Here is a 55,174-nt window from a genome sequence, read left to right as displayed (position 1 = left end):
GGCGGTGAACTCCCCGGGCGAGAAGACATTGTCCAGGCTCAGCATCGCCACCGTGTGCGGGACGTCCCCCTCGACGGCGCCGCCCGCGACCTTCCCGGTCGGCGAGTCCGGCAGCACCTGATCGGGATGCTCGGCCTCCCATGCGGCGATGCCGCGCACCAGCCGGTCGTAGGCGTCGTCGTCCAGCACGGATGTGCCGCCCTCGTAATAGGCGGCCGATGCCTTCAAAGCGTCCTCGACCGCCTGCGCGTAGGCGACGGCATCCACGATCACTGCAACTGGTGTTGTCATACCCGCCATCCTGCCTGCCACCACTGACAATGCCCTCCCGCCACGTTGCGGGACACGCTCCGCCCCGCAACGGCCACATCCGGCACATGTGGGACCTGGCGCTGTGCCGCCGGCCGTCGGGCGTGCCCGGGCGGCGCGGCCCGGCAGGACCCGGCCGTGATCTCCCTCGTACCGCGCCGCCCAGGAGGCGAGCGGGCCGTCGCGGCAGCGGCGGCGGTCGGAGGAAGGTCCGCCCGGACCGTACGGCCATGGGCCGCTGGACCGCCCGGTTCGACGCCCCCCGCAGCGGATGCGTGCCTCTCCCGGGCTTCGGCAGCGCGGGGCCCGCCCGGCGTCACTCGCCGACTTCAAGGAGTGGCCCATGCTCGCCGCTCTCGGTCCCGGTCCGGCCGAGGAGGAGATCTACCGCCTCCTCGTGGCTCGTGGACGGGCCACCGTCCATGAACCGGCCGCCGACGGCGGCCGCCCCGAGTCCGAGGTGCGTGAGGTCCTCACCGCTCTGTCCGGGCGCGGCATCGTTGTCACCGACGCGATCGACGGCGCGGCCCCCCTGTTCGTCGCGGCTCCCCCACGGTGGCGCTCGGCGGGGAACTACGGTGGCGTCGCGACGAGTTGAGCGCTGCGGAGCACGCGGTGCTCGCCCTCGCGGAACAGCACCGCACCGGCGCCGAGGGCGGGGCGGGGCGGTGGAGGTGATCAGCGACATCGACGCGGTGCGGCACCGGTTCAGACAGCTCCAGGAGTCCGCCCGGCACGAGGTGCGGTTGATGATGGTGCCCGAACTCTCCGTCGTCCCGCGCAGTGCCAACGCCGCGGAGCGGGCCGGAGTCCGCCGTGGCGTGCTCTACCGGGCGATCCTGCACCGGGAGGCGCTGACCGAGCCCGGAATGGTGGTCCAGGCCCTCGCGGACCTGGCGGCCTCGTCGAGGAACGCCCGGACGCCATAGACGAGTTCGACGCCCGGAGGCTCGCCCTCGTCCTCGCGGGACTCACCGACCAGGCGGCCGGTGCCCGCCTCGGCGTCTCCCGTCGCACCGTGCAGAGGCGCATCGGCGAACTCATGGCGCGGGCCGGCGCGGAGAGCCGCATCCAGCTCGGCCGGCACGCCGCGCGAAAGGGCCGGGCCTGACGGGCCGCCATGTGATCGCCGGGCGCGGGCTGCGGGGCTGGTGCCGGGGCAGGTGGGCGTCAACGGCCCCGTACCGCGGGTGAGGGGCGCGCGGACCGGGTCACGACGAGGTCCGGTTCGCGCGGACCGGGAGGCAGGCCGGTGCCGATGTCGGCCTGACGCAGTTCGGCCAGCAACTCGGTCTGGCCGGACAGCAGTTCAGTGAGGATGCGGCGGGCGGCGCGCAGCAGTTCGGCGACATCGCCGCCGGCCAGCGCGTAGCTGACGGTGGAGCCCTCCCGGATGGACACCACGATGCCCGAGCGGCGGAGTACGGCCAGTTGCTGCGAAAGATTGGAGGGTTCGATCTCGATCTCGCTCAACAGGTCGCGCACCGAGACGGGTCCGCTCTGCAGCAGTTCCAGGACCCGGATGCGGACGGGGTGTCCGAGCATGCGGAAGAACTCGGCCTTGGCCTGGTAGAGGGGAACCTGCCTGGTCAATCGTTCGCTCCCTGCCGCCTGGGACGGGCTGTTGCTCCAGCTGGTGCGGGTGGCTGTCTGCCCGCAGCCGCGAGCGGTGCCCTGGGACCGATCCTCGCCGCTCCACCTCCGCACGCCCACGGGATTGACTTGATCTGGATGTACCTAATTGAAGAAGTCTTCAAGTCGTGGGCATGCGAAGGCGCGGAGAAGCCGGCTGTCTACACCTCTAGTTCGGCTTCGATGCGTCCGAGCTGGTGGCGGGCCATGGCCAGGTTGGACGTCGCCTTGTTGAGCACGAGGTACAGGAACAACCCGTTGCCGGCACGGCTCTTGAGCGGCCGGATGACGTGGTACTGGTTCTCGAGCGTGATCAGTACGTCCTCGATCTTGCTCTTGAGCCCGAGGTGCTCCATGGTGCGCACCTTGGCCCGGATCACGTCGGTGTTGCCCGCCGCGGCGACATTCAGGTCGAGGTCCTTGCCGCCCCCCAGCGTGCCCAGCGCCATGCCGCTCGTGTAGTCGACGAGGGCGGCGCCCATCGCGCCCTCGATGGACGTCATCGTCTCCTTGAGGGAGATCTCCACATTTGCCATACCGATGTCTCCTCCTGGTCACCGCGCGGGCTGAGGGTTTCCAGCCCGGTCGGTGTCCCGGACCCTACGGACCGTCCAGGGCGGGCAGCCGAGTTGTTTCGGGACTGGCGGAAGGAGCGTCGAAATGCCTTCTGTGAGAGCTGAATTGATCGCCGTTGGCCGGTCGGTGATCACGGATACCACCCGGAGGCGGAGGTCCCGATTCCGTGCGGGTGGTGACTCAGTCGACGGCCGAGGGCCCCGAAATCGCCTTGTCAGCGGCGAAGTTCGCGAACCACGTCAGCATCTCCGGGTGGGTGATGGATCCTTCGCTGCTGACGTCGGAGCTGCGGGCGCCCTGGAGGATGCGCTTGACCGGCACCTCGAGCTTCTTGCCGGTGAGGGTGCGTGGGACGGCGGGGACCGGCACGATCAGGTCGGGGACGTGGCGGGGGGACAGCCGGCTCCTGATGGCCGTGGTGATCCGTCGGCGCAGGCCGTCGTCGAGCGCGGTGCCCTGGGCGGGGACGACGAACAGCGGCATGAAGTAGCCGCCGTCCGCCTGTTCCACGCCGATGACGAGGCTGTCGGCGATCTCGGGAAGCTGGTCGACGACCGCGTAGATGTCGGCGGAGCCCATGCGGACGCCCGAGCGGTTCAGGGTGGAGTCGGAGCGGCCCGCGACGACGACCGACAGGTCGGTGTCGATCGTGACCCAGTCGCCGTGCCGCCAGACCCCGGGATAGGTCTCGAAGTAGCTGGCCCGGTAGCGGGCGCCGTCGGCGTCGCCGACGAAGTGGAGCGGCATGGACGGCAGTGGCGCGGTCACCACCAACTCGCCCTGCTCACCGGTCACGGGATGCCCTTGAGGGTCCCATGAGGCCAGGGCGACGCCGAGCGCGGGAGCCTGGATGCGGCCGACCCGGACGGGCAGCAGCGGGGTGCTTCCCGCGAGGACCGAGCAGACGTCCGTGCCGCCGCAGATGGACTGGAGCCGCATTCCGGGCGTCAGCCGGTCGTGGACCCAGCGCCAGGTACTGGGCGGCAGGGACGATCCGGTCTGGAGGACGGTTCGCAGCCCGCCGAGTCGGAACGCGTCGGCGGGACGTGTGTCCGCCTTCTCCGCGGCGGTGAGATAGGCGGCGCCCAGGCCGACCACGGTCGCGCCGGTCCGTTCGGCGACCCGCCAGGCGCCGTCGATGTCGGGAAAGGTCGGGCTGCCGTCGTACAGGATGACCGTGCTGCCGTGCAGCAGCCCGCCGACCAGGAAGTTCCACACCATCCAGCTGGTGGAGGTGAGGAAGAGATAGCGGTCGTCGGCGCGCAGGTCGACGCCCAGTCCCAGTGCCTTGAGCAGCTCGACCACGATGCCGCCGTGCCCCTGGACGATCCCCTTCGGTATCCCCGTGGTGCCCGACGACCACAGGATCCACAGCGGGTGGTCGAAGGGCACGTCGGCGAAGTCCAGCGGTTCCTCGGCCGCCGGCAGCGCGGACCAGGCGTGCTGTTCGACGTCGGGCCGCCCCGACCACGGAGCGGTCGGGGCCGCGAAGAGGCTGTCGACGGCGAGGATGTGGCGGACGGTGGGCAGGCCGTCCGCGAGTTCGGCGACCTCCGGGCGCTTGTCGTAGGTCTTGCCGCCGTAGCGGTATCCGTCCGCGGCCACGAGGACCGTCGGCCGTGCCTGGCGGAGCCGGGCGAGCACGCTGGGCGTGCCGAAGTCGGGGGAGCAGGCCGTCCACACGGCCCCGACGGCGGCCGTGGCCAGCAGAGCCACCACGGTCTGCGGGAGGTTGGGGAGGTATCCGGCCACACAGTCGCCGGGCTCCACGCCCATGCGGCGCAGGGCCGCCGCGACGTCCGTGACCCGTCGGCGCAGCTCGTGCCAGGAGATGTCCTCGGGGGTGCCGCCCTCGGTCAGGGCGACGAGCGCGGGGCGGGCGTCCGTGGCCTGCGCGAAGCAGCGTTCGGCGAAGTTCAGCCGGGCTCCGGGGAACCATTCGGCGCCCGGCATCGACGCCTCGCCCAGTACCTCGTCGTAGTCGGTGACCGCGTCCAGCCCGTAGAACTCCCACACCGCGGACCAGAATCCCGCCAGGTCGGTGGAGCTCCACCGCCACAGCTCGTCGTAGCCGGAGAAGTGAAGCCCCCGTACCTCGCTCACCCAGTCCATGAAGCACGCGATGTTGGAGTCCTCCAGCTCACGGCGACCGGGGGACCACAGCAGGTCGGTGTCGGTGTTCATCGGTTGCCTTCCTGGGCTGGACGCGGCGTTCAGCCGGTTTCTACTTCGCGGAGCAGTTCCTCCGCGCGCGGCCAAGGGCCGTAGCCGGACGCGGGGTTGAGATGGCCGACCTCGCCGAGATCCACCAGGCGGCCACCCCAGTCGCGGGCCAGCGCGGTGACCCGCTCGACCGTGCCGAGGGGGTCGTTCGAGCTGGCCGCGACGATGCTGGGGAAGGGCAGCGGCGTCCGGGGCACCGGCGTCCAGCCGTTCTCGCCGAGCACCTCGGGGGGCGGGTATCCCTCGGGCAACGGGGTGTCGAAGTCCGGCGGAGTCACGAGCAGCGCTCCGCGCACCTGTGCCGAACTCCCGTGGGCCCAGTGGACCGTGGTGATGACACCGGCGCTGTGCGCGACCAGGACGACGGGGCCCTCGATCTCCGAGACCACCTTGTCGAGCGCCGCCACGCGGGCCTCGCGGCTGAGGGCGTCCTCGGTGAGCGGCGGGACGGTGCGGACGGTGCGCCCGGCCTCGGCCAGCCGTTCCGCCAGCAGGGTCTGCCAGTGTTCCGCGACGTGATCGCGCAGTCCGGGGACGATCACGATCACCGGGTCGGTGGTGGCGCTCACGCGGACACCACCGCGTCCTCCGGCTCCGCCGCCGGGACGGGACCGCTCGTCAGACGGCGCAGATCACGCTCGTAGAAGTGGCGGCCGACCAGGAACGCGAGGGTGGCGCCGAGCGCGGCGAGCGGGATGACCCGCAGGGCGCCGAGCAGCCCCATGTGGTCGGCGAGCGCGCCCGTCACGGCGGGCCCGGGAGCCAGCCCGAGCAGGCTGTTGGCGAGGGTCAGGGTGGCGAAGGCCGTCGCGGAGATGGCCGCGGGGGTCAGGTTGGCCACCATGGCGGTCGCGGGACCGGCGGTGCCGGCCGACAGCAGGGCTCCGGCCGCCAGCACCGCGAGCTGGAGAGGTCCGGTCGGCAGTCGGAAGGCGGTCATGAGCAGGACGAGCGAGCCGATGCTGCACCCGATGGCGACCGCCCATTTGCGGATGGGGAACGCCCGGCTGATGCGGTCGGAGACGATGCCGCCGCCGATCATGCCGACGCCGATGACGAGGATGAAGATGCCGGCGGTCGCGCCCGCCTTGGCGGTGGGCATGTCGTAGTAGCGGTTGAAGAAGCTGGGCAGCCAGGCCATCAGGGAGGCGGCGATGAACAGTTGGAGACCGCTGCCCACGTAGGCGCTGATCACCGCCACGGAGGAGAACAGCCGGGGCAGCAGCACGCGCAGCCGGCCCTGCGGTCCGGGGCCGGGCCCGGTGCCCGTGGAACCGGCTTCCGGTGTCAGTCTCTTCTCGGTGACGACGACCCCGTAGACCGCGGCCAGGACCAGACCGAAGATGCCCATGACGCCGAACGCCCAGCGCCAGCCGAGGTGTTCGGCGACGGCGCCGCCGATCGACACGCCGAGGACCGAACCGAAGGCACCGCCCGCTATGAAGGCACCGGAGAGGGTGGCGCGCAGACCGATCGGGAAGATGCTCAGGACGACGGCGATGCCGACGCTTCCGTACGCCGCCTCACCGATGCCGACGAAGAGCCGGCCGACGAGCATCTGGTCGTAGCTCGCGGAGACCGCGCAGCCCAGGGTCGCCACGCTCCACATCGCCGCGGCCAGCAGCAGGCTCTTGACCCGGCCCCAGCGGTCGGCCATCAGCGACATGGGGAACGTGAGCAGGCCGACCATGAGGGCGACGACGCTGCTGAGCGTGCCGAGCCTCGCGTCCGAGAGCAGCCACTCGCTCTTGAGGTCGGGGAAGACGGCGTTGAGGACCTGCCGGGACATGTAGTCGGACAGCAGCAGGCCGAAACTGAGGGCGAAGACCACCCAGGCGTAGTGTCGGGACACGGGCCATCCGGACGAGGCGGTCGTGTCCGTCTCGGGGATGGGCCCAGCAGTGGTGTGCAACTCCATTGTCATCACCTCACGCGCTCTTGGAGGAAGGGGTCTAGAACGGTCTGTCGCCGACGATCCCGGCGCGCTCCATCCGGCGGACGGCGGGCCAGTAGTCCTGCACGGCGTAGTGCTGGGTGGAGCGGTTGTCCCAGATGGCGACACTGTTCGGGGTCCAGCGCCAGCGCACCTGGTACTCCGGGATCGCGGCCTGGCCGATCAGGTAGTTGAGCAGGAGGCCCGCGCCGGGGGCGAAGTCCTGCCCGAACCGCACGTTCTCGGGCGTGTGGTAGTTGACGAAGTGGGTGGTGAACGCGTTGACGAAGAGGATCTCCTCGCCGGTCTCCGGGTGGACGCGGACCACCGGGTGCTCCGCGTCCGGGAACCGCGCCTTGAGGGCGTGTCGCTTCTCCTGCGGCATGGCGGCGCCGAACGTGGCCTCGATGCTGTGCCGGGCCCGCAGGCCACGGATCTTGGTGCGGATGTCCTCGGGCAGTCGGCGGTACGCCTCGGCCATGTTGACCCAGATCGTGTCCCCGCCGACGGGGGGCCCTTCGATACAGCGCAGTACGGCGCCCATGGGCGGGCTCTCGCGCCACGTGGCATCCGTGTGCAGGGCTCCCTCGTACGACTCCGCCGGGCTGTCCAGGTCCTTGTAGATCCGCACCAGGCCGGGATGGTCGGGGTCGCTGCCGGCCACCGGGTGGTCCTCCAGCGCTCCGAAGCGTTCGGCGAAGGCGACATGTTCGGCGCGCGTGATGTCCTGGTCCCGCAGGAACAGCACCTTGTACTGGAGCAACAGCGCCCGGATCTCGTCGAACAGGTCGTCGTCGCGTGAGGCGTCGCCGAGGTTCACGCCGGAGAGTTCCGCGCCGATGCTGCCGGTCAGGGGTTCGACCCTGATCGAGCCGCGGGTGTGGGCGCGGACCGGCGCGCCCTCGGGGGGAGCGAGCGTGTGTTCCATGGTGCTTCCTCCTGGGGAGAGTGGAGTTGACCGCGGGGAGGGGTGGGCTCAGAGGACGAAGACGGACGATCCGGTGGTCTGCCCCGCCTCCAGTTCGCGGTGCGCCTGGGCGGCGTCCTCGAGCGCGTAGCGCTGGTTGACCTCGATGGTGATGCGGCCGGAGGTGACGTGGTCGAAGAGCTCGCCCGCGAGCTCCGCCCGTTCCGCGGGGTCCGCGATGTAGTCGGCGAGCGCGGGCCTGGTGACGAACAGCGAGCCCCCGACGGCGAGTTGCATGGCGTCGATGGGCGGGACGGGACCGGAGGCGGTGCCGAAGCAGACCAGCAGGCCGCGGCGTCGCAGTGAGGCGAGCGAGGCGGCGTAGGTGGTCTTGCCGATGCTGTCGAAGGCCACCGGGACCCCGGCACCGTCGGTGAGTTCGCGTACCCGCTCGGCCACGTTCTCGGACCGGTAGCGGATGACGTGGTCGCAGCCGTGGGCGCGCGCCAGTTCGGCCTTCTCCTCGGTGGAGACGGTGCCGATGACGTTCAGACCGAGCAGCTTGGCCCACTGGCAGACGATGAGTCCGACGCCGCCCGCGGCGGCGGTCAGCAGGATCGTGTCACCCGCATCGAGGGGGTGGATCCTGCGGAGCAGGTACGCGGAGGTCAGGCCGCGCATGGTCATCGCGGCGGCGGTCTCGAAACCGATGCCGTCCGGCAGCCGGATCAGGGAGTCGGCCGGCATGATCCGCTCGGTGCTGTAGGCCCCGAGCGGACTGCCGGTGTACGTGACCCGGTCCCCCTCGGAGACCCGGGTGACGCCCTCGCCCACCGCCTCGACCACGCCCGCGGCCTCGACGCCCAGCCCGGCGGGCAGCGCCGCGGGGTAGAGGCCGGTGCGGAAGTAGGTGTCGGCGAAGTTGAGTCCGACGGCGTTGTGGCGGATCCGCACCTCACCGGGGCCGGGGTCGCCGACGACGACCTCCTCCCAGCGCAGGACCTCGGGACCGCCGGTCTCCTTGAATCGAATGGCGTGAGCCACAGGAATGCTCCGTTGTTGGTGTCAGGTGAAGGGGAGAGGAAGGGCCGCCGGAGCCGGGGGGTATGGCCCCGGCGGCCTCGTGGCGCCATGAGCGGGCGGCGGCACCTGATCCGGCCGCGACATCTGGCCGCGACCGGACCGTCGGCGTGGCTGTTCGCGGCTCGGTCAGGCGTCGCGCAGCATGAAGCCGCGCTGACCGGGACGCCGGTTCGGCACCATGCCGAGTTGGGTCAGGGTCTCGTCGGCGCCCGAGTAGGTCTCGCCGAGCTTGTAGATCTTCCTGGCCTCCGCGCCGGTCGCGATGTCACGGCCGAGCGCCTCGGAGATCTGCACCATCTGCTCGACCTGCTCGACGCTGGACATGCGCTCGCCCTTGCGCCGCCACAGGTTGTCCTCGTTGCCCACCCGGACGTGCACGCCGAGCGCGATGCCGATCGCGTTCATGGGTGCCACGGCGCGCATGGAGCTCTCGATGGTCAGGACGGCGCCGTCGGGGGCGCGACGGACGAACTCGATGAGGTCGGCCGGGTGGCGGCCCGCGAAACCGCCGCCGATCGCCACGTAGTTGAGGACCAGCGGGCCCGTGTGGATACCGGCCCGGATGAGCCGCTCCACGGTCTCGAGCTGCGCCAGGGTGGCGAGCTGGAAGTGCGGCTGGATGCCGCTCGCGGCCAGACGCCTGAGGTGCTCCAGGTAGAAGTCGGGACCGGCCTCGACGACCATGTCGCGGTACGCCTTGTAGTAATCGGGCTTCGCGATCGACGTGCCCTCCAGATCGTCGTCGTTCATGATCTCGACGATGTTCATCTGGCTGGTGTTGATCGCGATCGTCACCTGGTCCGGCGCGGGGTCCAGGTCGGCCAGCATGTGGCGGGTGTCGTAGCTCAGCCACTTCGCCTCACCACCCTCGCCCTCGGGGGCGAACGAGATCGAGCCGCCGACCTGCAGCACCATGTCCGGCACGGCCTCACGCAGCCGGCCCATCAGCTCGTTGAACTTGGACATCCGCTTGGAGCCCTTGCCGTCGAGCTCGCGTACATGGATGTGGAGCACGGTGGCGCCGGCGTTGTAGCAGTCGACGGCCGCCTGCACGTGCTCGTCCATCGTCAGGGGAAGGTCGTCGGCGTCTCCCGGAAGCCATTCCGGCCCGTAGGGAGCGGCCTGGATGACCAGTTTTTCCTGGTTCTCGGGGAAGAGCGAGTCGTCGTGGAAGTGCACGGTCCGTCTCCTTCGTCGGATCGGTGATCACTCGCCGGGGGCATCGCCGCGTGCTGCGCGGGCCTGGGATGTCCGGCGAGGATCGATGCGGGTCACCGGTGACAGCGGGCGCGAGGTGGCCCGCTGCGGTCGGCCGATCCGGAGGAAGCGCGGGGAGTGGCGCGGGCCCTCCGGAGGCCGACCGCGTCTTCTGTGCGGTGGTGCAAAGGTAGGGCCGGGCTCACCGGTGTGCTTGCCGTCAGGGGACAGATGATTTGTCATTTGGGGACATCGGCCGGCCGGCGCACCGAGCGGGGCGGTGCTCGGTGCGGGTGCGCGGCCCGTCCGTCACGGCAGCCCCGGTAGGAGAGTTGCTACGGGGACTTGCTGCCGCGCCACGCCTTGGGACTGCATCCGAACTGCTCGCGGAACCAGCGTGAGAACCCGCTCAGCGACGAGAACCCCAGCAGATCGGAGATCTCCGTCAGCGAGCGCCGCGGGTTCGCGACGAACTGCTCCGCGAGATGGCGGCGCGTGGCGTTCAGGAGCGAGGAGAACGTCTCACCCGAGGCGGCCAGATGCCGGTGGACGGTGCGCCGGTCGACGCCGAGACTGCGCGCGACCTGCTCGATCGAACAGCGCCCGGTCGGCAGCAGGACCTCGATCAGCTCGCGCACCTGGTCCGCTGCGGTGGTGTCCTTGGGGACGGCGATCGCGTCGAAGTACTGCTGGGCGTACTCGCGCAGCAGCGGGTCGGCCATGGCGTTGGGCGCGTCGAGGTCATCGGCGTAGAAGACGATGCCGTCGATCTCGCGGTCGAACTCCACGATGGGCCCGAACGCGCGCCGGTGCGCCGCGGTGTCCGCCGGCGCGGCATGCCGGAACCACACGGAGAGCGGCTGCCAGCGGGTGTGCAGGAAGTCGCTCAGGATGCGGTGGTAGGCGGCGACGGCCAGTTCCGTCGCCTGCCGGGACTCCATCGCCTCGCCGAGCCGCAGATCCACCTTCAGCGTGGCCAGCCCGTCCCCCTCGGACAGCCGGGTGTGCAGCACCTCGTTGTACATGTACTGGTGGCGGATCAGCAGTTCCAGCGCGCTGCGTACGTCGGGTTCCTCGCGGACGACCAGACTGATCGGGCCGAGATTGGAGAAGCGGCGGAACTCCGCCAGCAGCACCCCGAAGTCCTCGTGACCGGACTCGGCCGCCGAGAGTTCCAGCACCTGGACGGCGGCCGTACCCGAGATCCACCGGTCCTGGACGGTGAGGGCGGCGGTGTCCAGGCCCACCCGCTTCAGGAGCGACTGCGGATCGATGCCGAGGGAGCGGCACAGCTCGACATAGCCGCTCAGTGCGGCGGTGCGGACCAGAGGTCTCATGGGCGCGCTCCAGCAATGTCCCGAAAAGCCAAGTCTCCTGTCCCGCCATGACAAGCATGGTGGTGGTCGAGGAACCTAGCATGACGCCGTTCACCGGCCGGGCCTGCTGATGGCGGCCGCTCACCGGCCGGTGAACACGCGACGGATCGGAGGCGAAGATGAACGGAACCACGGACGCGGACCAGGCGCCACCCGTGCCCGGCTCGGGCCGCTCGGTGTGGAAGGGCCAGGACCTGACGCACCCCGAGGAGTGGCAGCTGCGCCTCTCGGCGCCCCGGCTCGCCGAGATCGACGCCGCCCTGCACGAGGCACGCAGGCGGGATCTCACCCTGCTGAGGCTGACAGCCGCCGACTTCCCGCTCCCCACGCTCGCCGGCGAACTGGCCCGCCTCTCCCGGGTCCTCGACCACGGACGAGGTTTCGCGGTCGTCCGGGGCATCCCCGTCGAGCGGCTCGGCGAGACGGCCGCGAGCACCGTCTTCTGGGGCCTCGGCCAGCACCTGGGCCGGCCCGTCCCGCAGAACGCCGACGGACTCGTCCTCGGCCATGTGCGGGACACCGGACGCGACCTGAGCGACCCCGCCACACGCGGCTACCAGACCCGGGAGGCGCTGCCGTTCCACACCGACGGTGCCGACCTCCTCGCCCTGCTGCCGCTGAGCACCCCTCGCACCGGCGGACGGATCTCCCTGGTCAGCTCGGCCGCGGTCCACAACGCGGTGCTGGACCTGCGCCCCGATCTCGCCGAGCGCCTGTACCGCACGTACTGCTTCGACCGCCGTGAGGAACACGCTCCCGGGGAGCCGCCCTACACGGCCGCCCCGCTGGTCTCCCGCCCCGGCGGTCCCGCCGGGGCATCGAGCACGCGGTACAACCGCCGTTACATCGAATCCGCCCAGCGCTTCCCCGAGGTACTCCGCCTGGAACCGGCGGACCGCGAACTCTTCGATCTCATCGACCGCGTCGCGGCCTCCCCGGAGTACCGGCTCGACCTCGACCTCCAGGTCGGAGACCTGCTTGTGGTCAACTCCCACCAGGTGATGCATGCCCGATCGGCGTTCGAGGACCACGCATCGCCGGAAAACAAACGCCACGTGCTGCGTCTGTGGCTGGCCTTCCCACGGGGGCCCCGTAGCCAGGGCGCACGGCACTGGGTCACCCTTCGCGATGTGATCCGACCGCGCCACACCGCCTCGCCCGGCGGGACGAACCCTAGGAGATATCCGGCATGACCAACCTCGTCACCCTCCTGGCCGCCTCCGCCGCGGCCCACGGCGACCGCGTGGCCGTCCGCCATGACGACAGCACGCTCACCTACGCCGAGCTGGACGACGCCAGCGCCCGCGTCGCCGCGCTCCTGCGGGACCGCGGCGTCCTGCCGGGCGACCGCGTCGCGATGACCATGCCCAATCTCCCCCTGTTCCCGGTCGTCTACTACGGCATCCTGCGGGCCGGCGGCGTCGTCGTCCCGATGAATCCGCTGCTCAAGGCCCGCGAGGTCGCCTTCACCCTGCGGGACTGCGGGGCGCGCATCGCGCTGGTCTTCCCGCTCTTCGCCGACGAGGTGACCAAGGCCGCCGCCGAGACCGGAACCGCGTGCCTGGTGACCGAGCCCGAGGCCTTCGACGCCCTGCTGCGGGGCCATGATCCGCTGCTCGACACCGTCGACCGGACCGAGGACGACACCGCCCTGATCCTCTACACCTCGGGTACCACCGGAACGCCGAAGGGAGCCGAACTCTCCCACCGGAACCTGGCCACCAACACCCTCACCACGTCCGAGACGCTCCTCCAGGTCGGACCGGACGACGTACTCTTCGGCGGCCTGCCCCTCTTCCACGCCTTCGGCCAGACCTGCGCGCTCAACACGGCCGTCGCCGCCGGCGCCACACTGACCCTGCTGCCGCGGTTCGACCCGCAGCGCGCCCTGGAGATCATGGCCAGGGACGGGGTCACCGTGTTCCTCGGAGTGCCGACGATGTACGCCGCGCTGCTCCACGCCGAGCTTCCCGACGGCTTCGACACCGCCCGGCTGCGCCTGGCCGTCTCGGGCGGGTCCGCGCTCCCGGTCGAGGTGCTGCACGGTTTCGAGCGGCGCTTCGGCGCCCCCGTGCTGGAGGGGTACGGACTCTCCGAGACGTCACCGGTCGCCGCGTTCAACCACCCCGACCGTCCGCGCAAGGCGGGGTCGATCGGGCTGCCCATCCGCGGGGTCGAGATGCGGCTCGTCGCCGAGGACGGCGCCGGGGTCGCGCCGGGCGGGATCGGCGAGATCGCCATCCGCGGCGAGAACATCATGACCGGCTACTGGAACCGCCCGGACGCCACCGCGGAGGCGGTCCGCGACGGGTGGTTCCACAGCGGCGACCTGGCCCGGGTGGACGAGGACGGCTTCTACTTCATCGTCGACCGCAAGAAGGACATGATCATCCGCGGCGGCTACAACGTCTACCCGCGTGAGGTCGAGGAGGTCCTGTACGAGCACCCCGCCGTCGCCGAGGCCGCCGTCGTGGGCATGCCGCACCCCCTGCACGGTGAGGAGATCGCGGCGGTGGTCACGCTCCGGCCCGGCGCGAAGGCCACGGCCGAGGAGATCATCGCCCACGCCAAGGAGCGGGTCGCGGCGTACAAGTACCCGCGCGTCGTCACGATCGCGGACGAACTGCCCAAGGGGCCCACGGGCAAGATCCTCAAGCGCGAGATCGTGGTCAGCGGCCCGTGAACGACTGAGGGAGGGCGGCGGTGGCGGGGAACCGGCCACCGTCACCGCTCCCTCTGCCGCGGCCCCGCGAGGATCAGGCTCTCCACACCCTCGTACCGCCCCCGTTCCCGGACCGCCGCGCGGCGTCCCGACAGCAGGCTGCCGAGCCAGCCGAAGGCGAAGCCCAGCGGGATGGACACCAGCCCCGTGGTGGTGAACGGGAACCAGTTGAAGTCGGCGGCGGGAAAGGCGGACGTCGGGGAGCCGGACACCAGCCTGGTGCCCGGCATCAGGATCAGGACGGCGAGGGTGCCGCCGATGAGCGTGCACATCAGGCCGGTGCCCGTGTAGCGGCGCCAGAAGAGGCTGTACACCAGAGCGGGGGCGATCGCGGAGGCACCCACGCAGAAGGACAGCGTGGCGAGCGGTTGCAGACTGCGGTGCTGGACGAGGACCGCGAGCGCGATCACGGGGGCGCCGACGACCAGGGCCGAGCCGCGGGCCAGGGCCGTCTCGCGCCGCGGTGTCATGGCGGTGTTCCGGCCCGCGAAGACGTCGTGGGCCAGCGAGTTGGCGCAGGCGAGGGTCATACCGGCGACGGAGGCGAGCAGCGTGAGGAAGATCGCCGTGGTGATCGTGGTGAACACCAGGGTCTCCGCCCGGGACACCACCGGGCCGAACGCGGCTCGTGAGCCGAGCAGATAGGCGGTGTGCCCGCGAGGGTCGGCGGCGGCGATGCCGGCCCGGCCGACCATCGCCGCCGCGCCGATGCCGATGACGCCCGCCACCATCATGAACAACGCCACCGAGGACACCGCCCAGGACATCGAACGCCTCACCTGGCGGGCGCTGTTCGCGGTGAACATGCGCATCGTCACGTGCGGCAGGCAGGCACCGCCCAGCACGATCGCGCACTGCGTACTGATCATGTCGAGCCGGGGGTGCGGGCCACCGGCGAACTGAAGCCCGCCGTGCAGGAAGTCGCCCGGTGCGCCACTGCGCTTCGCGGCCGCGGTGAACAGGGCCCCGGGATTCCAGTGGAACCGGCTCAGGATCAGTACGGCGACGACGATTCCGGAGCCGAGGAGCACCACCATCTTGAGGATCTGGATCAGCGCGGTGCCCCGCATGCCGCCGATGGCCGCGTAGGTGATCATCAGGGCGCCGACACCCACGATGCAGCCGGTCTTCATGGAGGTGTCGGAGAAGCCGAGGATGAAGGCCAGCAGCTGCCCGGTGCTGGCGAGTTGGACGAGCATCATCGGCACGAGCGCGGCGATCGTCACGCCGCACGCGGCGATCCGTACGGCCCGTCCGGGCATCCTGCGGGCCAGTACGTCGCCCATCGTGAACGTGCCCGTGTTCCGCAGGGGTTCGGCCAGCAGGAACATCAGCACCAGCAGGGACAGCAGGGTGCTGAGAGCCAGCACGACACCGTCGTAACCGCACAGGGCGATCACGCCGCCGATGGTCAGCACGGTCGCGGCGGAGATGTAGTCGCCCGCGATGGCCAGTCCGTTGCGCAGCGGGGACAGCGAGCGGTAGCCGGTGTAGAACTCGGCGAGATCGTCGCTGTCGGGGCCGGTCACCACGCACAGCAGCAGGGTCACGGTGACCGCGACGGAGAAGGCGACCAGGGACCAGGTCTGTGCGGTGCCGCCGAAGACGCTCACCGCTTCCGCTCCTGCTCGCCGCGAGCCCAGGGGGTACTCCGGTTCACGCGGCGGGCGAGGGGATCGACGTATCGGCGGGCGGTGCCCTCGTAGAGGAGTACGGCGAGCCAAGTGGCGGGGATCTGGGCGAGGGCGAAGACCAGGCCCGTCGACATGCCTCCGGCGACAGGGCGGGCCATGAAGCCGGGGCAGCCGGCCGAGAGGCCGAGGAAGAGGGTGAAGCAGCCGAGGACCACGAACGTGGTCACACGCCGCTGCCGACGATAGGCGCGGCGCAGGATACGCAGATCGCGATGGTGCCCGGTCCAGGTGCGGGGTGATGCCCCGCCGCGTAAGGATTCCCCGCTGGGGTGTGGGACAGGACGGGAGCGGGAACCGTGCCGTCCGTCGAGTGGTCCGGGATGCGGGGCGGAACTGTCGAACGACATGCCGGTCTCCTGGTGGGGGTGCGGGCCCGGCGTACATGGACCGTCGGTCGGTGGGGGAGCGGCTCGGGTCCTCGCACGCTATTCGGCCCTTCGGCCCATGCGAAGCGGTTTCCCTCAAGTACCTGGTGGGAGCGTGTCCATGCCCCTGACCTCGCCTGTTGCCGGTGAAACCGCTGTGACGTCCGGGCTCGGAGTGGGGGATGTGGCGCACGTCCGGCCGCGGATCCCGGGCCGCCCCGGACTGCCGGCCGTCGGTCTCCGGACAGCCGCCAGAGCATGATCGTCGACGTTGACCCCGCGAACGCGAGCTGCACACAATCTGCGGGCCGCGCGCAGCCCGCCGGCGATCAGGGAGGGGAACCATGCGTGGAGATCGCGCTCACCGCGAGACCATTGCCGCGATCGCGAGAAACCCCGCGGCGCCGGCCGCGGTACTGATCAGGCTGCTGTGCGAGGAAGCCGAAGCGGCCAGGAGCGTGATCGCCTGGCGTCCTCTGCCGGACGAGGTGGTCGACGCCGTCGTCACGCACCCCGACCGCCTGCTGCGGTCGGCGCTCGCCGACAACCCCTCGGTGACGCCGGAACAACGTGCCCGGCTCGCGGACGATCCCGATCCACGCGTGCGCCACGGCCTCGCCGACGGACCCGAATGGTTCCGCGTCACCGTGCGGCCGTTGCCCCTGTCCGTCCAGCGGCGTCTGCTCGCCGATCCGGAACCGCGGGTCCGCCGAGCCGCGGCCTTCTCCCGCAACACGGCTCCGAGCCTGGTCGCCGGGCTCGCCGACCATCAGGACGCGGACCTTCGGCAGGCGGCCTGCCGCGAGTGGAACGCGCTCTCCGAGGACACCCGGAGCCGGCTGCTGCGCGACGCCGATGACGACGTACGTCAGGCGGCCATGATGAAGGCCTGCCGCGAGGACGCGGGCTGCACGGACCTGCTCCTCGACGCGGGAATCGACGGCATCCGCAGGCGCGATGTGATCCGGTACGGCGCCATGAGCGCGGCGACCGCCGAACGGCTCGCGGCGCGTACCGGGACGGAGGACCGGCGCGCGCTGGCGGAGAACCTCAAGGTGCCCATCGGCCTCGTCAGGACGCTGGCGAACGACGAAACGCACAGTGTCCGGCTGGCGGTATCGGTACGACCCGAGCTGACGGAGACGGAACGCACCGCCATCGACGTCACCGTCGGCCCGTCCGACCGGCTCGATCCCGTCGAATGGGTTCGTCTGAGCGCCGATCCCGACACCCTGCGGCGATGCGCCGGATCGGCCAACACGCTGCTGCGGCGCAGCGCCGCCTGCAGTCCGCACCTGCCGGCCGACGCCGTCGAGCTGCTCTCGAAGGACGACGACCACCCGGTACGACTCCTGTTGTGCGAGAACCAGCCGACCGTCGAGGGGGAGGTGGTGCTGCGGACCTGTCTCGACTGCAAGGTCATCACGAAGGGCGCTCTGGTGAGCCACCCGAACTTCCCGCGCGCGGGCAACGGAGCACGTTTCGCCGACGACCCGGACCCGGAGAAACGACAGCTCGTGGGGCTCGACTCCGAAGCGCCCGTCGAGATCCTGGTCCGGTTGCTCGCCGACCCCGACGACCGTGTGCGTGCGATGGCGGCCGGCCACCCGGCACTGCCGGTCGACCTCATCGTCCGAAGCTGCGGAGAGGATCCGGCGACCTCCTCCCGAGCCCTCGGCAACCCGAGCCTTCCCGTGGACGTCATGCACCGCTACCTGGACGACGCGGGGATCCCTCGCTGACGCGAACACCCGGTCCGAGCATGGTGTGTTGCGCCTCGGCCTCCTGGTTTGCGGGGCTTCCGCAGACCGAGGCGCCGGCCTCCTCGGCCCCGCTCGTGTTCGTCGACGCCCGACGCCCGACGCCCGACGCCCGACGCCCGACGCCCGACGCCCGACGCCCGACGCCCGACGGTCGGCGGCCGTCGGCCGTCGGCCGTCGGCCGTCAGCCGTCGGTCACGCTCGGGCGGAGTCAGGGGGAGTCGCTCAGTTCGTTCAGCGGTGTCCCGTACGCCCAGCGCCTGAGGCACGAACCGTCGATCAGGCGAACCCCGCCCTGCCGCCGTGCCCACTGGACGTCACGCCGGCTGAAGGCCCCTCGGTGGACCACGAGACGAAGCGGGGGAGCGGAGCCCCCCGGACGTCCCGCACGAGAGGGCGCCTCCTCGTCGGGCAGCGGCTCGGCAACGGGCCGGAAGGCGACCTCCAGGCGCTGCCCGCGACCGTCCCGTGCCCGTAGGCACATCCGGACGCGGTCCGCGGTCCGCCGCGGCGGGAGTACGCGCCAGCCGTCGCGGCGCAGCATCCGGGACACGGCCAGGGCCAGGCCCTCCGTGTCCAGCTCCGCGAGCTCCTCGGGTGTGTAGAAGCCGTGACGGCGCCGGGCCAGCGGCCGGTGACGGCGTACCGCGGCCGGCGCGGCGACGGCCAGGAGAGCCAGCGCGCCGAGGGGTACACCGACGCCGGCCACGCGGTAGCCGACGGCCAGGCCCGCGACGACCGCGCACAGGGCGACGACGACCGCGGCGAGGGCGGGCAGGACCTCACGCAGCGCGGGTCCGTAGAGGCCCTCCTCACGCAACCGACGGATCGTTCGTCGCCGCTGCGCGCGTACTGACAAGCGTTCTCCGGGCGTTCGCCCCCTCCGTGTCACTCGGGCCAGCCCCCCAACCCCGCGCGCCTCGGCGTGTGCGGGTAGGGGCTACCCCTCGGAGACGCGCCGGTCCCCTGGAGTCGGGTTCCGGCCACGAATCCGGCTGAACTCTTTCCTGGCCCCGCGACGGGTGGGACACGATCGGTTCCGGTGGCTGCGGAGACCCGCGCGGCCGGTCGCGCGGTGAGCCCGGCAGGGGGTGTCGGTATCGCCGCCGCGTCGGTGGCGGCGGACTCGATCCTCGGCGACACGGACGGCACAACCGTGCCTGAAGTTCCGGGTGTTCGGTGAGAGCGAGCAGCGGGCCCCGAGGGTCTCCTCCGGTCAACCGCTGCGCGCCCTCTGGGAGTTCAGCACCGACCCGGCCGGGAGACGGAGGCCCTGGACGGTGCGGACACGTCCGGGGGCCTCTCCGGCCACTGATCCCCTTGAGGAGGTCGCCGGGAGCCCGCAGGGCCATGGACGAACGCCGTGTCGGCGAGACGCAGCCGCGCCCCTGACCACCCGGGCACCGCCCGCCGGGGCCGAGCGCCCGACGGAGGCGGCGGGTGGTGCTCCGCCGCCTCCGTCAGCACTCGTCCGTGGGGTGGTCCCAGGCCGTCGGACCGCTCAGACAGTGCCGCTGTCGGAGATGACGATCTTCTTCTTGGTGGTGCCGGCACGGCTGCCGAGCGCCTCGACCGCCTTCACGACGTCCATGCCCTGGACGACCTCGCCGAAGACGACGTGCTTGCCGTCCAGCCAGTCGGTGACGATGGTGGTGATGAAGAACTGCGAGCCGTTGGTGTTCCGGCCCGCGTTGGCCATGGACAGCAGACCCGGCTTGGTGTGCTTGAGCGTGAAGTTCTCGTCGGCGAACTTTTCGCCGTAGATGCTCTTGCCGCCCGTGCCGTTCTGGTTCGTGAAGTCGCCGCCCTGGAGCATGAAGTCCGGGATGACCCGATGGAACGGCGAGCCCTTGTAGCCGAAGCCGTGTTCGCCGGTGGCGAGCTCACGGAAGTTCTGCGCCGTCTTCGGGACGACATCGTCGTACAGCTTGAACTCGATGCGGCCCAGCGGCTCGCCGTCGGCGGTGACCTCGAAGTAGACGTTCTTGCTCATTGCTCTGCTCCTTCGGATGCGAATGTCGACCCCGAGCATAGAGAGGCTGAGGGGGTGGTCGCGTGACCGGGGGTGATCATTCGGCGTGTGGCCCGTAGTCGCCGGGCGATGAGCTGCGGGTGAACCGTGCCTCGGACATCACCGAGATTTCCACCAGGATCGAAACGATCGGCCTGGCGGCCGCCCTCTCGACATAGTGGGCCATAGACCGCGCATCCATGCGCCTTGGCCTGTCCGCCCTTCGGCGGACCGCTGCACGGGGGAGAGACATGCGTCTGAACAGGAAGCTCGGAGCGGGGTTCGCGACCGCCGCGCTCGCCGTCGGTTTCGGGACCGCGGCCGTGCCGTCCGCCCACGCCGCCGCCGGCTGCTGGACCAATGACGGCGGCATCAGGTGGTACTGCAACAACGTGTCGGGTGCTGCCGTCTACGGCATCATCGGCAACAACCACTCGTATCCGGACCCGAATACCGTGGTCGGGCACATGTACTCCAACCCGAGCTGGTTCTACTGCAAGGAGGACGGCCAGGCCTGGGTCGGCGGGCCGCACCCGACCCGCTGGCTCATGACCGTCGCCGACAACGGACAACTGGGATTCATGAAGGACACCGCGATCTACAGCGAGACCGACCCGGTTCGCGACTGCACATGAGAGCGGGCGCGCGTCCAGCCCCTGTCGCGATACGAGCCAGGGGCTGGACGGTGCTGCCTCGGTCATCCGCGTGGCCGACAGGCCGGTCTATTCGACCTTCGCCCAGTCGAGGGTGCGTTCCACCGCCTTCTTCCAGTCCGCGTAGCCCTGTTGCCGCCGGTCCTCGGACCACTCGGGCTCCCAGCGCTTGGACTCCTGCCAGTGGGTGCGCAGTTCGTCGGTGTTCTGCCAGAAGCCGGTGGCCAGACCCGCCGCGTACGAGGCACCGAGCGCGGTGGTCTCGGCGACGACGGGGCGGCTCACCGGCACGCCGAGGACATCGGCCTGGATCTGCATGCACAGGTCGTTGGCGGTCACGCCGCCGTCGACCTTGAGCACATCGAGATGGACTCCGGAGTCCTGCTCCATGGCCTCGACGACATCGCGGCTCTGGTAGCAGATGGCCTCCAGGGTCGCCCGCGCCAGGTGGGCGTTGCTGTTGTACCGGGCGAGGCCGACGATCGCGCCGCGGGCGTCGGAGCGCCAGTACGGGGCGAACAGACCCGAGAACGCCGGGACGAAGTACATCCCGCCGTTGTCCTCGACGGTACGGGCCAGCGTCTCGCTCTCGGCCGCGTCACTGATGATCTTCATCTGGTCGCGGAGCCACTGCACGGCGGATCCGGTGACCGCGATGGAGCCCTCCAGCGCGTAGACAGCGGGGCTGTCACCGAACTGGTAGGCCATGGTGGTCAGCAGGCCGTGCTGCGAACGGACCAGCTCCGTACCGGTGTTGAGCACCAGGAAGTTGCCGGTGCCGTAGGTGTTCTTGGCTTCGCCGGGCGCGTAGCAGACCTGTCCGACGGTGGCCGCCTGCTGGTCGCCGAGCACCCCGGTGATGGGGATGGGGGCGCGCAAGGGCCGGGAGGTGCGCGTCGTACCGTACGCCTCGGGGTGGGACGAGGGGTTGATGCTGGGCAGCATGGCCCGGGGGACACCGAAGAAGCCCAGCAGCTCTTCGTCCCAGTCCAGGGTCTCGAGGTTCATCAGCATGGTGCGGCTGGCGTTGGTCACGTCGGTGGCGTGGATGCCGCCGTCGGGACCGCCGGTCAGGTTCCACAGGACCCAGGCGTCCGTGTTGCCGAAGAGCGCGTGTCCCTGTTCCGCCGCTTCGCGGACACCGTCGACGTTCTCCAGGATCCACTGGATCTTGCCGCCGGAGAAGTACGTCGCCGGCGGCAGCCCCGCCTTGCGGCGGATGACATCGCCCTGGCCTGAACGATCCAGGGCCGCGGCGATGGAGTCGGTCCGGGTGTCCTGCCAGACGATGGCGTTGTAGTATGGACGGCCGTTGCGCGGGTCCCACACGACGGTGGTCTCCCGCTGGTTGGTGATGCCGATCGCCGCCAGGTCCTCCGCGGTCAGGTTCTTGTGCCGCAGGGCGTTCTGGATCACCGAGTTGGTGCGTTCCCAGATCTCCACCGGGTCGTGCTCGACCCACCCGGAGCGCGGAAGGATCTGGGCGTGTTCCATCTGATGCTTCGCCACCTCGTTGCCGGCGTGGTCGAAGATCATGAATCGGGTGCTGGTGGTCCCTTGGTCCACCGCGCCCACGAAGTCAGCCATGGGTTGCCGCCTCTGCTGTGGGGGTTGTGGGCGTCAGGACTCGGAGGGCGGGATACGTCCGGGGGGTTCGGGCTCCGCCGTCGGCAGGAACCGGCCGACGAAGAGCTTGTACACGCCGGCGCCGAGCACACCGCCGATGAACGGACCGAGGATCGGCACCCAGAAGTAGAAGTTCCCGTACTGATCTCGCCAAGCCCCTCCGTATCCCGTGAGGAAGCTCGCCAGTCGGGGACCGAAGTCACGTGCCGGGTTGATCGCGTAGCCCGCGAGGGTGCCCCACGCCATACCGATGCCGACGACGAGCAGGCCGATGATGAACGGGCCCATGTTCGCGCCGGGAGGGGTGTTGAGCAGGTCCGTGACAGCCATGATGACCAGCAGCAGAATGGCTGTGCCGATGATCTGGTCGCGGAACGCGCCCCACTCGTGGACCGGCAGGTTCGGGTTGCCGTTGGCGGGCAGCGTGGAGAACACGCCCTGGGTCTTGATGGTGTGGCCGGGGTCGGCCTTCGCGAGCGCGTCCGTGTAGTTCCAGCGCACGATGAGCGCCGCCACGAAGGCGCCGATCGTCTGGGCCACCACATAGGGGGCCACCTTGCGCCAGGGGAATCCCCTGAACGTGGCCAGGGCGAGGGTCACCGCGGGGTTGAGGTGCGCGCCGCTCAGCCGTGCTGCGACGTAGACACCCATGGTGACGCCGATGCCCCATGCCCACGCGATGCTGTCGTGGTTTCCCAGACCGCCCGGTGGTGTGGTGAGTGCTCCGCCGGCGACTACCTGGGCCACCACGCCGCACCCGAAGAGGATGAGAATCATCGTGCCGAGGAATTCGGCGGACATTTCGCCGATCAGCCCCGACTTGAGCCGCTCAACCATGGAAGCCCGCTTCCCGCCGGTCCAGAACCGGCCGTCTACATGCCACCTGAGCCTTTCCTTACATCAGCATAGGATGATCAAGGGATAACCGCATCAAAAGGGAAATATTCACGCCTGTCGTGCTATCACGCGCTCTGCGTAGGTTGCGTCGGCACGGACACGGGTCGCGTCAGACCGGAACCGTGACGATGCCGAGCGGCTCGCTGGTGGGCTGCCGCGATCCACCCGCGGGCTCGGCCGTGATTCCTACGGCACTGACGTCGTCCAGGGAGCCCTGGAGTACCTGGGCGTGCCCGCCGCCGGAGCCGGGGAGCAGGCCCGCCGGGCGAAGGTCGCCGGTTTTCGCGGCGTACCAGAGTTCGTAGACCTGGTCGTCGCCGAGGGGCGGCAGGTCCGACGCGATGAAGGCCGCCCGGCCCTGGGCGCGGGAGGCGACCACGCTGATGTCGGCTCCGTCGCTCAGCTTCCGGGTGCTGATCGTGGCGTCCCGGGCCGTGAGGATGCCGGTGAGAGCGGAAGCCTGCGCCTGAGCGTGAGCGACTTCCGTGCGCGCGTCGTCCGCCTGGGTGTGCTGCCACGCGGCGAGGCCACCGAGCGCGGCCGCGAGGGCGAGACACGCGGCCAAGGCCAGGCGCAGGGCCCGCTGACGGACCGGAACCGTCCCGGGGAGACGTTCCTGACGTGTGTGGGCGACCCGGTCGAGGATGTGTCGGCGCAGTTCGGGGGAGGGGGTCGCGTCCTGGTCCGAGGCGAGTCGCAGGGTGACCGCGGACAGCTCGGCCACCTCCTCCCGGCATGCGGCACACCCGGCCAGGTGGTTCTCGAAGGAGGCCTCCTCCGCCGCCGGGAGGGCGTGCAGCACGTACGCGCCCACGGACTGGTGCGGGTCTTCGGCGGCGTTCATGACCTGGCCTCCAGACATGTACGGAGCCGGCGCAGTCCGGAGCGCATCCTGGACTTCACGGTCCCCGCGGGAGTGGCCAGACAGGCGGCCACCTCCAGATAGGTCATGCCCTGGTAGTAGGCGAGCACCAGCGGCACGCGCTGATGCCGCTCGAGGGCGGCGAGACAGCGGCGGACGCGATGATGATCCTCGTGCCGCTCCACGGCCTCGGCCACCTCGTCGAAGGGGCGGTCCTCCGCGAGCAGCGCGCTGCGCCGCTCGCGTGCTCTGCTGGCCTGGACGTGCCGGACCCGGTCGACGGCCCGTCGGTGCGCGAGGGCGAGTACCCATGCCCGGGCACCACCGAGTTCGGGGCGGAAGCGGTCCGCGGTCCGCCAGATCTCCACCATCACGTCCTGCGTCACCTCCTCCGCCTGCGCCTCGTCCCGCAGTACACGGCAGATCAGGCCCTTGACCGGCGGCGCGAGGGTGTCGTAGACGTCGGCGAACGCGTCCTGGTCGCCCTCTGCCGCACGCTCGAGCCGGGCGTCCAGCCACTCCTCCGCCGGGGAGTGCCGTCGCGAACCGTGTCCGTCCTGGCCGGTCTTGGACATCGCTGGGGGAATCCGTCCGTCGCTTCCTTCGTCTGGCTCGACTCTCCGTCCCCGCGGCCTCCCTCGCAGCGCGGCAGGGCCGTTCGCCGACGGGGCGCACGCCGGTCGCCGCGCCGGGAGGGCCGCGCCGAACGGTGCCGTCACCGCCCGCCGTCGCGCACGGGGCGTACGTCGTCACCGTGTATTCGTAGCCACCCGGCCCCGCGTATGAGCAGGGGGCGCCGCGATGTCGCCGTACCCGGCCACGGGACCCGGCGCGGGGGGAGTCGGCCACGGTCCCACCCCCTCTCGAGAACTCATACCGGAAATTTATGGTGGTCTATCCTCATACATACCTTTCCTCGCTCCGAATACCTTGTGTTCCGCGCATCGTGAGCCTCGGAACGTACCGACAGTCTCGGCGCGAACTCCCGTGACACCGGCTCCCGTTGTGCACGTCCATCACGTTTTCGAGGGAGGTGAGTCCGATGACCACACGCATCAGCGCCCGGCGCCTGCTGGCCGGTGCGGCCGCGACGGGCCTGCTGGCCGGCGGGGCCGCACTGGGCATGTCCGGTACCGCCGCCGCGACTCCGGCACCGGCGTCCGCGCCTTCAGTGGTGACAGGTGACCACCATGGTCACCACGACCGCTGCGAGTGGAAGAAGGGCCACTGGGAGAAGAAGTGGGTTCCGGGGCACTGGGAGAAGAAGTGGGTCCACCACGACACCTGGCGCCACGGCCATCACCACCAGGAGTGGAAGGCCAAGTGGGTCTACGTTCCCGCCCACTGGGAGCACGTGTGGGTCAAGGGTCACTGGGACTGCCATCACCGCTGAGCCCTCCGCACGGGGAGTGAGGACGGACCGGGTGCGACCACACCGCTCCCGGTCCGTACCGTGCGCTTTCCGTCCCCGGTCCGCGTTTCGTCCCCGGTCCGCGCGCTGTGCCGGTGTCCGCTGACGGTCCGCACCGTGCCGGGTTCCGCTGACGGCGGCCCCGCCGGAAACGAGGTGGAACCCGGCGTTCCCGCTGGTTAGGCTCGCCCGATGACCACACGCACTTTCCGTATCACCGTTCGCGGAGTCTTCGACGGGCTCGGCGCCGACCAGCGCGCGGACCTTCTGGCCCGCGCGTCCGAGCACGACGTCCTCCAGGCGTCCTTCACCCCCGAGGGGCACCTCAGCTACGACCTGGCCGCCCGGCCGGCCTTCACCTTCCGCTTCCTGGACTCGGGAGAAGAGGAGGAGGACATCCTGGAGGCGGTCGAACGCGCCGAAACCGCCGCCACCGCCTGGCTGACCGAGCGGGGCTACGGCTTCAAGAGGCTCAGGTCCCAGGGTGAGGACCTCTCCCAGGCGCCCCTCGGCAAGCGACAGCGGCGGGCCATCGCCCAGAACATCCAGAACACCCCCTGACCCCTCGTACCTCCACGGCGACCCACGCTCCCGATATGCTTGAGTAGTCAAGGAGGTGTCAATGAGTACAGGGCTGGACGCGGCACTGCGCCTGGTCAGGGCGCAGGCCACCCTGGTGAAGCGGTTCGACGCGAGCCTCGGCGGGCTGCACGGGGTGAGCCTGGCCGATTTCACGATGCTGCTCCGTCTGTCCCAGGCCCCCGGCGACCGCATGCGCCGGGTGGACCTGGCCGAGGAGCTGGGGCTGACGGCCTCCGGTGTCACCCGGGGGCTCGTACCCCTCGAGCGCATCGGGCTGGTCAGGCGGGACGCCGACGCCCGTGACGCCAGGGTGGCGTACGCGGCGCTGACGGAGACCGGCCGGGAGCGGCTGGCGGAGATGCTCGTCACCGCCGAGCACGTCGCCGAGGAGATCTTCGCCGAGCCGCCGTGGACCGAGGAGGAGGCGGTTCAGCTCGCCGGGCTCCTCGGCCGCCTCGGCGGCACCGGCCTCGCCCGCCACGGGACCGGCGGCTCCTGAATCTCGCGCCGCCGCCGGGTTCGACCGGCCGCCCGCGGCCGCGAGGCGAGGGGCCGCCGGAGGGCGGCGCATCCGGTGACGCCTTGCCTGTCTCGTGACCACGGCGCACGCTGGTGGCATGGGAGCTCGCGAGGGCCCGACGCTCATCACGTCCGTTCAGCGGGCCTTCCGCCTGCTGGAGGCGGTGAGCGCGCACGAGAACGGCGCGCCCGCCAAGCAGCTGGCGCGCGAGACGGACCTGCCGCTGGCCACCGCCTATCACCTGCTGCGGACCCTGGTCCACGACGGATACATCCGCAAGCTCGACGACGGCGGATTCATCCTGGGCGACAAGATGCAGACGCTGCACACCCGGGGCCGCGGGCAGGCGCTGCTCAGCCGCGTCCGCCCCACTCTCGTGGCCCTGCGTGACGAACTCGCGTCCGCCGCCTATCTCACCTTCTACGAGGAGGGCGAGATCCGGGTCGCCGAGATCGTCGACGGCCCCCGGGCGCCCCGGGTCGACCTCTGGGTCGGATTCGAGGACGCGGGCCACGCCACCGCGCTGGGCAAGTCCGTCCTGCGAGAGATGGACGAGGAGACCCGCAACGACTACCTCGCCCGGCACACCCTGGCCGATCTCACGCCGCGCACCATCACCAGCCGGCCGGAACTGCTGCGGCGGCTGGCCTCCTCGCCCGTGGCCCCGGCCGTCACGGACCTGGAGGAGTACGCTCTGGGCACGGTCTGCGTCGCCGTTCCCGTCTACAGCGGCGACACGATCGGCTCGCTCGGGGTCTCGCTCCCCGCCGAACGGCTGCCGCGGCTCGAGGCCGTCCTGACCCGGCTGATCCCCACCGCGAATCGCGTGACGAGGGGCCTGTCGCTCACTATCTGAAATCCCGGTGCTTGTGGCGCCCGCCTCGAACGTCTTTCCTAGGTAAATCGGACATTTCAGGGACGAATCCAGGTGAGGACTGCGGACGAACATGAGTCAGGCCCGAGAGCACGGCAGCGAGCACTGGCGGAAACGGACGTTCAAGAACCGGAGCATCGGTTCCGGGTCGGCGGGCCGTAAGCGCGCCGCCCACCTCGCCTTCGGCACGCCCGTACTGCCCTTACTGATCGTCGGCGCCATCGTGCTGGTCGACCTGGCCGGCGGAGCCGGGATGGTCTGGCTGCCCCTGCTCGCCGCCGGCCCCGCGCTGGCGGCCACCACCAGCAGGCCGTACGGAGTCTTCTACGTCGGCCTCCTGGCCGCGGCGCTGAGTGTGATGCTCGGAATCCGGGACGGCGTCCCGGGTGACGAGCTCGCTGCCGTTGTGTCCGGGCTGGCGGCCGTCACCCTGGCGAGTGCCCTGGCCAGCGCGCTGCGCTGGCGTCGGGAGCGGGTCCTCGCCGCTGTCCGCTCGGTCGCCGAGGCCGCCCAGCACGCGCTCCTCGCACCCATACCGTCGAGCGTCGGACCGTTCCAGGTGGCCGTCCGCTACAGCGCCGCCGCGGCGGAGGCACGGATCGGCGGGGATCTCTACGCGCTGGTGCCCACGCCCTACGGGGTCCGAATGATCATCGGCGATGTCCGCGGCAAGGGGCTGCCGGCCGTGGGCACGGCCGCGCTCGTGCTCGGCGTCTTCCGGGAGGCCGCCTACGACGAGCCCGATCTCCTCACCGTCGTCGCCAGGATCGAGCGGAGTCTGGCGCGCAACCTGGGGTACGACGACTTCGTCACCGCCGTCGTCGCCGGGTACCCGGAGCCGGGCCGGCTGGAGGTCGTCAACTGCGGACACGCACCGCCGCTGCATGTGAGTGCGTCCGGAAGCGTCTCCTCGGTCGACCCGGTCCACCCCGCCCCGCCTCTCGGGCTGCGGGCCCTCACGGGGGAGACCCCGAGTCTTCAGGTGCTGCCTCTGGCCGACGGTGATCAGCTCCTGCTGTACACCGACGGGGTCACCGAGGCCCGCGACCACGGCCGCGAGTTCTACGGTCTCGCCGAAGGGCTGGCCCGGCATGTGTCCGACGAGCCGGCGTCCACCCTCGCCGCGCTCGAAGCCGAACTCCAGACCCACGTCGGCGGCCGCCTGCACGACGACGCGGCTCTGCTCCTGCTCCGCAAGCCCCTGGCGCCCGACCGGGCGCCCGAGGTCGCTACGGGCGGTGGCTCCGTCACTCTCCCCTCCCCGCCGCGACCGCCCGCGGCCGGCGCGGGTGTGGGCTGCGGCCAGACCGCGGAGTAGCCCTGCCGGAACGGTTCAGTGCCGGGCGAACTGGAGCCGGGTCGGCTGAACGGTGTCGGGTCGCACCGTGATCCCGCCGACGGTCAGGCGTTCACCGTAGATGTCGGTGATCCTGACCGTGCCCCCGCATCCGGCTCCGTCCTCGGCGAGGAAGTAGTTGTAGTCGGTACGGGGCAGCCGTCGCCATCCGCCAGCGGTGCGGAGTTCGAGCCGCGCCACCGGATTCCGGTGGCCGATCACTTGGATCGCGCACCACCAGCGGCTGGACCCTGTCTTGTACCGGACCGCGATCGTGTCGGAGGCGCCGGGGCTCAGCAGCTTCCACGTGACCGGGATCCGGCCGGCCGAAGGACTGGCGAGCTCGGCGAAGGCCTGAGCGCTGAGGTCGAGCTGCCCGGGGGCGCAGGGCAGGGGGCATTCGTTGGTGATCCGGACCGTGACGGACGCGCCGTCGGCCGCGCGGACAAGGACGTACGCTCCGCACGCCTTGGACGTCTCGTAGTCGGTGTGGTTCATCGCCGCGGTCATGACGTCGTCGCTCGGGCCGAACGAGCAGGCGCCGTCGCCGGTGCCCGCGTCGTACGTGGTGGCCACTCCCCGGTAGCCGACCCCGGGGCGAATCCGTCCCGCCAGAGATGCCCCCGTGGCCGCGGGACGGGAGGTGGCCGAGGCCGACGGCCGCGCCGGTGCGGTGCCGGCATCGGCCGCCGCGGACGGGGATGCCGTCGTACGCGGCGACCGGGTAGCCGTCGGCGACGCCGACCCGGCCCGTGCTCCCCGTTCAGGCGTCGCGGTCCCGGTGGAACCGGCGGCGGTCGCGTCCGCGGCGTGTCCCGCGTCCGCCTGGTGGCCGGGACGGAACGCCACGACCAGGCAGACGAGAGCGACCGCCGTGATCAGTGCCACCGCGGTGCCTATCAACAGCCTGAGCCGGTGCCTGCGGCGCCGCGCGGCCTGCCTCGTTTCCTTCATGCGTGTCCGTTCGGAGGATCGAGCCGATGGTGTGTCCGTCAGTGGCCGCTGGAGGCGAAAAGGTTGCCGCGCGATTCCCGTCGGTGCCGGGCCGGGGTGCCGCCGGAGAACGCGCACGGACCCGAGCGACGACCGTCCGCGTCAGCCCTGCGGCGCGTCATGTCTCCTACGGACGGCACGCCGATGAGGTCACGACCGCCGTATCCGGCGGACCGCCTTTCGGCCCAGGGCCCGGCCCGGCGCTTCGATCCAGCGATGGGTCACCACGGAAAGCGGCAACAGCACGGCGAAGAACGCCGCTTCGAGTACGAGATTGTCGCGCCGCCACCGGCCGATCGTGCTGTCGCTCACCGCCAGCAGCACCGGATGCACCAGGTAGACCGAGTAGCTGATCGTTCCCAGTCCCGTCAGCCGGCGCGGGAACCGGAGGCGGCGCAACGCCAGAGCGGCGCCGAAGGTGAGCATGGCCAGCAGGAAGGCCGTGATCCAGCCGCGCCGCGCGAAATGAGCCCCGTCGCCGTGCCCGTAGGCGCTCCCCACAGCGCAGATCAGCACGACGACGGCCGTGCGGGCCGCGTCCGGCCAGGTGCCCTCACCCCGTTCCGCCCGATGGACGGCGGTGCCGAGGAACATCACCGCGAGGATCACCAGGCCTTCCCAGAGGGGAACCGTGCCGTTGAACGGAACCAGGACCAGAGCCAGCACGCCCCCCGCCAGGCCTCCGAACACGCGAAGCGCGGACGACCCGGAACTCGCGCAGCAGATGGCGATCACCACGACCGTCGAGGCGAGTGCGACGAGCGGGCCGGAGCCCACCGCGGTGGACAGCGCGGACGCCGGTGGCACGACCCCTGCCGTCACACTCACGGCGGCCAGCACGCCCAGGACGACGGCGACGGTGGCGGGACGCCGGTGCAGGCGGACCGTGAAGAGGGCGACGACCAGCAGATAGAAGGCCATCTCGTACGAGAGCGTCCACAGGACGAGAACGACACTGGGCGTTCCCAGCAGTTCCTGGAGCAGGGTCACATGGGCGAAGGCCACGGTCGCGGGACTCCGCCCGGCGAAGCGAGCGTGCGGGTCCGCGATGCCCAGAACACCGAGGGCGATGACCGAGCCCACGACAGCGGCCCAGAGCGGGTAGATCCGGAAGAACCGTCCGACCCAGAAGGTCCGGACGCAGCCCCGGCGTTCGAGCGACGCGGGGATGACGTACCCGCTCACGAGGAAGAACACCATGACCCCGTACCGGCCGATGTTCACCTCGGGCATCAACTGCCCGCGGAGTTCCGCCATGAAGGCGTACGACGAGTGGTCGAACGCGACGAGGAGTGCGGCGATGCCGCGCAACGCGTCCAGCCAGCCCGCCCGCGACGGAGCGGCGGACCCGCCGGACACGAGGGGATGCGACGGAGCGGAGGGACGCTGCTCCAGCGGCGGAGGGACGGGGATCGCGGGTTCCATGGGGTTCCATACCTGGACCGAGTCCTGTGTGGTGAGGGGTTCGTGGGGACGGCCGTGAGGCGGGCATGCGCAGGGCATGCAGGGGACATGCACATGCGGAGGGCAGGCTGGGGACATGCGGAAGGAGGAGGCGGTCCGGCGGTCTGTCCGGGTTCGCGAGGCGTCGCTGTGCCCATCGAAGTGCGGCCGCGGGAGGGCGGAACAAGGGACACGCCCTGATGAGGCCGCTTTCGCCGGGATTGACTACGCGGTGATCAGCGGTTGCGCGTAGGGGGCGGGCCGCGGTCGTCCTCGGCATGGCGAGGACGACCGCGACGACCGGTTCCCGGCGTGATCGTCTGCCGTCTTCCGGGTGCCTGCGACTCCCGGAGTACTTCGGCCGGTCGGGCCGCGAAGCCCGACCGCGGAGGGGACGGCTAGTCGCTGTGCGGCGCGGAGGGCTTCACCGGGACGCAGGGCTTGATCGCGCCCTTGGTCGTGTACGCCGTGACCCTGTGCGGCCGGGCGGAGCCGCTGAGGTTCACGAAGACCAGCGCGTTGCCCGGGTGCAGGGTCATCTCCCGGTTCCATCCCTTGTTCTTCGCAGGGGCTCCCGGCCTTCGGGCCGGGCGGGAATGCGATCCTCGGTCTGGAGGCGCGAAGCGCCGGAGATCACTGCGCTTGTGTGGTGACGGTCATTCCGGGCGCTTCTGGTTCTCGATGTAGTCCTTGACGCTGCTCAGCGGTGCGCCGCCGCAGGACCCCGCGAAGTAGGACGGGGACCAGAACACCGAGCCGGTCTGGATCCGGTTGATCCGGCCGGTGTACTCCGCGCGCAGGTATCGGGAGCTGACGCCTTTGAGGCTGTTGACGAGTTTGGACAGGGCGATCTTTGGCGGGTAGTGCACGAGCAGGTGGACGTGATCGCCTTCGCCGTTGAACTCCCGCAGTTCCGCGCCGAAGCTCTCGCACACATCGCGCATGATCTCCTCGCAGCGCGTCAGCATCTCGCCGTTGAAGATCTCCCGCCGGTACTTCGTGACAAACACCAAGTGTGCGTGGAGGTTGAAAACGACATGATTTCCCCGTCGGACATCGGGATCTGGTTCCCACCGCGGTGACATACGCCAAGTGTAGGATCGAGTGGACTCGACCGGAGGGGGTGGGCTGGATGATCCGTGCATACAAGTTCCTGCTGCGGCCCACCGTCCGTCAGGCGCAAGCATTGTCGGAGATGCTGCGCGATCACTGCTCTCTCTACAACGGGGCCCTGCAGGAACGCCGTGACGCCTACCGGCACGTCTCGAGGAGCACCGTCCGGTACGGGATGCAGTCCGCGCAGCTCAAGGAGATCCGGGCGTTCGACCCTGAGCGCCAGGGCCGCTGGTCGTTCTCCTCGCAGCAGGCCACCTTGCGCCGTCTGGACAGGGCGTTCGCCGCGTTCTTCCGGCGGGTCAAGTCCGGCGGTACCCCGGGCTACCCGCGTTTTCGCGGGGTGAACTGGTTCGACACCGTGGACTTCCCCAAAGACGGGGACGGCTGCCGGTGGGACTCCACTCCGCATGACCCGGTCACCCGCGTCCGCCTCCAGGGCGTCGGGCATGTGAAGGTCAACCAGCACCGCGCCGTGAGAGGCACGGTCAACACCGTCTCCGTCAAGCGTGAGGGCCGCAAGTGGTTCGTGGTGCTCACCGTCGAACAGGAACAGCCAAAGCCGCTGCCATCGACCGGCAGCGTGGTCGGGATCGACTTGGGCATCGCGAACTTCCTCGCCGACTCCACCGGCGCCTTCGTGCCCAACCCGCGCCACGGCCGCCGTGCGGCCGCCAAGCTCCAGGCCGCGCAGCAGGCTCTGTCCCGGTTCCCGCGCTGCAAGGCCAAGGACCGCACTGCCAACCACCAGCGCGCGGTGGAGAAGGTCGCTCGGCAGCATGGCAAGGTCCGCCGCCAACGGCTGGACCACGCACACAAGACCGCGCTCGACCTGGTCCGCACATACGACTTCATCGCGCACGAAGACCTCAAGATCCGCAACATGAGCAGGGCCCCCGCAGCCAGACCCAAACCCGACCAGGCAGGCGCGTTCCTGCCCAACGGGGCCGCAGCCAAGGCCGGACTCAACAAGTCGATCAACGATGCCGGATGGGGGGTGTTCCTGACGATCCTGCACGCCAAGGCTGAAAGCGCCGGACGGGAAGTGATCGCAGTCGACCCCCGCAACACCTCCCGCACCTGCCCCGAATGCGGGCACACGGCCAAGGAGAACCGGCCCACACAGGAGAAGTTCCACTGCATCGCCTGCGGACATATTGCGCACGCGGACACGGTGGGAGCACTCAACGTTCTACGGGCCGGGCTGGTCCGTCGCAACGCCAACCCGGCGTAACGAGAAGCCCCCGGCTTCAGCCGGGGGAGGAGTCACTGAAGGGTGAGGATCGGGAACATGGAACATGGTCGCCCTGCCTGTCGACCCCCCCCAGACCACGGTGTCGTGCTCGCAGACGTGGCCGGGAGCGAGGACGGTCACGGTCACCTCGATGTCGTTCGGGCGCAGTGCCCGTGCCAGCTCGCGCTGGGCCCCGATGCCGATGTCCTGGTCCTTGACGGTGAGGGTGACAATGCCGTCGTCGTGGCGCTCCACCGCGTACGCCGCCGGGGCGGCCGGGGAACCGGGCGCGACCACCGCGGCGAGACCGGCGCACAGCCGACCGCGGCGACGGCGATCCGGCGCGGAGTGAGCAGGCGGCGCCCCGAGGCGCGTGTCTCGCCCCCGCGTTCCCGGGCCCCGGCCGACGTGGCCTCGTGCCCGGCGGGTTATCGCGGATCGAGGGAAGCGGCCGACGCGTTCCCGCGCAGCTCGATCTCCCGCTTCAGCTCATCGAGCAGCCGGTCCTCGAACCTCGGCCTCGAGCTCATGCCTCTCCCCTTTTCGCGTACAGCAGGGACGCGTTCGGTGTCCGCGCGTCCGAGACTCCGGGGGTAGGGGCGTTTCGGCATCCGCCGGAGAATTCAGCCGTCGTTCCGTGCCTGGCTGCCCGCCGGGCCGCGCGCGCCGACGGGGGATCCGGGAAGGAGCGCCGCCGCGATGAGTCCGATGACCCCGAGGACGGCGAGGGTGACCATGGCCGCGGCGTAGGAGCGGGTGGTGAATCCGGCCACGAGGATCGTGCCGGCGACCGCGGTGCCCAGCGAGGAGCCGAGGTTCGACACACTGCGGGACAGACCGGAGATCTCGCCCTGCCGGTCCTGGGGGAAGCTCGACTGGACGATGTTGACCGACGGGGTCAGCATCAGGCCGAGGCCCAGTCCGAGCAGGAGCAGACCGGGAGCGAAGGCCCAGGGGCTGGAGAAGCTGTTGACCATGGCGATCAGGACGACGACGCCCGCGATCGCGACGGCGAAGCCCGCGATGATCAGGGTGCGTTGGGGACGCCGCCGGGCGAGTCGTTCGGCGGCCAGGGAGGTGGCGAGCAGACCGAGCGTGGCGGCCGTGAAGATGACGCCGGTCGCGATGGCGTCGTAGCCGCGCACCACTTGGAGATAGGCGGCCACGGTGAACGACGAACCCATGAGCAACAGCCATTGGATGTTCTGGGTGATGAGCCCGAGGTTGGAGGCGCGGTTGCGGAACAGGCTGGTGGACAGCAGCGGTTCCTTGCCGGCCGACTCGCGGGCACGCACGAAGCGGAAGAACCACAGCAGCGTCAGCGCGCCGAGGACGAGCAGGCCGGTCATCAGCCAGAGGTTGTTGTCGGCGGCCAGGATGCCCATGACGATGAGGACCAGACCCGTCGCCGACAGCACGGCTCCGACGGTGTCGAACGGGCGGGTCGGATCCGGTGGCAGCGGGTCCTCGATGTGGCGGCTCAGCACGATGATCAGGGCGATGATCAGGGCCTGGAACACGAAGGCGGCCCGCCAGCTGAGCCACGAGGTGATGAGCCCGCCGATGAGCGGGCCCGCCGCCGCGCCGATGCCGCCCAGCGCCATGATGACTCCGAAGGCTCGGGCGCGGGAGGTCATGTCGTCGAAGAGGAGCGTCGTGAGGATGTAGACCGGCGGGATGAGCAGCGCGGTTCCGACGCCTTCGAGAATCGAGTTGCCGAGGATGAGAACGCCCAGGCCGGGGGAGACCGCACTCAGGAGCGCGCCGATCCCGTACACCGTCAGGCCGGCGAGGAAGCAGCGCTTGCGGCCGTAGCGGTCCGTCAGCTTGCCGCCGGGGATCATCAGCGCGGCCATGACGAGCAGGAAGATCGTGATCGCGACCTGCACGCCCTGCACGGTCGTGTCGAGGTCCTCGCTGATGTCGTTGATCATCACGTTCATGTTGGAACCGGCGAAGCTGCAGATGAACTGTGCGAGGGCGAGCGGAGCGAGAATCCTGCGCTGCGCCACCGACGGCGGTGTCGACGCGCCTGTGTCAGCCATCGCCATTCCTTATGACTGCCGGACGTGTGGTCTGGGTGTCGCTCTCCTACGCTCATAGACTGCGCCGAACGTCGACGGACCGCATGCGCACGACGGCAGACCGGTGGAATCCCGGTGGACCGTCCCGGCCGGCTCCGGGACTTCAGGACCAGTCCTGGGCACCCGGCGGGACACCCTTGGTTCTCCGATCTGCCGTCCGCGTGAGCACGCCGCTCACCCGTCCGGGTGGGCGCTACGGGCTCCTCACCGCCGCCGGGCGGTACCTCCGCTCCGGAAGGCGGGGTGGTCGCCGAGCCGGCGTACGTAGTCCTGGAGCCGGGGGAGTGAGCGCAGGGCGGCGCCGTCCGGGTCCAAACGGGTGAGGGCCACCCACACGTCCACGTCCCCCGCCGTCAGGGTCTCGCCCAGGACATAGGGCCGCCCGGCGAGTTGACAGTCCAACAACTCCAGGGCCGCGGAGAGCTCCGAGGGCTGGGCGGAAGGGGTGACATCGCGGTCCAGCAGGTCGCGGAGAGCCTCGATGTCCGCGGCGAGGTCCGGTGGACGCAGCGTCGACGGGCACCCCGCGCCGTGACCGGAGAGAAGCCCCGCGAGATCGCGGAGGATGTCGGGGGTGTGGTTGCTGACGATCCGTCCGCTCCACCGGTCGCACAGCGCGGGCGCCGTCAGCGGTCCGTCGTAGTGGTGCTCGGTGGCCTCGTAGGCGCGGCGCAGCGAGGCGAAGGCCTCAGGTGTCCCTGTGGGGTCCGCCAGGACCGTCGTGGCGACGGAGTCCTTCAGACCGAGCAGGTCGAGGGTGATCGCGATGCGCAGCGAGAGCGGACAACTCTCCGACAGATACAGCTCGTAGCGGTGCGGTGCGGGGTAGAAGCCGCCGGCCAGGCCGACACCGATCCGGCTGTCGACACGGTGGGGGAGGGCGGAGGGCGTCGCCACCTTGAGACGAAGCTCGGAGGGGAACGAAACCTGGTCACAAGGACGTGAGTTGGCCGTGCTGGAAGGACGCGAAGCTGTCTCAGGCATGACTCTCCCTTGGGGAACGAGGAAGCCACCGCCGCCTTGTGGGCACCAGCGGCCGAATGCGGAACGACTGCGCTCGTCGCACCGGTCCGGATCGAACGGACCGGCTACGGATCAGTAAGCGCTGGAGACACGCAACAGATCGATGTGCAGGCGCCTCGTCAAGCCGTTCCTGGGCATTCTCACCGGTCCCACTCCGGGGCTCGCGAGACGCGAGACCACGCTTGCCCCGCCACGCCGGCGGGACCCGGTCGTCACCCGGGGCACCCCGTCGCGGTGGAAGGGTTGCCTGTCAGCGAGCCGGGGCCGATGACCACAGGTGCGGGACGAACCCGCACCGTGGGCGCTGACAATCGTGACCGTCCACGCCAGTCTCGGTGCGCCCTGTGGCGCCGTCAAGAAGGCGTGGCACGCGGTCTCACCTGGTGGTCACCCGGATTGACATTCTTTTCGGGGCGGGCCTAACGTGCGGCCCACAAACGGGATGCCCCAGGGCCGGAGAGACGATGGTGACGGCGATGAACGCAGCTGACGGGACGGCCGCATGGCGGCGCCTCGGCCGCGTGGTGCTGTGCGCCGACCGCTCCGTCGACCTGCTGCGCGTCAACAGCGCACTGTGTACGGACATGTGTCGCACCCTCTGCCAAGGCTGACGGTTCCTCTTCCGAATCGCTGACGACCACCGCTGTGGCGGTGTGCCCTTTCTCCGTCCAGCCCCCGTTCCCTGTGCGCCCGTGCCCTCGTTTCGCGCCGAGCCGTTGAGGCTCCGCGTCACGCTGCCGCTCGCCGTGGTCCGGGGTGTCCGAATCCGCTGGAGCTCTCCATGAGTGAATCTCCAGGCATAGCTGTGTCCTCCGGATCAGCGCTGCCTGCCCAGGCCGTCCCCCGTCCCGACGTCCCCGCCTCGCCCAAGCCCCTGGCGGCGCAGCGGGTCCTTCCGCTCCGGCGCCCCGGCCGCTGGATCATCACGGCCGTCGTGCTCGTGCTGGTCGCCCAGATCGCTCACGGCCTGGTGACCAACCCCTTCTACCAGTGGGACCGTTTCCAGTACTGGTTCCTGCGTCCGACGATCCTCGACGGCCTGCTCATCACCCTCGAAGTCGCCGTCTACAGCGCGGTGTTGGGCTTGCTCGGCGGGATCCTGCTGGCGTTGGCCCGACTCTCCCCGAGCCCGGTGCTGCGCGCGGTGAGCTGGGTCTACACCTGGCTGTTCCGCTCGGTACCGCTCATCGTCGTCCTGCTGTTCCTCTACAACTTCAGCGCGCTGTACCGGACGTTGAGCGTCGGGGTGCCGTTCGGGCCGGCCTTCTTCACCTTCGACGAGTCCCGCCTGGCCACCGACATGGCCGTCGCCGTCATCGGACTGAGCCTGAACGAAGCGGCGTACGCCTCCGAAGTGGTGCGCGGCGGAATCCTCTCCGTCGACCAGGGTCAGCACGAGGCGGCCTCAGCCCTGGGCCTGCCGAAGCGGTACCAGTTCGCGAAGATCGTCTTTCCGCAGGCGCTGCGCTCCATCACCCCGAACTACGTCAACCAGTTGATCGGCCTGATCAAGGGAACCTCGCTCGTCTTCTACGTCTCCCTGCTGGACCTGTTCGGCTCCGTTCAGAGCATGGGCAGCACCTATCCCGGCGATATCGTGCCGCTGCTCCTGGTCGCCACCGCCTGGTACCTGATCCTGACGAGCGTCGTGTCCGTCGTCCAGTTCTACGTCGAGCGGTACTACTCGCGGGGCGCGCTGCGCACCCTGCCGCCGACCCCGTTGCAGAAGGTACGGAACGGTCTGCGCGACGTGCGGGCCCGGATCCGGAGGGAGACGGCGATATGACTGGCGAAGCGCGTCGGACGACAGTGAAGACCAGGACGGTACCGGAGGACCAGGCGCCGGAGACGGCTCCGCCGGCCGAGGCCATCGGAGCGCTCGAGATCCAGCCGGCCGCGGTGGAGGTGCACGACGTGCACAAGTGGTACGGCTCCCATCAGGTCCTGGACGGTGTGGAGTTGACCGTCCGGCCCGGAGAGGTCACGGTCATCCTCGGGCCGTCCGGATCCGGCAAGTCCACTCTCCTGAGGGTGATCAACCATCTGGAGAAGCCCGAGATCGGCCATGTCAGCCTGAACGGCGAGCTCATCGGCGTCCGCAGGCACGGTGAGCGGCTGAGGGAACTGAGCGAGCGGGTCATCCTGGGGCAGCGCAGCCGCATCGGCTTCGTCTTCCAGAACTTCAATCTCTTCCCGCACCTCACCGTGCTGGACAACGTGGCCGCGGCTCCGGTGGCCACCGGAAAACTGTCCAAGCCCGACGCCCAGGAGCTGGCCCGCGATCTGCTCGCCCGCGTGGGGCTGGGGGACAGGACCAGTGCCTATCCGCGGCAGTTGTCGGGCGGACAGCAGCAGCGCGTGGCCATCGCCCGCGCCCTCGCCCTGCGGCCGGGGGTCATCCTCTTCGACGAACCGACCTCGGCGCTGGACCCCGAACTGGTCGGCGAAGTACTCGCCGTCATCAAGGACCTTGCCAGGAGCGGCACCACCCTCGTCATCGTCACCCACGAGATCGGCTTCGCCCGCGAGATCGCCGACCGGGTCGTCTTCATGGACGGCGGGCGCGTCGTTGAACAGGGCCCGCCCTCACAGGTGTTGGACCACCCGCAGCAGGAGCGCACCAGGGACTTCCTGAGCAAGGTTCTCTGACCGGCGCGCCGACGGGCGCACAACGAGGCCCGTCGGTTCCAGCCTCCGACCGAAGCCGCCGGCGGCGAACGAGGACGCGTCGCTCGGCGCGGTCCTCCGAACTCGCCTTCAGCCGTGCGCCGTCACGCAGGGCCACCCGATTTCGCGGCCCGCCGGGACCGCGCCCCCACACCCTCACCGCACACACCCGACAAGGACAGCCATGCGTACGCTCCCCCTGAACAGCAGAATTCTTCGCGGCGTCACCGCCACCGCGGCCGTCGCCTCCCTCGCCGCCGGGCTCGCCGCATGCGGGGGTGACAGCGACGCCGCCACCCGGACCGAGGGCGCCTCGGCCGGATCGGTCACGGTCGGCGCGCTCTCCAACGGCGCGGCCAAGCAGACCGAGTTGAAGGTGTCCGAGGTGAAGTCGATCAGCGCCTTGCTGCCCAAGTCCGTCGCCAAGAGCGGCACACTGCGGATCGGCGTCGGAGCCCTGCCCGCGGGATTCGCGCCGCTGGCGTACGTGGGCGGGGACCAGAAGACACTCACCGGCGCCGAACCCGACCTCGGCAGGTTGGTGGCCGCGGTCCTCGGACTGAAGCCGGAGGTGAAGAACTCGACCTGGGAAAACCTGTTCGTCGGCATCGACAGCGGCAAGGTGGACGTCGCCTTCTCCAACGTCACCGACACCGAGGAGCGCAAGAAGAAGTACGAGTTCGCCTCCTACCGGCAGGACAACCTCGGCTTCGAGGTGCGCAAGAAGAGCACCTGGAACTTCGACGACGACTACCGGAACCTGGCCGGCAAGACCGTCGCGGTGAGCGCCGGCACCAACCAGGAGAAGATCCTCCTGGAGTGGAAGTCGAAGCTCGCCAAGGAGGGCAAGAAGCTCAACCTCAAGTACTACCAGGACAACAACGCCACCGCCCTGGCGCTGTCCAGTGGAAAGATCGACGTCTCGTTCGGCCCGAACCCCGGTATCGCTTACCACATCACCCAGACCGCGAAGACCCCCAACCCGACGCGCAACGCGGGCAAGTTCTCCGGCGCGGGTGAAACGCTCCAGGGTCTGATCGCGGCCACCGCGAAGAAGGACAGCGGGCTCGCCGCGCCACTCGCCGACGCGATCAACTACCTGATCAAGAACGGCCAGTACGGCAAGTGGCTGGCCGCCTGGAACCTCTCCAACGAGGCCGTCGACACCTCCCAGGTCAACCCGCCCGGCCTGCCGCTCGACAACTCCTGAACCACCGTCCACCTCAAGGGGCTCCGCCGCGCCGCGGCGGAGCCCCGGGGCGCGGCCGGCCGCGTTCCAGATACGGAGAACCGCACTGCCATGTCCACCAGCGTCCACCCCGCCCCCTCTCCGGCCCCGACCGCACCCCACATCCTGGACAACGCGGCCTGGGCCGCGCTGACCGGTCCGCACGCCCACCTCGCCGAGCGGGTCGGCCGGGCCGCCCGCTATCCGACGGACGTGTCCCCGTTCGCCGCTCTCGCCGACCCCGCCGATCCCCGTTCGTGGGACGACCTGGCCGAACTCGTCGGTCCGGGCGCGGTCACCCCGGTCACCGCGGTCCAGGTCGTCCCTGACGGCTGGACGACCGAACAGAGCGGCTACGGCGTCCAGATGATCGCCACCGCGCTGGACGCCGAGCCGGCGCCCGAAGCGGTACGGCTCGGTCTCGCCGACGTGCCCGAGATCCTCGATCTGATCGCCCTCACCCGGCCGGGCCCCTTCCTGCCCCGCACCGTCGAACTCGGCACCTACCTGGGCATCCGGGAGGGCGGCCGGCTGATCGCCCTGGCCGGCGAACGACTCCGCCCGCCGGGCTGGACCGAGATCAGCGCGGTGTGCACCCACCCCGACCACCGAGGCCGAGGCCTGGCCACACGACTGGTCCGCGCGGTCGCGGCTGGCATAACGGAACGCGGGGACATCCCCTTCCTCCACGCCGCCGCCGACAATACGAACGCGATCCGGCTCTACGAGTCGATCGGGTTCACCCCGCGCCGCCGCACCCGGTTCGTGCTCGTCCGCACCCCTGCTGGACAACAGGCTGTGCGAGCCGGGCAAGAAGGAGCCGGGCAGCAGGAAGAAAGGGCATAGCCGTGCGGTTGTCTCTGTTCGGGACCGCGTGGCGACCCGTCGGGGAGTCGCGAGGGCCGGGCGGACGACGGACCCCGGAGCGCCGGGCCGAAAGAGCGGAGGTGAGGCACATGCGTCCCGTGTCCCAACGCCGCGTGCCGAAGCCCCTCTCGCCCCGCCGCCTGAACCTGTACGGCCGACCGCACATCGATCTGGTGCGGGTCGCCGGCGCGCTCTGTCGCTCCTGACCTGTTGCCCTCGCAGCCGCGCCCGCTCGCCGGGGCGGGCTTTCTCGTACGGTCGATCAGGAAGGCACCTCCCGTGTCCTCGTCACCCACACCTCTGCACCTCGCCGTCGCCCTGGACGGCGCCGGATGGCACCCGGCCGCCTGGCGCGAGCCCGTGTCCCGCCCCCGCGAACTGCTGACCGCGGCCTACTGGACCGACCTGGTCACCGAGGCCGAGCACGGACTGCTCGACTTCGTCACCATCGAGGACGCGCTCGGCCTCCAGTCCTCGTCGCCCACCGAACCGGACGGCCGCACCGACCAGGTCCGCGGCCGCCTGGATGCCGTCCTCATCGCCGCGCGCATCGCGCCACGGACCCGCCACATAGGCGTGGTACCGACCGTGGTGGCGACACACACGGAGCCGTTCCACATCTCCAAGGCGATCGCCACCCTCGACTATGTGAGCACCGGCCGCGCGGGCCTGCGTGTACAGATCACGGCACGCCAGAACGAGGCCGCGCACTTCGGGCGCCGCACGTTCCCGCCGTTCCGCTTCGAGGACTACAACACTCCCGCGGCGCAAGAAGTCGTGGCCGATGTCTTCGACGAAGCCGCCGACTACGTCGAGGTCGTACGCCGGCTCTGGGACAGCTGGGAGGACGACGCGGAGATCCGGGACATCGCCACCGGCCGCTTCGTCGACCGCGACAAGCTGCACTACATCGACTTCGAGGGCAGGCACTTCAGCGTCAAGGGCCCCTCGATCACCCCCCGGCCGCCCCAGGGCCAGCCGGTCGTCACCGCCCTGGCTCACGCGGCGGTCCCGTACCGACTGGTGGCCAGGTCCGCCGACGTCGGCTACGTCACCCCGCACGACGCACGCCAGGCCCGTGCCGTCGTCGACGAGATCCGCGCCGAACAGAGCGCGGCCGGCCGGGCCGACGACACCGTGCACGTCTTCGGAGACCTCGTGGTCTTCCTGGACGACGACCCCCGGGCCGCCGAGGCCCGCCGGGAGCGACTGGACGCACTGGCGGGCCGGCCGTACACCAGCGACGCCCGCGTCTTCACCGGGACACCCTCCCAGCTCGCCGATCTCCTCCAGGAACTGGCCGCCGAGGGGCTCTCCGGCTTCCGCCTGCGACCGGCCGTCGTGGGACACGACCTCCCCGCGATCACCCGCGGCCTCGTGCCCGAACTCCAGCGCCGGGGCGTCTTCCGGCACGCCTACGAGGCCGACACCCTGCGTGGGCTGCTCGGCCTCACCCGTCCCGCGAACCGCTTCTCCCCCAAGCTCTCCGAGCAGGGGACAGCCCCAGCCACGACCGCCTGAGCCGGAAGGACCCCCGACCATGAGCAAGCCGCTCAAGCAGATCCACCTCGCGGCGCACTTCCCCGGCGTCAACAACACCACCGTGTGGAGCGACCCCGAGGCCGGCAGCCACATCGAGTTCAGCTCCTTCGCGCACTTCGCGCGGACCGCCGAGCGCGCCAAGTTCGACTTCCTGTTCCTCGCCGAAGGCCTGCGCCTGCGCGAACAGGGGGGAAAGATCTACGACTTGGACGTCGTGGGACGCCCGGACACCTTCACCGTCCTTGCCGCGCTGGCCGCCGTCACCGAGCACCTCGGCCTCACCGGCACCATCAACTCCACCTTCAACGAGCCCTACGAGGTGGCCCGCCAGTTCGCCAGCCTCGATCACCTCTCCGGCGGACGCGCCGCCTGGAACGTCGTCACCTCCTGGGACGCCTTCACCGGCGAGAACTTCCGCCGCGGCGGCTTCCTGCCCCAGGAAGAGCGCTACTCCCGGGCCAAGGAGTTCCTGACCACGGCGAACGAACTCTTCGACTCCTGGCGCGGGGACGAGATCGTGGCCGACCAGGAGACCGGCACCTTCCTGAACGACGCCAAGGCCGGAGCCTTCGTCCACCAGGGACAACACTTCGACATCGAGGGCCAGTTCAACGTCCCCCGTTCCCCGCAGGGCCGCCCGGTGATCTTCCAGGCCGGCGACTCCGAGGAAGGGCGCGAGTTCGCCGCCGCCGGTGCCGACGCCATCTTCAGCCGGTACGCCACCCTCAAGGAGGGCCAGGCCTTCTACGCGGACGTCAAGGGCCGCCTCGCCCGCTACGGCCGCCGCCACGACCAGCTGCTGATCCTGCCCGCCGCGACGTTCGTGCTCGGCGACACCGAAGCCGACGCCGAGGAGCGCGCCCGTGACGTGCGGCGCGCCCAGGTCAGCGGCGCCACCGCCATCAAGCACCTGGAGTTCGTCTGGAACCGCGACCTGTCCGCGTACGACCCGGACGGACCCCTGCCCGACATCGATCCGGACCTCGGCGAACACACCATCGCCCGCGGCCGCGCCCAGGTCCGGATGTACCGCGACCCGCTGGCCACCGCCCGCGCATGGCGGGAGCGGGCGGCCGCCAACAACTGGTCCATCCGCGACCTCGTCATCGAGACCGGCAACCGGCAGGCCTTCGTCGGCACTCCCGCCACCGTCGCCGAGACCATCGACGACTTCGTCCAGGCCGACGCCTCGGACGGCTTCATCCTCGTCCCGCACATCACACCGGGTGGCCTGGACGCCTTCGCGGACACCGTCGTCCCGCTCCTCCAGGAACGCGGCGTCTACCGCACCGACTACGAGGGCAGCACCCTGCGCGACCACCTCGGCCTGGCCCACCCCGACGCCGAGGCGGCGGCCGACCGGGTGGCGTCATGAAGTTCCTGGCGATCACCCTGATCGTGCACGCCCCCCACCCGGTCACCGGCATCCAGAAACCGACCAACGACCGCTTCCGCGAGGTGATCGACAACGCGCTGCTCGCCGAGGAACTGGGCTTCGACGGCTTCGGGGTGGGCGAGCGGCACGAGCGCCCGTTCATATCGTCCTCGCCACCCGTCGTCCTCAGTCACCTCGCGGCGCTCACCTCGCGCATCCGCCTGTTCACCGCCGTCACCACACTCAGCCTCCTCGACCCCGTACGCGCCTACGAGGACTACGCGACCCTGGACCATCTGTCCGCGGGACGGCTGGAGTTGATCGTGGGGAAGGGGAACGGCTCCGCGCAGCGGGACCTGTTCCAGGTCACCACCGAGGACCAGTGGGACCGCAACGCCGAGAGCTACGACGTGTTCCGCCGGATCTGGCGCCAGGACAAGGTGACCGCCGCGACCCGCTTCCGTCCGGAACTCAGCGACGCGGAGGTGTGGCCCCGGCCGCTCCAGCAACCCATCCGGATCTGGCACGGCAGTGCGACCAGCAAGGATTCGGTCGATCTCGCCGCCCGCCACGGCGACCCGCTCTTCTCCGCCAACGTCACCAACCCCATAGAGCCGTATGCCGAGTTGATCCGGCACTACCGTGAGCGCTGGGAGTACTACGGCCACGATCCTGCGGACATCGCGGTGGGCGCCGGGACGGCGGGCACGTACGTGGCCCGGACCACCCAAGAGGCGCTCACCGCCTACCGGCCGGTCTTCGAGGGAAACCTGGCGTTCCAGAAGCGACTCGGCCTCGAACCGGTGTTCAGCACGCTGGAGGACTTCGTGGAGCGCAGCTCGGCGCTGATCGGAAGTCCCGAGCAGATCATCGACAAGGTGCACCGCTATCACGAGCAGTTCGGGCACACCGTGCTCCATCTACAGGCCGACGCGGCAGGTTTGACAGAGCGTCAGCATCGCGACTCGCTCGAACTCTTCCAGTCCGCCGTCGCGCCGGTGCTGCGCCGCGAGATTCCCGACCCGCCGTTCGCGTGGGGGCCGGTCCTCGCACCGTCCACGCCGGCAGCCGCGCCCGTTCCCGCGCGCGTGCCCGAGTCCGCCGACCGCTGAGGAGCCTGCCGCCCATGTCCGACATCCCTCTCGGCGTTCTCGACCTGGTCCCGATCTCGTCCGGTTCCACCGCCGCCGAAGCGCTGCGCAACTCCATCGAGCTGGCCCGGCGGGCCGAGTGCCTCGGGTACGCCCGGTACTGGTTCGCCGAACACCATCTCAACCCGGGCGTGGCCGGAACCTCGCCCGCGGTACTCCTCGCCCTGACCGCCTCCGCGACCTCGACCATCCGGCTGGGCTCCGGAGCCGTACAACTCGGCCACCGCACCGCCCTGTCCACGGTCGAGGAGTTCGGCCTGATCGACGCGCTGCACCCAGGGCGCCTCGACCTGGGCCTCGGACGCTCCGGCGGCCGACCGTCCGGCAGGCCCTCCGCCCCGCTGTCGACCATGACCCCCGTCATCGACGGCCGCGCCCCGAACGGCCTCCGCATTCCGCCCCGGTTCTCCTTCGAACACCTTCTCGGCTCACCACGGGTCGCCCTGCAACGCACCCTCCTCCAGCAGCCGAACGCCGAGTCGCAGGACTACGGCGAGCAGATCGACGACATCCTCGCCCTGCTCGCGGGCACCTACCGTTCCGCCGACGGCATCGGGGCGCGGGCCGTCCCGGGCGAGGGCGCTGACCTGGAACTCTGGATCCTGGGCAGCAGCGGCGGACAGAGCGCGGAGGTCGCCGGCCGCGGCGGACTCCGGTTCGCGGCGAACTACCACGTCAGTCCGGCCACGGTCCTGGAGGCGGTGGACGGGTACCGCGCCGCCTTCCAGCCCTCCGACGTCCTCGACAAGCCGTACGTCAGCGTGTCCGCCGACGTCGTGGTCGCCGAGGACGACGAGACCGCCCGCGAACTCGCGAAGGGATACGGCCTCTGGGTCCGCAGCATCCGTACGGCCGAGGGGGCCATCGAATTCCCCGCTCCGGACGAGGCACGCGCCCACGCCTGGTCGGACGCCGACCGGACTCTGGTCCAGGACCGCCTCGACACGCAGTTCGTCGGTTCCCCGGGACGGGTGGCCGACCACTTGGCGCAGCTCCAGGAGGCCACCGGGGCGGACGAGTTGCTGATCACGACGATCACCCACAGACACGCGGACCGGGTGCGGTCGTACGAGCTGCTGGCTGAGGAATGGCGTAGGCGTTGAGCGGGAGTGGGAGCCGGAGCCGGAGCGAATGCGGGTGTCCGCGGCGACGTGTTCGGGCTGCTCCCGGGCGTCCGGCACCCGGCAGGTGACGGAACACATCTTTCCCGGAACCCCGTGGCCTTCCGGAACCCGGTGGCCTTCCGGAACCCGGTGGCCTTCCGGAACCCGGTGGCCCTGCGGAACCCGGTGAGCCCCCGGCATCGACCGGTCGGGCGGCGGAACCCCGCCGCCCGACCGGCGGCGCGGTCAGTGCTGCCCGGGGCGCAACGCCGTCCGGCCCGCCTTCCACGAGTTCGCGCTGAGGCCGAGCAGGGCCAGGGCATACCGCACGACGCTGCCCGGTTCTTCCCCGCCTTCTCCGCTCTCGCGCCGCGGGCACCCGGACCGCGCTCCCCGCGTGAGCGATGAGTTCGGCCGGAGGAACAGGTCTGTACTGGTATGACGCACATCATCGCTGACATCTCGGTCTCCCTGGACGGCTTCGTCACCGGGCCGGACCCGGGCGCGGACAACGGTCTGGGCACCGGCGGCGAGGCCCTGCACACCTGGGCGTTCTCCGACGACCCCGACGACCGCCGGGTCCTGCGCGAGGGGACGGTCCGCTCGGGGGCCGTCGTCCTCGGCCGCAGGCTCTTCGACCTGGTCGACGGACCGAACGGCTGGGACGACCAGGTCGGCTACGGCGCCCGCGAGGTCGGCAAGCCCGCGTTCGTCGTCGTGACGAGCGCGCCGCCGAAGTCGGTGCGGCTCGACGCCCTCGACTGGACGTTCGTCACCACCGGCCTCTCCGACGCCGTCACCACCGCGCGTGAGCGTGCCGAGGCGGCGTCGTCGGACAGCGGCAACGACCTCGACGTCGTCCTCATGGGCGGCGGCGCCACGATCGGCTCGGCGTTCGACGCCGGTCTGGTCGACGTACTGTCTCTGCATCTCGCACCCGTCGTGCTGGGCGCCGGAACACCCCTGTTCACCGGCGGACCACCGCGCACCCTGGTGCAGCGGAGCGTGACGTCGACATCGACCGCGACACACCTGACGTACGACGTTCTCTGACGACGTCGTGGTGGAACCGCGCATCGGATGATCAGCGCATGTGATGGGGCAGAACCGTCCGCTCCCAAAACGTGGCGCTCTGTGAGCGTGAGTCCGTACGCGGTGAGGCAGGATCCCGTCATGACGACCACTGATCCTGGCTTGCTGACTGCACTGGACACGTTGACGTCGGCCGCGGAGGCCGCACCGCCCGGGACGGTGGCCGTATGGGCGGACATCTGGGCTGTCGCCGTCCGGGGGCTCGAGGCGGCGCTGGACGCGGATGTCCGGGCGTTCGCCGCCGGCGGTATGGAGCTTTCCCGGCTCCCCGCGGCTGATCAGTTCATCGAGACAGCGAGGGCTCAGGCTTCGGTGCTCGCCGACCTGGCCAGCCTGGCGACGGAGGAGGAGATCGAGGGAACGTGGGGTGTCCGCGTTCCCGCCGTGCCGGCGGTCCCCGGAGGCGTGGCGGATTCCGGGGACGGGCAGCTCCACTGCGTGTTCCACCTCTTCCAGGCCGCTGAAGCCGTCCTCACCGACGATCACGGCGCTCCGGCCACCCGAGGGGAGCTGGTCGCCGACGGCACCCACTATCTGGACCTTGCCCGCCATTACCTCGAACTGATGGCAGCCAGGACCGCGTGAGCCCGGCGTGAGCCAGGATTCCCGCGCCGAGGCCTGACAGGACGGTCGGGCGCACGGGTCCTTGCTACCCGCGCACCCTGTCGATCGGCCCACCCAGCACCTCCGGGTCGGGGTGGGCGCCCGTCCGGAACGGGCGGCTGTCCACGGCCGGGCGAGAGCAGTCCCGAAACCTCGGAGGTGGTCTGCGAGGACGACGGGCACGAGGACAGCGCTGACCAGCGAGCGCCGAGCGACCAAGTCCTCGATGAGCAGAGAGGACACGACAAGTGGTGATCTTCCCCACCCCCGTCCTCGGGCCCCAGCGTGCAGGCGGCCGGCACTGATCCATCGTGCCTGGGACGGTGCCTCAGCTCAGGTCTGCGGTGGTGTCTGATCCTGAGCTGACACCGCATAGCCGGGTACAGAGGGCCATCGAACCGTCAGCACCACTGATTCCTCCTCCGCCAACCAGGAGTGATCGACTCCGTGCCCCCATACGACGTAGTCACCCTGTTGTTCCAGAAGGACGCTGCGTCCAGGGAGTTCGACGCGAAATCGCCCACTGATGAGTACGAGGAGGGCTGTGCGTTCCTCACCCTTCACCCATTGCTGCCGCTCGTCGCCGGGAGGGTGGACACCCCACTTGATCTCCACAGCCTCGCAGTGACGCGGATCCGCAACGTCCTTGAAGTGCCCCAGGAGCCAGCCCCGGTCCAATGCCGCATCTTTGCCTGCGTTGCCAACATACACGGTCTTGTTCACGCGGCAGGAGGCTAGCAGTTGCCGTCATGCGCATCACGAGCCTGCCTGCCCCACGACCAACGAACGAGTCGAAGCGCGGCATTCCATACACACGGTTGCCAAACGCAATCACTGACGGCACAAGGGATGGGAGCGAGGGACGGTGGTGGCTTGAGCAAGATGGTTTGCGGCGCGGTGAATTCGGCTCTGGGACGCGCGTGCCGCCCGGCGTGCAGCAGCCCGCTGCCCGGGAACACGGCTTCCAGGGACAGCAGCCGGTGAAAGGCCGCTGCTGTTCAGTCCAGCCGGGGCGGTTCAGCCCAGCCCCGGCAGGCTCCGCAGCTCGCTGATCCTCAGGAGTCGTGCGAGCACCACGAAGAGAAGGAGCATCGTGACGCCTCCGGCGGCCAGGCCGAGAGCGGGTGCCCATGTGGTCGATGTGACGGTGGTGGCGCAGGTGCGGGCTACGAACCAGCCCAGCGTTCCGGCCGCGAGCGCGGAGGCTGTCAGCTTGCCGTAGGTGCGGCACAGCCTCTTGCCGTCCAGTCGGCCTTCGAGGCGTCGTCGCAGCAGCAGCGCGGTGATGAGCAGGCCGATGGCGTAGGAGGCGGCATAGGCTCCGGCCAGGCCGGTGACGGCCCATCGCGGTGGCATCAGAAGGTGGCAGACGGTGGCCAGGGCTATGTCGGCCGTGCTGATCCATACGGCCATCCAGAACGGGGTTCTGGTGTCCTCGAAGGCGTAGAAGCCTCGTAGCAGCATGTACTGCGCGGAGAACGGGATCAGGCCGAGTCCGAAGGCCTGGAGCATCTGGCCGAGCGGGACGATCGAATCCTGATCCGCTGCGCCGTGGGCGAAGACCACCTGCGCCACCTGCGGGCCGAGGGCGACGAAGAAGAAGGCGGCGGGAACGATGACGACGCCGCTGATCCGCAGGGCCTGGGAGAGGTCGGCTCGCATGTCGTCCAGGCGGTGTTCGGCGACGGCCCGGCTCATCCGCGGCAGCAGGGCCGTGACCAGCGAGACGGTGATGACCGACTGCGGCAGCGACCAGATGGTCTGCGCGTAGGTATAGGCGGAGAAGCCCACACCGCCGCTGGGCAGTGCCGTGTCCGCAGCGTAGGCGTAGCGGGTCACGACCGTACCGGCCACGAGGTTGGTGAGGACGAACAGCAGGGTCCAGCGGGCTGCGCTGACGCTCTTGCCCAGGCCGGTGCCGCGCCAGTCGAAGCGTGGGCGGAAGCGGAAGCCGGCGGCCCGGGCGAAGGGGATCAGGGCCAGTGCCTGCATCGCCAGGGCGAGTGTGGTGACCGCTCCGAGCAGTGTGACCTGGGTCCGCGTGATGTCCTGGACCGTGTCCGGGACGGTCATCATGCCGAGGTATACGCCGAACATGGATGTCAGGACGATGTTGTTGAGGACGGGGGTCCACATCATGGCGCCGAACTTGTTCCGGGCGTTGAGCACTTGTCCCAGGATGCTGAACAGTCCGTAGAAGAAGATCTGCGGGAGCAGGAACCGGGCGAAGACCACCGTCAGTTGGAATGCCTCGTGGTTGGCCGGTGAGTCGCTCTGGTAGAGGCTGATGATCTGCGGTGCCGCCCACACGGCCAGCAGCGTGCCGACTCCCAGCACGGACATCGTGAGGGTGACCAGGCGCTGTTCGAAGGCGCGTCCGCCGTCCGCCTGCTCAAGTCTGGCTCTCACCAATTGCGGTACCAGTACGGAGTTCAGTGCGCCGCCGATCAGCAGGAAGTACAGGCTCGCGGGCACCACGTTGGCCTGGTTGTATGTCGTGGCAAGCAGCCCTGTCCCAAGTGCCCCGGCTTGCAGGACTGTTCGGATCAGTCCTGTGGCCCGGGACATCACCGTTCCCGCGGCCATCAGCATGGACGAGCGCATCAGGCCGCCCTCCGCCGCATCCGGCTTCGCGGCGGCGCGCCGCCCTCGCTTCCGCTTCCCCCGTGACCGCGTTTCCGCCGCGGCCCGCGTGCCCTCCACCATGTGCCTAATCTACGGCGTTGTGATCATCGTCCGTCCGCCATCAGCGGTTGGCACCGAACCGGGCCGGAAAACGCGGGGTCCCGCCCCAGCCTGAGGTGGTGGCGGGGCCGATGGAACTCGGTTGGGGCGATCGGCGAAGAAGAGGCGAACCACCTGAACGAGCCCAAGCCTTCGAGGCATTCAGTCGAGCGAAAGGAGCCCCGATGACCGTCAGACCGGACGCCGAGCCCGCCGGGGAGGATCGCGGGGGGAGCGACGCCCGAATGATCGAGCGGTCCCGGGACGAGCCTGAGCTGTTCGCCGCCCTCTTCGACCGGCACGCCGACGCCGTCCACCGATACACGGCACGGCGACTGGGCGCTGAGGTGGCAGAGGATCTGACGGCGGAGACGTTCACCACCGCCTTCCAGCAGCGTCACCGCTACGACCTCGCCCGGGACGATGCCCGCCCCTGGTTGTTGGGGATAGCGACGAACCTCATCAGTCGGCACCGAAGAGCCGAGGCGCGCCGCTTCAGAGCACTCGCCCGGCTGCCGGAGCCGGTCCAGGACGAGGAGCCGGTCGCAGACCGGGCGGTCGCCAGAGCCGGCGCCGCAGGGGTGCGCCGGGAGTTGGCGGCCGCACTGTCCGGGCTTTCCGCCCGGCACCGAGACGTCATTCTGCTGGTGGCGTGGGGCGGTCTCGACTACGAGCAAGCGGCCCAGGCGTTGGGCGTGCCCATCGGCACGGTCAGGTCACGGCTGAACCGGGCCCGAAGCAGACTGCGCGAAGCGCTGGGTGGCACCGATCCGACGGCTTTCCGGGAGGTAGAGGCTCATGCATGACACGCCAGAACTCGACCAGCTACGGGACTGGGACGCAGGAGCGTCTCCCCTCGATGAGATCACGCGTCATCGGATGCGCGCCCGCCTGGTCTCCGCCCTCCATGGCTCTGCCCCGGCCGTTCGACGCCGGCGTCCCTCGGTCCGCATCGCTCTGACCGGGGCGGTGGCCACCGCCGTCGTCGCCACGACCCTGGTCGTGCTCCGCGACGACACCGGCGCCGGAGCACCGGCGCCCGGGTCCTCGAGCAGTTCCCCGGCCTTGCGCAACGTGAGTGCCCAGACCGTGCTGCGGGGAGCCGCGGCGTTCTCTCGTGAGCGCGAGACGACGATCGCGCCACGCGACGACCAGTTCATCTACACCAGGACGATCACCAAGGACATCGAGCGCAAGACAGGGACGACGAGGACTTTCGTCGACGAGGACTGGCGGTCCGTGGACGGCTCGAAGCCGTCATGGGTCATGGAGGTCGGCAAGGGCTGGTGGGCGAAGCCGCGCAAGACGCAGCCGGGTGATCAGGCGCGGATCACGATGTGGCCCCCCCAGGACTGGGCCTCGCTCAAGAGTCTGTCGACCGATCCCCGCAAGCTCGTCCTTCAGCTGAGCGCCGGCGATCCCACACATCCGGGACGCGCGCTCGACTCACGCCAGGTGCGCGACCTCGAGGCCGATGAGTGGCCCTTCATCGAGAGGCGACTCGTCTCGCTGCTCATGCTGGTGTCGGTGACGCCGAAGGGTCTGCGGGCCGCGGCGTTCGAGGCGTTGGCCCTGGTGCCGGGAGTGAAGGTGTTGCCGAACCAGAAGGACGCCGCGGGCCGCCCCGGAATCGCGATCCAATACCTCAATCCGACCTCGCTCAAGGCCCAGCGCTCCATGGTTCTCGGCGGCTCGTCCTTCGTCCTCATCTTCGCTCCGAAGACGTACGAGTTCCTGGGGTACCGGGCCCCCTATCCCAAGGGCGACAAATTCTACGATCGGTTCACGTACCTCGACACCTGGGCCGTGACCGACCGGGCGAAGCAACGCCCCTGAGACGCCATTTCGCCTGGCGTGATCTTGCGGCGGTCTGGGGGGACTTCCCGTGCTACCTCCGGCGCCACATTGCCGACCAGGGCGGATCGTGGAGGTCGCCCGCCCCATCGTGAGGCGGGACGACACCGCCGTGGTGGACTTCGTCATCGACATGGAGGACTCAGCAGGACGGGTGGCGTCCGGGGATCGCCACGGGGGAGCGTTGCTTGCGGATCACGGAGCCCGCGCAAGAAACCTGTTTGGCGGCGCACGGCGACCACTGCTACGTTGCCGGAAGCCGTGCGAGAGAACGAGGAGGTGGTACCCGTGAACGCAGTTTCGACATGGGTGCTCCCCTCCGGGGTCACGGTCGGACGATAGGTCGTCCGGGAGCGCCGTTCCAGAGCCCTCCCGAAAGGCACGACCATGCACTTCACTTCCGAACAGCGCCTCGACGACGGCGTCCTCGAACGCGAGTTCACCCTCGGTGAGATCCCCGGCACCCTGTGGACGCCCGAATCCGCCGTACCGGCCCCGCTGATCCTGATGGCGCACAACAACGGCCTGCCCAAGGCGGAACCCCGGCTGGTGGCCCGGGCCCGGTACACCGCGGCGCGCGGCTACGCGGTGGCCACCATCGACGCCGCCGGGTGCGGTGACCGGCCCCGTTCCGCCGCCGACGAGCAGGCCCGCGCCGACCTCCGCCGGGCGATGCAGGCCGGCGAGCCGGTCGATGAGATCTTCGAGTCCTTCATCGGCCCGCTGGTCGAGAACGCGGTCCCGGAATGGCGGACCACCCTGGACGCCCTCCTTGAGTTGCCCGAGATCGGCGGCCCGGTCGGGTACTCCGGAGGCTGGACCGCCCTCGGCATTCGGCTGGCGGCGATCGAGCCGCGCATCGCCGCCGCCGGATTCTTCGCCGGGGGTTACGTGCCCCGCGCCCTACGCGAGGAGGCCCGGCAGGTCACCATTCCGCTGCTGTTCCTGCTGCAGTGGGACGACGAAGGCAACCCCCGGCAGCGGGCCCTGGACCTGTTCGACGCCTTCGGCAGCAAGGAGAAGACGCTGCACGCCAATCTGGGCGGGCACACCGGAACCCCGTGGTTCGAGCTCGAGGACGGGTGCCGGTTCCTGGACCGGCACCTGAAGTGAGGCCGGGCCGTCTGGCGGGCAGCAGACGGTAGGCGGTGTCGGCAAGGATGCCGCTCATCGAGGACAGGTCCCGGCCCTCCTCGATGAGCGGTGCCCGGCAGACGCCCGATCGCCCCGATCGCGGCGGTACCGGCCATCGGCGGTACCGCCGGTCGGGGCGGCGCAAGGCGTGAGCATGTGCCATCGAAGGGTGAATCGCTGAGCGCGGACAAGCCCGCGGCCGTCTCGGTCACCCGAGGTAGTTCGCGCGGCCCTCGTCGTCGAGTTCGAAGGCGCCTTCGGGGATGATGCAGAACTCATTGCCCTCGGGGTCCGCCATCACCAGGAACCCCCCGTCCTCGTACTGCTCCTGTCTGCGTCCGCCGAGCGTCTCCACCCGCTGCTGCTCGGCGGCGGGGTTGGGCGAGGTGATGTCGAAGTGCATACGGTTCTTGCCCGACTTGGGTTCGTCGGTCTGCTGGAAGCCCAGGCCGAGGCCGTTTTCTCGCCGAAGCCATACATACGGGCCCATGCGGCCCACGACCGGCCTGCCGAGCAACTCGGACCAGAACGCAGCGAGCCGCTCGGGGTCGTTGGCATCGACGATGAGGGCATTGACCTGCATGGGGGAGTCCGTCATGCCCCCGATCCTCTCAGGGGCGCAAGGCCGCTCAGAGAGCCAGGCGGGCCGCGAGGCCGTCGAGCACGCAGTCAAGGCCGAACGCGAACTCGACGTCGGGGTCGAGTTCCTCGGCTTCGAGGACGCGGCGGGCGAGCATCGGGTGTTCGCCCGCCGCGAGGACCTCGCTGATGTAGGGGCCGACGCTGCGCTGCCACTCCTCCTCGCTGAGCCCGGTGCGCTGCTCCGCGCGTCGAAGGGCCTGCTGGGAGGCGACCGAACCCAGCACGTACGCGTGCACGGTGACGAGAGCCTGCGAGGCCAGAGTGATGTCGGGCGTGAGCGCGACGGCGGCGCTCAGTGCGGCCTCGGAACGCCGCAACGAATTGGGGCCGAGCGCGGGCCTCCCGGCCAGTTCACCCGCCAACCAAGGATGCCGCAGCAGCGTCGCACGCAACGCGTGCGCGACCGCCCCCAGACCGGCTCGCCAGTCCTCGGCGGACTCGGGCAGCGGATCCTCGCCCTGTGCCGCGTCGACCATCAGGTCCACCAGCTCGTCGCGGTTGGTGATGTACCGGTAGAGCGAGGCAGTCCCGGAACCGAGATCACCCGCGACCCGCCGCATCGACACCGCCGCCAACCCCTCCGCGTCCGCGACGGCCAGCGCGGCGGCCACGTACTGGTCCACCCCGGGCGCGCGTCGACGCGGCTCGGGTCGCGGCCGGGTCCACACCGACGAGGGAACGGGTTCGGTCATCGGGCGGTTCCTTTCCTCGTTGACCCGCATCCTACCTTCTGGCTACGGTGTAGCCATGAC

57 protein-coding genes and 1 riboswitch (2 of these 58 only partly in view) are annotated in these 55,174 nt (G+C 70.2%); of the genes, 28 read left to right on the top strand and 29 right to left on the bottom strand.

Annotation, left to right across the window (positions count from 1 at the left end; genetic code table 11):
• A protein-coding gene (ligA, locus tag OG788_RS04245; RefSeq protein ID WP_406369159.1) for an NAD-dependent DNA ligase LigA crosses the window boundary here: on the bottom strand, window positions 1-291 show its 5' end (the start). Its footprint begins 1,794 nt before the window's first position; the window shows 291 of its 2,085 coding nt (coding positions 1-291); its start codon is at window positions 289-291; its stop codon lies beyond the left edge, outside the window.
• A 361-nt stretch (window positions 292-652) separates the two neighbouring features.
• On the opposite strand from ligA, the gene OG788_RS04240 reads away from it, so the two are divergent.
• Together OG788_RS04240 and OG788_RS04235 are read left to right on the top strand one after the other, a co-directional pair.
• Window positions 653-907, top strand: coding sequence for a helix-turn-helix domain-containing protein (locus tag OG788_RS04240; RefSeq protein ID WP_406369158.1), 255 nt, complete (start codon window positions 653-655; stop codon window positions 905-907).
• Between the two features lie 76 nt (window positions 908-983).
• Window positions 984-1,238 carry a hypothetical protein gene (locus OG788_RS04235; protein WP_406369157.1) on the top strand — a complete coding sequence of 85 codons (255 nt, stop codon included), beginning with the start codon at window positions 984-986 and terminating at the stop codon, window positions 1,236-1,238.
• Window positions 1,239-1,479: 241 nt separating this feature from the next.
• Here the strand turns inward: OG788_RS04235 and OG788_RS04230 are convergent, their stop codons facing one another.
• From OG788_RS04230 to OG788_RS04190, 9 genes are all read right to left on the bottom strand, one after another.
• Window positions 1,480-1,854, bottom strand: a complete 375-nt coding sequence (locus OG788_RS04230; RefSeq protein WP_406376663.1) for an ArsR/SmtB family transcription factor — start codon at window positions 1,852-1,854, stop codon at window positions 1,480-1,482.
• A gap of 248 nt (window positions 1,855-2,102) precedes the next feature.
• A complete protein-coding gene (locus OG788_RS04225) occupies window positions 2,103-2,477 on the bottom strand; it encodes a hypothetical protein (protein ID WP_266754868.1) in 375 nt (124 codons plus the stop codon).
• Between the two features lie 220 nt (window positions 2,478-2,697).
• Window positions 2,698-4,701 (bottom strand): acetoacetate--CoA ligase, encoded by a 2,004-nt coding sequence (locus tag OG788_RS04220; RefSeq protein ID WP_406369156.1) that lies wholly within the window; start codon window positions 4,699-4,701, stop codon window positions 2,698-2,700.
• Window positions 4,702-4,730: 29 nt separating this feature from the next.
• Window positions 4,731-5,309 carry an RBBP9/YdeN family alpha/beta hydrolase gene (locus tag OG788_RS04215; protein WP_406369155.1) on the bottom strand — a complete coding sequence of 193 codons (579 nt, stop codon included), beginning with the start codon at window positions 5,307-5,309 and terminating at the stop codon, window positions 4,731-4,733.
• The gene (locus OG788_RS04210) at window positions 5,306-6,592 is read right to left on the bottom strand and encodes an MFS transporter (RefSeq protein ID WP_406369154.1); all 1,287 of its coding nucleotides are present in this window, start codon (window positions 6,590-6,592) and stop codon (window positions 5,306-5,308) included. Before OG788_RS04210 ends, OG788_RS04215 begins: the two co-directional genes overlap by 4 nt.
• 100 nt (window positions 6,593-6,692) lie before the next feature.
• Window positions 6,693-7,601: a TauD/TfdA dioxygenase family protein gene (locus tag OG788_RS04205; protein ID WP_406369153.1), complete on the bottom strand. Its 909-nt coding sequence runs from the start codon at window positions 7,599-7,601 to the stop codon at window positions 6,693-6,695.
• 48 nt (window positions 7,602-7,649) lie between these two features.
• Window positions 7,650-8,624: a quinone oxidoreductase family protein gene (locus OG788_RS04200; RefSeq protein ID WP_406369152.1), complete on the bottom strand. Its 975-nt coding sequence runs from the start codon at window positions 8,622-8,624 to the stop codon at window positions 7,650-7,652.
• A gap of 165 nt (window positions 8,625-8,789) precedes the next feature.
• Window positions 8,790-9,842 (bottom strand): 3-keto-5-aminohexanoate cleavage protein, encoded by a 1,053-nt coding sequence (locus tag OG788_RS04195; RefSeq protein WP_406369151.1) that lies wholly within the window; start codon window positions 9,840-9,842, stop codon window positions 8,790-8,792.
• Between the two features lie 353 nt (window positions 9,843-10,195).
• Complete coding sequence (locus OG788_RS04190) at window positions 10,196-11,197, bottom strand: AraC family transcriptional regulator (protein WP_351543986.1); 1,002 nt, start codon at window positions 11,195-11,197, stop codon at window positions 10,196-10,198.
• A gap of 158 nt (window positions 11,198-11,355) precedes the next feature.
• Between OG788_RS04190 and OG788_RS04185 the strand changes: the two genes are divergently transcribed.
• Window positions 11,356-12,429 (top strand): TauD/TfdA family dioxygenase, encoded by a 1,074-nt coding sequence (locus tag OG788_RS04185; RefSeq protein ID WP_406369150.1) that lies wholly within the window; start codon window positions 11,356-11,358, stop codon window positions 12,427-12,429.
• A complete protein-coding gene (locus OG788_RS04180; protein WP_406369149.1) occupies window positions 12,426-13,919 on the top strand; it encodes a long-chain-fatty-acid--CoA ligase in 1,494 nt (497 codons plus the stop codon). The genes OG788_RS04185 and OG788_RS04180 overlap by 4 nt, the downstream gene beginning before the upstream one ends.
• A 41-nt stretch (window positions 13,920-13,960) precedes the next feature.
• Here the strand turns inward: OG788_RS04180 and OG788_RS04175 are convergent, their stop codons facing one another.
• Complete coding sequence (locus tag OG788_RS04175; RefSeq protein ID WP_406369148.1) at window positions 13,961-15,571, bottom strand: cation acetate symporter; 1,611 nt, start codon at window positions 15,569-15,571, stop codon at window positions 13,961-13,963.
• Window positions 15,568-15,999 (bottom strand): DUF485 domain-containing protein, encoded by a 432-nt coding sequence (locus tag OG788_RS04170; protein WP_406369147.1) that lies wholly within the window; start codon window positions 15,997-15,999, stop codon window positions 15,568-15,570. Before OG788_RS04170 ends, OG788_RS04175 begins: the two co-directional genes overlap by 4 nt.
• 362 nt (window positions 16,000-16,361) lie before the next feature.
• On the opposite strand from OG788_RS04170, the gene OG788_RS04165 reads away from it, so the two are divergent.
• Entirely contained in the window at window positions 16,362-17,759 is a 1,398-nt protein-coding gene (locus tag OG788_RS04165) for a hypothetical protein (protein WP_406369146.1), read from the top strand.
• 230 nt (window positions 17,760-17,989) lie between these two features.
• On the opposite strand, the gene OG788_RS04160 is transcribed toward OG788_RS04165, so the two are convergent.
• From OG788_RS04160 to OG788_RS04150, 3 genes are all read right to left on the bottom strand, one after another.
• On the bottom strand, window positions 17,990-18,598 hold the full coding sequence (locus OG788_RS04160; protein ID WP_406369145.1) for a hypothetical protein: 609 nt from the start codon (window positions 18,596-18,598) through the stop codon (window positions 17,990-17,992).
• Window positions 18,599-19,279: 681 nt separating this feature from the next.
• Window positions 19,280-19,771, bottom strand: coding sequence for a peptidylprolyl isomerase (locus OG788_RS04155; RefSeq protein WP_351543945.1), 492 nt, complete (start codon window positions 19,769-19,771; stop codon window positions 19,280-19,282).
• Between the two features lie 76 nt (window positions 19,772-19,847).
• The gene (locus OG788_RS04150; RefSeq protein ID WP_406369144.1) at window positions 19,848-19,976 is read right to left on the bottom strand and encodes a hypothetical protein; all 129 of its coding nucleotides are present in this window, start codon (window positions 19,974-19,976) and stop codon (window positions 19,848-19,850) included.
• A 64-nt stretch (window positions 19,977-20,040) separates the two neighbouring features.
• On the opposite strand from OG788_RS04150, the gene OG788_RS04145 reads away from it, so the two are divergent.
• Window positions 20,041-20,424, top strand: a complete 384-nt coding sequence (locus OG788_RS04145) for a hypothetical protein (protein WP_406369143.1) — start codon at window positions 20,041-20,043, stop codon at window positions 20,422-20,424.
• Window positions 20,425-20,511: 87 nt separating this feature from the next.
• Here OG788_RS04145 and glpK read toward each other — a convergent pair whose 3' ends face one another.
• The 4 genes from glpK to sigK form a co-directional block, all read right to left on the bottom strand.
• Window positions 20,512-22,029 carry a glycerol kinase GlpK gene (glpK, locus tag OG788_RS04140; RefSeq protein WP_406369142.1) on the bottom strand — a complete coding sequence of 506 codons (1,518 nt, stop codon included), beginning with the start codon at window positions 22,027-22,029 and terminating at the stop codon, window positions 20,512-20,514.
• A gap of 33 nt (window positions 22,030-22,062) precedes the next feature.
• Window positions 22,063-22,905, bottom strand: a complete 843-nt coding sequence (locus tag OG788_RS04135) for an MIP/aquaporin family protein (RefSeq protein WP_406369141.1) — start codon at window positions 22,903-22,905, stop codon at window positions 22,063-22,065.
• A 169-nt stretch (window positions 22,906-23,074) separates the two neighbouring features.
• Window positions 23,075-23,809: an anti-sigma factor domain-containing protein gene (locus tag OG788_RS04130; protein WP_406369140.1), complete on the bottom strand. Its 735-nt coding sequence runs from the start codon at window positions 23,807-23,809 to the stop codon at window positions 23,075-23,077.
• Window positions 23,806-24,402 carry an ECF RNA polymerase sigma factor SigK gene (sigK, locus tag OG788_RS04125; protein WP_406369139.1) on the bottom strand — a complete coding sequence of 199 codons (597 nt, stop codon included), beginning with the start codon at window positions 24,400-24,402 and terminating at the stop codon, window positions 23,806-23,808. Before sigK ends, OG788_RS04130 begins: the two co-directional genes overlap by 4 nt.
• 467 nt (window positions 24,403-24,869) lie before the next feature.
• Between sigK and OG788_RS04120 the strand changes: the two genes are divergently transcribed.
• The 5 genes from OG788_RS04120 to OG788_RS04100 all read left to right on the top strand — a co-directional run bounded on the left by OG788_RS04120 (window position 24,870) and on the right by OG788_RS04100 (window position 28,532).
• Entirely contained in the window at window positions 24,870-25,220 is a 351-nt protein-coding gene (locus OG788_RS04120) for a hypothetical protein (RefSeq protein ID WP_406369138.1), read from the top strand.
• A 210-nt stretch (window positions 25,221-25,430) separates the two neighbouring features.
• The gene (locus tag OG788_RS04115) at window positions 25,431-25,799 is read left to right on the top strand and encodes a DUF6204 family protein (protein ID WP_266754832.1); all 369 of its coding nucleotides are present in this window, start codon (window positions 25,431-25,433) and stop codon (window positions 25,797-25,799) included.
• A 61-nt stretch (window positions 25,800-25,860) separates the two neighbouring features.
• Complete coding sequence (locus tag OG788_RS04110; protein ID WP_406369137.1) at window positions 25,861-26,319, top strand: MarR family winged helix-turn-helix transcriptional regulator; 459 nt, start codon at window positions 25,861-25,863, stop codon at window positions 26,317-26,319.
• A gap of 118 nt (window positions 26,320-26,437) precedes the next feature.
• Window positions 26,438-27,196: an IclR family transcriptional regulator gene (locus OG788_RS04105; protein WP_406369136.1), complete on the top strand. Its 759-nt coding sequence runs from the start codon at window positions 26,438-26,440 to the stop codon at window positions 27,194-27,196.
• 91 nt (window positions 27,197-27,287) lie between these two features.
• Window positions 27,288-28,532: a PP2C family protein-serine/threonine phosphatase gene (locus tag OG788_RS04100; RefSeq protein ID WP_406369135.1), complete on the top strand. Its 1,245-nt coding sequence runs from the start codon at window positions 27,288-27,290 to the stop codon at window positions 28,530-28,532.
• A 15-nt stretch (window positions 28,533-28,547) separates the two neighbouring features.
• Here the strand turns inward: OG788_RS04100 and OG788_RS04095 are convergent, their stop codons facing one another.
• The 4 genes from OG788_RS04095 to tnpA all read right to left on the bottom strand — a co-directional run bounded on the left by OG788_RS04095 (window position 28,548) and on the right by tnpA (window position 32,071).
• Window positions 28,548-29,504 (bottom strand): expansin EXLX1 family cellulose-binding protein, encoded by a 957-nt coding sequence (locus OG788_RS04095; protein WP_406369134.1) that lies wholly within the window; start codon window positions 29,502-29,504, stop codon window positions 28,548-28,550.
• Window positions 29,505-29,693: 189 nt separating this feature from the next.
• Window positions 29,694-30,968, bottom strand: coding sequence for an acyltransferase family protein (locus OG788_RS04090; protein WP_406369133.1), 1,275 nt, complete (start codon window positions 30,966-30,968; stop codon window positions 29,694-29,696).
• 416 nt (window positions 30,969-31,384) lie between these two features.
• Window positions 31,385-31,525: a hypothetical protein gene (locus OG788_RS04085; protein WP_406369132.1), complete on the bottom strand. Its 141-nt coding sequence runs from the start codon at window positions 31,523-31,525 to the stop codon at window positions 31,385-31,387.
• A 117-nt stretch (window positions 31,526-31,642) separates the two neighbouring features.
• Window positions 31,643-32,071 (bottom strand): IS200/IS605 family transposase, encoded by a 429-nt coding sequence (tnpA, locus tag OG788_RS04080; RefSeq protein WP_406369131.1) that lies wholly within the window; start codon window positions 32,069-32,071, stop codon window positions 31,643-31,645.
• A 47-nt stretch (window positions 32,072-32,118) separates the two neighbouring features.
• Between tnpA and OG788_RS04075 the strand changes: the two genes are divergently transcribed.
• Window positions 32,119-33,333, top strand: a complete 1,215-nt coding sequence (locus OG788_RS04075; RefSeq protein ID WP_406369130.1) for an RNA-guided endonuclease InsQ/TnpB family protein — start codon at window positions 32,119-32,121, stop codon at window positions 33,331-33,333.
• 623 nt (window positions 33,334-33,956) lie between these two features.
• Here the strand turns inward: OG788_RS04075 and OG788_RS04070 are convergent.
• Both OG788_RS04070 and OG788_RS04065 read right to left on the bottom strand, forming a co-directional pair.
• Window positions 33,957-35,378 (bottom strand): MFS transporter, encoded by a 1,422-nt coding sequence (locus OG788_RS04070; protein WP_406369129.1) that lies wholly within the window; start codon window positions 35,376-35,378, stop codon window positions 33,957-33,959.
• 243 nt (window positions 35,379-35,621) lie between these two features.
• Window positions 35,622-36,314 carry a glutathione S-transferase C-terminal domain-containing protein gene (locus OG788_RS04065; protein WP_406369128.1) on the bottom strand — a complete coding sequence of 231 codons (693 nt, stop codon included), beginning with the start codon at window positions 36,312-36,314 and terminating at the stop codon, window positions 35,622-35,624.
• Window positions 36,315-36,613: 299 nt separating this feature from the next.
• Window positions 36,614-36,759: riboswitch (SAM riboswitch) on the bottom strand.
• A 157-nt stretch (window positions 36,760-36,916) separates the two neighbouring features.
• Here OG788_RS04065 and OG788_RS04060 point away from each other — a divergent pair.
• The 12 genes from OG788_RS04060 (at window position 36,917) to OG788_RS04005 (ending at window position 48,050) form a co-directional block, all read left to right on the top strand.
• Window positions 36,917-37,051: a hypothetical protein gene (locus tag OG788_RS04060; protein ID WP_266754816.1), complete on the top strand. Its 135-nt coding sequence runs from the start codon at window positions 36,917-36,919 to the stop codon at window positions 37,049-37,051.
• Window positions 37,052-37,221: 170 nt separating this feature from the next.
• Window positions 37,222-38,226 carry an amino acid ABC transporter permease gene (locus tag OG788_RS04055; protein ID WP_406369127.1) on the top strand — a complete coding sequence of 335 codons (1,005 nt, stop codon included), beginning with the start codon at window positions 37,222-37,224 and terminating at the stop codon, window positions 38,224-38,226.
• A 98-nt stretch (window positions 38,227-38,324) separates the two neighbouring features.
• Window positions 38,325-39,089 (top strand): amino acid ABC transporter ATP-binding protein, encoded by a 765-nt coding sequence (locus OG788_RS04050; protein ID WP_406376662.1) that lies wholly within the window; start codon window positions 38,325-38,327, stop codon window positions 39,087-39,089.
• A 202-nt stretch (window positions 39,090-39,291) separates the two neighbouring features.
• A complete protein-coding gene (locus OG788_RS04045; RefSeq protein ID WP_406369126.1) occupies window positions 39,292-40,317 on the top strand; it encodes an ABC transporter substrate-binding protein in 1,026 nt (341 codons plus the stop codon).
• 90 nt (window positions 40,318-40,407) lie between these two features.
• Window positions 40,408-41,181 (top strand): GNAT family N-acetyltransferase, encoded by a 774-nt coding sequence (locus tag OG788_RS04040; protein ID WP_406369125.1) that lies wholly within the window; start codon window positions 40,408-40,410, stop codon window positions 41,179-41,181.
• A gap of 110 nt (window positions 41,182-41,291) precedes the next feature.
• Entirely contained in the window at window positions 41,292-41,408 is a 117-nt protein-coding gene (locus tag OG788_RS04035; protein WP_351556486.1) for a putative leader peptide, read from the top strand.
• A 73-nt stretch (window positions 41,409-41,481) separates the two neighbouring features.
• Window positions 41,482-42,723 carry an LLM class flavin-dependent oxidoreductase gene (locus tag OG788_RS04030; RefSeq protein WP_406369124.1) on the top strand — a complete coding sequence of 414 codons (1,242 nt, stop codon included), beginning with the start codon at window positions 41,482-41,484 and terminating at the stop codon, window positions 42,721-42,723.
• Window positions 42,724-42,742: 19 nt separating this feature from the next.
• A complete protein-coding gene (locus OG788_RS04025; RefSeq protein WP_406369123.1) occupies window positions 42,743-44,119 on the top strand; it encodes an NtaA/DmoA family FMN-dependent monooxygenase in 1,377 nt (458 codons plus the stop codon).
• Window positions 44,116-45,231, top strand: a complete 1,116-nt coding sequence (locus tag OG788_RS04020) for an LLM class flavin-dependent oxidoreductase (RefSeq protein ID WP_406369122.1) — start codon at window positions 44,116-44,118, stop codon at window positions 45,229-45,231. Before OG788_RS04025 ends, OG788_RS04020 begins: the two co-directional genes overlap by 4 nt.
• 14 nt (window positions 45,232-45,245) lie before the next feature.
• On the top strand, window positions 45,246-46,373 hold the full coding sequence (locus OG788_RS04015; protein WP_406369121.1) for an LLM class flavin-dependent oxidoreductase: 1,128 nt from the start codon (window positions 45,246-45,248) through the stop codon (window positions 46,371-46,373).
• 438 nt (window positions 46,374-46,811) lie between these two features.
• The gene (locus tag OG788_RS04010) at window positions 46,812-47,426 is read left to right on the top strand and encodes a dihydrofolate reductase family protein (RefSeq protein WP_406369120.1); all 615 of its coding nucleotides are present in this window, start codon (window positions 46,812-46,814) and stop codon (window positions 47,424-47,426) included.
• A 120-nt stretch (window positions 47,427-47,546) separates the two neighbouring features.
• The gene (locus OG788_RS04005; RefSeq protein ID WP_351553161.1) at window positions 47,547-48,050 is read left to right on the top strand and encodes a hypothetical protein; all 504 of its coding nucleotides are present in this window, start codon (window positions 47,547-47,549) and stop codon (window positions 48,048-48,050) included.
• A 351-nt stretch (window positions 48,051-48,401) separates the two neighbouring features.
• On the opposite strand, the gene OG788_RS04000 is transcribed toward OG788_RS04005, so the two are convergent.
• Window positions 48,402-48,791, bottom strand: coding sequence for a signal peptidase I (locus tag OG788_RS04000; RefSeq protein ID WP_351553170.1), 390 nt, complete (start codon window positions 48,789-48,791; stop codon window positions 48,402-48,404).
• A gap of 294 nt (window positions 48,792-49,085) precedes the next feature.
• A complete protein-coding gene (gene murJ, locus OG788_RS03995) occupies window positions 49,086-50,774 on the bottom strand; it encodes a murein biosynthesis integral membrane protein MurJ (protein ID WP_406369119.1) in 1,689 nt (562 codons plus the stop codon).
• Between the two features lie 203 nt (window positions 50,775-50,977).
• On the opposite strand from murJ, the gene OG788_RS03990 reads away from it, so the two are divergent.
• From OG788_RS03990 to OG788_RS03980, 3 genes are all read left to right on the top strand, one after another.
• Window positions 50,978-51,598, top strand: a complete 621-nt coding sequence (locus OG788_RS03990; RefSeq protein WP_406369118.1) for an RNA polymerase sigma factor — start codon at window positions 50,978-50,980, stop codon at window positions 51,596-51,598.
• Window positions 51,591-52,628 carry a CU044_5270 family protein gene (locus OG788_RS03985; protein WP_406369117.1) on the top strand — a complete coding sequence of 346 codons (1,038 nt, stop codon included), beginning with the start codon at window positions 51,591-51,593 and terminating at the stop codon, window positions 52,626-52,628. The genes OG788_RS03990 and OG788_RS03985 overlap by 8 nt, the downstream gene beginning before the upstream one ends.
• Before the next feature lie 405 nt (window positions 52,629-53,033).
• The gene (locus OG788_RS03980) at window positions 53,034-53,759 is read left to right on the top strand and encodes a dienelactone hydrolase family protein (RefSeq protein ID WP_406369116.1); all 726 of its coding nucleotides are present in this window, start codon (window positions 53,034-53,036) and stop codon (window positions 53,757-53,759) included.
• Between the two features lie 229 nt (window positions 53,760-53,988).
• Here OG788_RS03980 and OG788_RS03975 read toward each other — a convergent pair whose 3' ends face one another.
• Entirely contained in the window at window positions 53,989-54,378 is a 390-nt protein-coding gene (locus OG788_RS03975) for a VOC family protein (protein WP_406369115.1), read from the bottom strand.
• A gap of 31 nt (window positions 54,379-54,409) precedes the next feature.
• Window positions 54,410-55,114 carry a TetR/AcrR family transcriptional regulator C-terminal domain-containing protein gene (locus OG788_RS03970; protein ID WP_406369114.1) on the bottom strand — a complete coding sequence of 235 codons (705 nt, stop codon included), beginning with the start codon at window positions 55,112-55,114 and terminating at the stop codon, window positions 54,410-54,412.
• 55 nt (window positions 55,115-55,169) lie between these two features.
• On the opposite strand from OG788_RS03970, the gene OG788_RS03965 reads away from it, so the two are divergent.
• Window positions 55,170-55,174, top strand: the 5' portion of a protein-coding gene (locus tag OG788_RS03965; protein WP_406369113.1) for an FAD-dependent monooxygenase. It continues 1,582 nt past the right edge of the window; the window shows 5 of its 1,587 coding nt (coding positions 1-5); it begins with the start codon at window positions 55,170-55,172; its stop codon lies beyond the right edge, outside the window.

Origin of the sequence: Streptomyces sp. NBC_00647 (genome assembly GCF_045207245.1) — a bacterium.
Lineage (GTDB): Bacteria > Actinomycetota > Actinomycetes > Streptomycetales > Streptomycetaceae > Streptomyces.
Note: the sequence above shows the minus strand (reverse complement) of the source record. Positions and strands in the feature narration are given on the sequence as shown.

Excerpts from the sequence above, each read along its gene's own strand:
- OG788_RS04115 (WP_266754832.1), top strand. The coding sequence starts at position 25,431 with ATGACCACACGCACTTTCCGTATCACCGTTCGCGGAGTCTTCGACGGG.
- OG788_RS04150 (WP_406369144.1), bottom strand. The coding sequence starts at position 19,976 with ATGGCCCACTATGTCGAGAGGGCGGCCGCCAGGCCGATCGTTTCGATC.
- OG788_RS04130 (WP_406369140.1), bottom strand. The coding sequence starts at position 23,809 with ATGAACGCCGCCGAAGACCCGCACCAGTCCGTGGGCGCGTACGTGCTG.
- OG788_RS04220 (WP_406369156.1), bottom strand. The coding sequence starts at position 4,701 with ATGAACACCGACACCGACCTGCTGTGGTCCCCCGGTCGCCGTGAGCTG.
- OG788_RS04075 (WP_406369130.1), top strand. The coding sequence starts at position 32,119 with ATGATCCGTGCATACAAGTTCCTGCTGCGGCCCACCGTCCGTCAGGCG.
- murJ (WP_406369119.1), bottom strand. The coding sequence starts at position 50,774 with ATGGTGGAGGGCACGCGGGCCGCGGCGGAAACGCGGTCACGGGGGAAG.
- OG788_RS04165 (WP_406369146.1), top strand. The coding sequence starts at position 16,362 with ATGCGTGGAGATCGCGCTCACCGCGAGACCATTGCCGCGATCGCGAGA.
- OG788_RS04100 (WP_406369135.1), top strand. The coding sequence starts at position 27,288 with ATGAGTCAGGCCCGAGAGCACGGCAGCGAGCACTGGCGGAAACGGACG.
- tnpA (WP_406369131.1), bottom strand. The coding sequence starts at position 32,071 with ATGTCACCGCGGTGGGAACCAGATCCCGATGTCCGACGGGGAAATCAT.
- OG788_RS04155 (WP_351543945.1), bottom strand. The coding sequence starts at position 19,771 with ATGAGCAAGAACGTCTACTTCGAGGTCACCGCCGACGGCGAGCCGCTG.
- OG788_RS04205 (WP_406369153.1), bottom strand. The coding sequence starts at position 7,601 with ATGGAACACACGCTCGCTCCCCCCGAGGGCGCGCCGGTCCGCGCCCAC.
- OG788_RS04180 (WP_406369149.1), top strand. The coding sequence starts at position 12,426 with ATGACCAACCTCGTCACCCTCCTGGCCGCCTCCGCCGCGGCCCACGGC.
- OG788_RS03975 (WP_406369115.1), bottom strand. The coding sequence starts at position 54,378 with ATGACGGACTCCCCCATGCAGGTCAATGCCCTCATCGTCGATGCCAAC.
- OG788_RS04070 (WP_406369129.1), bottom strand. The coding sequence starts at position 35,378 with ATGGCTGACACAGGCGCGTCGACACCGCCGTCGGTGGCGCAGCGCAGG.
- OG788_RS04005 (WP_351553161.1), top strand. The coding sequence starts at position 47,547 with ATGACGACCACTGATCCTGGCTTGCTGACTGCACTGGACACGTTGACG.
- OG788_RS04015 (WP_406369121.1), top strand. The coding sequence starts at position 45,246 with ATGTCCGACATCCCTCTCGGCGTTCTCGACCTGGTCCCGATCTCGTCC.
- OG788_RS04105 (WP_406369136.1), top strand. The coding sequence starts at position 26,438 with ATGGGAGCTCGCGAGGGCCCGACGCTCATCACGTCCGTTCAGCGGGCC.
- OG788_RS04225 (WP_266754868.1), bottom strand. The coding sequence starts at position 2,477 with ATGGCAAATGTGGAGATCTCCCTCAAGGAGACGATGACGTCCATCGAG.
- OG788_RS04240 (WP_406369158.1), top strand. The coding sequence starts at position 653 with ATGCTCGCCGCTCTCGGTCCCGGTCCGGCCGAGGAGGAGATCTACCGC.
- OG788_RS04055 (WP_406369127.1), top strand. The coding sequence starts at position 37,222 with ATGAGTGAATCTCCAGGCATAGCTGTGTCCTCCGGATCAGCGCTGCCT.
- OG788_RS04020 (WP_406369122.1), top strand. The coding sequence starts at position 44,116 with ATGAAGTTCCTGGCGATCACCCTGATCGTGCACGCCCCCCACCCGGTC.
- OG788_RS04190 (WP_351543986.1), bottom strand. The coding sequence starts at position 11,197 with ATGAGACCTCTGGTCCGCACCGCCGCACTGAGCGGCTATGTCGAGCTG.
- glpK (WP_406369142.1), bottom strand. The coding sequence starts at position 22,029 with ATGGCTGACTTCGTGGGCGCGGTGGACCAAGGGACCACCAGCACCCGA.
- OG788_RS04035 (WP_351556486.1), top strand. The coding sequence starts at position 41,292 with ATGCGTCCCGTGTCCCAACGCCGCGTGCCGAAGCCCCTCTCGCCCCGC.
- OG788_RS04090 (WP_406369133.1), bottom strand. The coding sequence starts at position 30,968 with ATGGAACCCGCGATCCCCGTCCCTCCGCCGCTGGAGCAGCGTCCCTCC.
- OG788_RS04230 (WP_406376663.1), bottom strand. The coding sequence starts at position 1,854 with ATGCTCGGACACCCCGTCCGCATCCGGGTCCTGGAACTGCTGCAGAGC.
- OG788_RS04170 (WP_406369147.1), bottom strand. The coding sequence starts at position 15,999 with ATGTCGTTCGACAGTTCCGCCCCGCATCCCGGACCACTCGACGGACGG.
- OG788_RS04145 (WP_406369143.1), top strand. The coding sequence starts at position 20,041 with ATGCGTCTGAACAGGAAGCTCGGAGCGGGGTTCGCGACCGCCGCGCTC.
- OG788_RS04135 (WP_406369141.1), bottom strand. The coding sequence starts at position 22,905 with ATGGTTGAGCGGCTCAAGTCGGGGCTGATCGGCGAAATGTCCGCCGAA.
- OG788_RS04025 (WP_406369123.1), top strand. The coding sequence starts at position 42,743 with ATGAGCAAGCCGCTCAAGCAGATCCACCTCGCGGCGCACTTCCCCGGC.
- OG788_RS03990 (WP_406369118.1), top strand. The coding sequence starts at position 50,978 with ATGACCGTCAGACCGGACGCCGAGCCCGCCGGGGAGGATCGCGGGGGG.
- OG788_RS04095 (WP_406369134.1), bottom strand. The coding sequence starts at position 29,504 with ATGAAGGAAACGAGGCAGGCCGCGCGGCGCCGCAGGCACCGGCTCAGG.
- sigK (WP_406369139.1), bottom strand. The coding sequence starts at position 24,402 with ATGTCCAAGACCGGCCAGGACGGACACGGTTCGCGACGGCACTCCCCG.
- OG788_RS03980 (WP_406369116.1), top strand. The coding sequence starts at position 53,034 with ATGCACTTCACTTCCGAACAGCGCCTCGACGACGGCGTCCTCGAACGC.
- OG788_RS04120 (WP_406369138.1), top strand. The coding sequence starts at position 24,870 with ATGACCACACGCATCAGCGCCCGGCGCCTGCTGGCCGGTGCGGCCGCG.
- OG788_RS04040 (WP_406369125.1), top strand. The coding sequence starts at position 40,408 with ATGTCCACCAGCGTCCACCCCGCCCCCTCTCCGGCCCCGACCGCACCC.
- OG788_RS03970 (WP_406369114.1), bottom strand. The coding sequence starts at position 55,114 with ATGACCGAACCCGTTCCCTCGTCGGTGTGGACCCGGCCGCGACCCGAG.
- OG788_RS03985 (WP_406369117.1), top strand. The coding sequence starts at position 51,591 with ATGCATGACACGCCAGAACTCGACCAGCTACGGGACTGGGACGCAGGA.
- OG788_RS04185 (WP_406369150.1), top strand. The coding sequence starts at position 11,356 with ATGAACGGAACCACGGACGCGGACCAGGCGCCACCCGTGCCCGGCTCG.
- OG788_RS04085 (WP_406369132.1), bottom strand. The coding sequence starts at position 31,525 with ATGACCCTGCACCCGGGCAACGCGCTGGTCTTCGTGAACCTCAGCGGC.
- OG788_RS04045 (WP_406369126.1), top strand. The coding sequence starts at position 39,292 with ATGCGTACGCTCCCCCTGAACAGCAGAATTCTTCGCGGCGTCACCGCC.
- OG788_RS04010 (WP_406369120.1), top strand. The coding sequence starts at position 46,812 with ATGACGCACATCATCGCTGACATCTCGGTCTCCCTGGACGGCTTCGTC.
- OG788_RS04110 (WP_406369137.1), top strand. The coding sequence starts at position 25,861 with ATGAGTACAGGGCTGGACGCGGCACTGCGCCTGGTCAGGGCGCAGGCC.
- OG788_RS04060 (WP_266754816.1), top strand. The coding sequence starts at position 36,917 with ATGAACGCAGCTGACGGGACGGCCGCATGGCGGCGCCTCGGCCGCGTG.